The 57,261-nt window shown below is 52.1% G+C and carries 57 protein-coding genes and 1 pseudogene (2 of these 58 running past the window's edge); 31 read left to right on the forward strand and 27 right to left on the reverse strand.

The window, feature by feature from the left end:
• On the forward strand, nucleotides 1-727 hold the 3' portion of the coding sequence (gene cpxA / locus NNO08_RS08990; protein ID WP_137381451.1) for an envelope stress sensor histidine kinase CpxA. 647 nt of this gene lie to the left of the window's left edge; 727 of the gene's 1,374 nt are visible here — the last part of the coding sequence; its start codon lies off the left edge, out of view; the stop codon is at nucleotides 725-727.
• 51 nt (nucleotides 728-778) lie between these two features.
• Here the strand turns inward: cpxA and NNO08_RS08995 are convergent, their stop codons facing one another.
• Complete coding sequence (locus tag NNO08_RS08995; protein ID WP_271456584.1) at nucleotides 779-1,180, reverse strand: nuclear transport factor 2 family protein; 402 nt, start codon at nucleotides 1,178-1,180, stop codon at nucleotides 779-781.
• Entirely contained in the window at nucleotides 1,180-1,881 is a 702-nt protein-coding gene (gene yiiM, locus NNO08_RS09000; protein WP_271441478.1) for a 6-hydroxyaminopurine reductase, read from the reverse strand. The genes NNO08_RS08995 and yiiM overlap by 1 nt, the downstream gene beginning before the upstream one ends.
• Before the next feature lie 152 nt (nucleotides 1,882-2,033).
• Here yiiM and NNO08_RS09005 point away from each other — a divergent pair, with 152 nt between their 5' ends.
• The gene (locus NNO08_RS09005; protein WP_271456585.1) at nucleotides 2,034-2,930 is read left to right on the forward strand and encodes a dihydrodipicolinate synthase family protein; all 897 of its coding nucleotides are present in this window, start codon (nucleotides 2,034-2,036) and stop codon (nucleotides 2,928-2,930) included.
• 41 nt (nucleotides 2,931-2,971) lie between these two features.
• On the opposite strand, the gene kdgT is transcribed toward NNO08_RS09005, so the two are convergent.
• Both kdgT and sodA read right to left on the reverse strand, forming a co-directional pair.
• Nucleotides 2,972-3,955, reverse strand: coding sequence for a 2-keto-3-deoxygluconate transporter (gene kdgT, locus NNO08_RS09010; protein WP_003028743.1), 984 nt, complete (start codon nucleotides 3,953-3,955; stop codon nucleotides 2,972-2,974).
• A gap of 283 nt (nucleotides 3,956-4,238) precedes the next feature.
• On the reverse strand, nucleotides 4,239-4,859 hold the full coding sequence (gene sodA, locus NNO08_RS09015) for a superoxide dismutase [Mn] (RefSeq protein WP_003840480.1): 621 nt from the start codon (nucleotides 4,857-4,859) through the stop codon (nucleotides 4,239-4,241).
• 289 nt (nucleotides 4,860-5,148) lie between these two features.
• Here sodA and rhaT point away from each other — a divergent pair, with 289 nt between their 5' ends.
• A complete protein-coding gene (gene rhaT / locus NNO08_RS09020) occupies nucleotides 5,149-6,183 on the forward strand; it encodes an L-rhamnose/proton symporter RhaT (protein ID WP_271456586.1) in 1,035 nt (344 codons plus the stop codon).
• Here the strand turns inward: rhaT and rhaR are convergent.
• Entirely contained in the window at nucleotides 6,180-7,028 is an 849-nt protein-coding gene (rhaR, locus tag NNO08_RS09025; protein ID WP_271456587.1) for an HTH-type transcriptional activator RhaR, read from the reverse strand. The genes rhaT and rhaR overlap by 4 nt on opposite strands.
• A gap of 152 nt (nucleotides 7,029-7,180) precedes the next feature.
• On the reverse strand, nucleotides 7,181-8,029 hold the full coding sequence (gene rhaS, locus NNO08_RS09030) for an HTH-type transcriptional activator RhaS (protein ID WP_048214016.1): 849 nt from the start codon (nucleotides 8,027-8,029) through the stop codon (nucleotides 7,181-7,183).
• A 303-nt stretch (nucleotides 8,030-8,332) separates the two neighbouring features.
• On the opposite strand from rhaS, the gene rhaB reads away from it, so the two are divergent.
• From rhaB to rhaM, 5 genes are all read left to right on the forward strand, one after another.
• On the forward strand, nucleotides 8,333-9,802 hold the full coding sequence (gene rhaB, locus NNO08_RS09035; RefSeq protein WP_271456588.1) for a rhamnulokinase: 1,470 nt from the start codon (nucleotides 8,333-8,335) through the stop codon (nucleotides 9,800-9,802).
• Complete coding sequence (gene rhaA / locus NNO08_RS09040) at nucleotides 9,799-11,058, forward strand: L-rhamnose isomerase (protein ID WP_271449564.1); 1,260 nt, start codon at nucleotides 9,799-9,801, stop codon at nucleotides 11,056-11,058. The genes rhaB and rhaA overlap by 4 nt, the downstream gene beginning before the upstream one ends.
• Nucleotides 11,059-11,199: 141 nt before the next feature.
• Nucleotides 11,200-12,027 carry a rhamnulose-1-phosphate aldolase gene (rhaD, locus tag NNO08_RS09045; protein WP_271454382.1) on the forward strand — a complete coding sequence of 276 codons (828 nt, stop codon included), beginning with the start codon at nucleotides 11,200-11,202 and terminating at the stop codon, nucleotides 12,025-12,027.
• A gap of 74 nt (nucleotides 12,028-12,101) precedes the next feature.
• Nucleotides 12,102-13,250 (forward strand): lactaldehyde reductase, encoded by a 1,149-nt coding sequence (gene fucO / locus NNO08_RS09050; RefSeq protein WP_271456589.1) that lies wholly within the window; start codon nucleotides 12,102-12,104, stop codon nucleotides 13,248-13,250.
• Nucleotides 13,247-13,561, forward strand: coding sequence for an L-rhamnose mutarotase (rhaM, locus tag NNO08_RS09055; RefSeq protein WP_271456590.1), 315 nt, complete (start codon nucleotides 13,247-13,249; stop codon nucleotides 13,559-13,561). The genes fucO and rhaM overlap by 4 nt, the downstream gene beginning before the upstream one ends.
• 154 nt (nucleotides 13,562-13,715) lie before the next feature.
• Here the strand turns inward: rhaM and NNO08_RS09060 are convergent, their stop codons facing one another.
• Entirely contained in the window at nucleotides 13,716-14,264 is a 549-nt protein-coding gene (locus NNO08_RS09060) for a helix-turn-helix domain-containing protein (RefSeq protein WP_271456591.1), read from the reverse strand.
• A gap of 101 nt (nucleotides 14,265-14,365) precedes the next feature.
• On the opposite strand from NNO08_RS09060, the gene NNO08_RS09065 reads away from it, so the two are divergent.
• The gene (locus NNO08_RS09065) at nucleotides 14,366-15,025 is read left to right on the forward strand and encodes an AzlC family ABC transporter permease (protein ID WP_271441470.1); all 660 of its coding nucleotides are present in this window, start codon (nucleotides 14,366-14,368) and stop codon (nucleotides 15,023-15,025) included.
• Nucleotides 15,025-15,348 carry an AzlD domain-containing protein gene (locus tag NNO08_RS09070; protein WP_137381438.1) on the forward strand — a complete coding sequence of 108 codons (324 nt, stop codon included), beginning with the start codon at nucleotides 15,025-15,027 and terminating at the stop codon, nucleotides 15,346-15,348. The genes NNO08_RS09065 and NNO08_RS09070 overlap by 1 nt, the downstream gene beginning before the upstream one ends.
• Before the next feature lie 42 nt (nucleotides 15,349-15,390).
• On the opposite strand, the gene NNO08_RS09075 is transcribed toward NNO08_RS09070, so the two are convergent.
• Nucleotides 15,391-15,603: a DUF1471 domain-containing protein gene (locus NNO08_RS09075; RefSeq protein WP_003825262.1), complete on the reverse strand. Its 213-nt coding sequence runs from the start codon at nucleotides 15,601-15,603 to the stop codon at nucleotides 15,391-15,393.
• Between the two features lie 129 nt (nucleotides 15,604-15,732).
• Between NNO08_RS09075 and NNO08_RS09080 the strand changes: the two genes are divergently transcribed.
• Nucleotides 15,733-16,254, forward strand: a complete 522-nt coding sequence (locus NNO08_RS09080) for a Crp/Fnr family transcriptional regulator (protein WP_271441469.1) — start codon at nucleotides 15,733-15,735, stop codon at nucleotides 16,252-16,254.
• A 58-nt stretch (nucleotides 16,255-16,312) separates the two neighbouring features.
• Entirely contained in the window at nucleotides 16,313-16,819 is a 507-nt protein-coding gene (locus tag NNO08_RS09085; protein WP_271441468.1) for a YgjV family protein, read from the forward strand.
• Here the strand turns inward: NNO08_RS09085 and fdhD are convergent.
• Nucleotides 16,786-17,586: a formate dehydrogenase accessory sulfurtransferase FdhD gene (gene fdhD / locus NNO08_RS09090; protein WP_442870778.1), complete on the reverse strand. Its 801-nt coding sequence runs from the start codon at nucleotides 17,584-17,586 to the stop codon at nucleotides 16,786-16,788. The two genes, NNO08_RS09085 and fdhD, sit on opposite strands and share 34 nt — an antisense overlap.
• Before the next feature lie 230 nt (nucleotides 17,587-17,816).
• Here fdhD and fdnG point away from each other — a divergent pair, with 230 nt between their 5' ends.
• Genes fdnG through fdhE form a run of 4 tightly spaced genes read left to right on the forward strand, consistent with a single transcriptional unit; the run spans nucleotide 17,817 to nucleotide 23,340 of the window.
• On the forward strand, nucleotides 17,817-20,867 hold the full coding sequence (gene fdnG, locus NNO08_RS09095; protein ID WP_158654566.1) for a formate dehydrogenase-N subunit alpha: 3,051 nt from the start codon (nucleotides 17,817-17,819) through the stop codon (nucleotides 20,865-20,867).
• Nucleotides 20,868-20,879: 12 nt separating this feature from the next.
• Nucleotides 20,880-21,782, forward strand: coding sequence for a formate dehydrogenase O subunit beta (gene fdoH / locus NNO08_RS09100; RefSeq protein ID WP_202037268.1), 903 nt, complete (start codon nucleotides 20,880-20,882; stop codon nucleotides 21,780-21,782).
• Entirely contained in the window at nucleotides 21,779-22,414 is a 636-nt protein-coding gene (fdoI, locus tag NNO08_RS09105; RefSeq protein WP_137381433.1) for a formate dehydrogenase cytochrome b556 subunit, read from the forward strand. Before fdoH ends, fdoI begins: the two co-directional genes overlap by 4 nt.
• Nucleotides 22,411-23,340, forward strand: coding sequence for a formate dehydrogenase accessory protein FdhE (gene fdhE, locus NNO08_RS09110; protein WP_271441465.1), 930 nt, complete (start codon nucleotides 22,411-22,413; stop codon nucleotides 23,338-23,340). The genes fdoI and fdhE overlap by 4 nt, the downstream gene beginning before the upstream one ends.
• A gap of 36 nt (nucleotides 23,341-23,376) precedes the next feature.
• Here the strand turns inward: fdhE and NNO08_RS09115 are convergent, their stop codons facing one another.
• Both NNO08_RS09115 and NNO08_RS09120 read right to left on the reverse strand, forming a co-directional pair.
• Nucleotides 23,377-23,751 carry a type II toxin-antitoxin system VapC family toxin gene (locus NNO08_RS09115; protein WP_271456593.1) on the reverse strand — a complete coding sequence of 125 codons (375 nt, stop codon included), beginning with the start codon at nucleotides 23,749-23,751 and terminating at the stop codon, nucleotides 23,377-23,379.
• Nucleotides 23,751-23,993 (reverse strand): CopG family transcriptional regulator, encoded by a 243-nt coding sequence (locus NNO08_RS09120; RefSeq protein WP_003825279.1) that lies wholly within the window; start codon nucleotides 23,991-23,993, stop codon nucleotides 23,751-23,753. The genes NNO08_RS09115 and NNO08_RS09120 overlap by 1 nt, the downstream gene beginning before the upstream one ends.
• A 205-nt stretch (nucleotides 23,994-24,198) precedes the next feature.
• Here NNO08_RS09120 and NNO08_RS09125 point away from each other — a divergent pair, with 205 nt between their 5' ends.
• Nucleotides 24,199-25,113 carry an alpha/beta hydrolase gene (locus tag NNO08_RS09125; RefSeq protein ID WP_271456594.1) on the forward strand — a complete coding sequence of 305 codons (915 nt, stop codon included), beginning with the start codon at nucleotides 24,199-24,201 and terminating at the stop codon, nucleotides 25,111-25,113.
• Nucleotides 25,114-25,151: 38 nt separating this feature from the next.
• Here NNO08_RS09125 and fabY read toward each other — a convergent pair whose 3' ends face one another.
• The 6 genes from fabY to NNO08_RS09155 form a co-directional block, all read right to left on the reverse strand.
• On the reverse strand, nucleotides 25,152-26,093 hold the full coding sequence (gene fabY / locus NNO08_RS09130) for a fatty acid biosynthesis protein FabY (RefSeq protein WP_170974333.1): 942 nt from the start codon (nucleotides 26,091-26,093) through the stop codon (nucleotides 25,152-25,154).
• Nucleotides 26,094-26,137: 44 nt separating this feature from the next.
• Nucleotides 26,138-26,575, reverse strand: coding sequence for a D-aminoacyl-tRNA deacylase (gene dtd / locus NNO08_RS09135; RefSeq protein WP_137381428.1), 438 nt, complete (start codon nucleotides 26,573-26,575; stop codon nucleotides 26,138-26,140).
• Nucleotides 26,572-27,444, reverse strand: coding sequence for a virulence factor BrkB family protein (locus NNO08_RS09140; protein ID WP_137381427.1), 873 nt, complete (start codon nucleotides 27,442-27,444; stop codon nucleotides 26,572-26,574). Before NNO08_RS09140 ends, dtd begins: the two co-directional genes overlap by 4 nt.
• Nucleotides 27,438-28,037, reverse strand: coding sequence for a glucose-1-phosphatase (gene yihX / locus NNO08_RS09145; protein ID WP_271456595.1), 600 nt, complete (start codon nucleotides 28,035-28,037; stop codon nucleotides 27,438-27,440). The genes NNO08_RS09140 and yihX overlap by 7 nt, the downstream gene beginning before the upstream one ends.
• Nucleotides 28,038-28,142: 105 nt before the next feature.
• Nucleotides 28,143-28,946: a DeoR/GlpR family DNA-binding transcription regulator gene (locus NNO08_RS09150; protein WP_202037272.1), complete on the reverse strand. Its 804-nt coding sequence runs from the start codon at nucleotides 28,944-28,946 to the stop codon at nucleotides 28,143-28,145.
• A 33-nt stretch (nucleotides 28,947-28,979) separates the two neighbouring features.
• Nucleotides 28,980-29,876: a sugar kinase gene (locus tag NNO08_RS09155; RefSeq protein WP_271456596.1), complete on the reverse strand. Its 897-nt coding sequence runs from the start codon at nucleotides 29,874-29,876 to the stop codon at nucleotides 28,980-28,982.
• 166 nt (nucleotides 29,877-30,042) lie between these two features.
• On the opposite strand from NNO08_RS09155, the gene yihU reads away from it, so the two are divergent.
• The 8 genes from yihU (at nucleotide 30,043) to ompL (ending at nucleotide 39,675) form a co-directional block, all read left to right on the forward strand.
• Nucleotides 30,043-30,939, forward strand: coding sequence for a sulfolactaldehyde 3-reductase (gene yihU, locus NNO08_RS09160; protein WP_271456597.1), 897 nt, complete (start codon nucleotides 30,043-30,045; stop codon nucleotides 30,937-30,939).
• A 10-nt stretch (nucleotides 30,940-30,949) separates the two neighbouring features.
• Nucleotides 30,950-31,825 (forward strand): sulfofructosephosphate aldolase, encoded by an 876-nt coding sequence (yihT, locus tag NNO08_RS09165; protein WP_271456598.1) that lies wholly within the window; start codon nucleotides 30,950-30,952, stop codon nucleotides 31,823-31,825.
• Nucleotides 31,826-31,840: 15 nt separating this feature from the next.
• The gene (gene yihS, locus NNO08_RS09170) at nucleotides 31,841-33,082 is read left to right on the forward strand and encodes a sulfoquinovose isomerase (RefSeq protein ID WP_271456599.1); all 1,242 of its coding nucleotides are present in this window, start codon (nucleotides 31,841-31,843) and stop codon (nucleotides 33,080-33,082) included.
• 18 nt (nucleotides 33,083-33,100) lie between these two features.
• Entirely contained in the window at nucleotides 33,101-33,943 is an 843-nt protein-coding gene (locus NNO08_RS09175; RefSeq protein ID WP_271456600.1) for an aldose-1-epimerase, read from the forward strand.
• A 37-nt stretch (nucleotides 33,944-33,980) separates the two neighbouring features.
• Nucleotides 33,981-36,017: an alpha-glucosidase gene (locus NNO08_RS09180; RefSeq protein ID WP_271449551.1), complete on the forward strand. Its 2,037-nt coding sequence runs from the start codon at nucleotides 33,981-33,983 to the stop codon at nucleotides 36,015-36,017.
• A 45-nt stretch (nucleotides 36,018-36,062) separates the two neighbouring features.
• A complete protein-coding gene (locus tag NNO08_RS09185) occupies nucleotides 36,063-37,448 on the forward strand; it encodes an MFS transporter (protein ID WP_271456601.1) in 1,386 nt (461 codons plus the stop codon).
• Nucleotides 37,449-37,494: 46 nt separating this feature from the next.
• The gene (locus tag NNO08_RS09190; protein ID WP_271456602.1) at nucleotides 37,495-38,916 is read left to right on the forward strand and encodes an MFS transporter; all 1,422 of its coding nucleotides are present in this window, start codon (nucleotides 37,495-37,497) and stop codon (nucleotides 38,914-38,916) included.
• 66 nt (nucleotides 38,917-38,982) lie between these two features.
• A complete protein-coding gene (gene ompL, locus NNO08_RS09195) occupies nucleotides 38,983-39,675 on the forward strand; it encodes a porin OmpL (RefSeq protein WP_271456603.1) in 693 nt (230 codons plus the stop codon).
• A 70-nt stretch (nucleotides 39,676-39,745) separates the two neighbouring features.
• Here the strand turns inward: ompL and NNO08_RS09200 are convergent, their stop codons facing one another.
• The 4 genes from NNO08_RS09200 to typA form a co-directional block, all read right to left on the reverse strand.
• A complete protein-coding gene (locus NNO08_RS09200) occupies nucleotides 39,746-41,011 on the reverse strand; it encodes an MFS transporter (protein WP_271449548.1) in 1,266 nt (421 codons plus the stop codon).
• 101 nt (nucleotides 41,012-41,112) lie between these two features.
• Nucleotides 41,113-42,093, reverse strand: a complete 981-nt coding sequence (locus NNO08_RS09205; protein WP_271449547.1) for a sugar phosphate isomerase/epimerase family protein — start codon at nucleotides 42,091-42,093, stop codon at nucleotides 41,113-41,115.
• Nucleotides 42,094-42,101: 8 nt separating this feature from the next.
• Complete coding sequence (locus NNO08_RS09210) at nucleotides 42,102-42,812, reverse strand: GntR family transcriptional regulator (RefSeq protein ID WP_271449546.1); 711 nt, start codon at nucleotides 42,810-42,812, stop codon at nucleotides 42,102-42,104.
• A 227-nt stretch (nucleotides 42,813-43,039) separates the two neighbouring features.
• Nucleotides 43,040-44,863: a ribosome-dependent GTPase TypA gene (gene typA / locus NNO08_RS09215; protein ID WP_003028641.1), complete on the reverse strand. Its 1,824-nt coding sequence runs from the start codon at nucleotides 44,861-44,863 to the stop codon at nucleotides 43,040-43,042.
• A 379-nt stretch (nucleotides 44,864-45,242) separates the two neighbouring features.
• Here typA and glnA point away from each other — a divergent pair, with 379 nt between their 5' ends.
• From glnA to NNO08_RS09235, 4 genes are all read left to right on the forward strand, one after another.
• Entirely contained in the window at nucleotides 45,243-46,652 is a 1,410-nt protein-coding gene (glnA, locus tag NNO08_RS09220) for a glutamate--ammonia ligase (protein WP_137381412.1), read from the forward strand.
• 283 nt (nucleotides 46,653-46,935) lie between these two features.
• Nucleotides 46,936-47,985 carry a nitrogen regulation protein NR(II) gene (glnL, locus tag NNO08_RS09225; protein WP_271441454.1) on the forward strand — a complete coding sequence of 350 codons (1,050 nt, stop codon included), beginning with the start codon at nucleotides 46,936-46,938 and terminating at the stop codon, nucleotides 47,983-47,985.
• Nucleotides 47,986-47,996: 11 nt separating this feature from the next.
• The gene (gene glnG, locus NNO08_RS09230; protein WP_271449545.1) at nucleotides 47,997-49,406 is read left to right on the forward strand and encodes a nitrogen regulation protein NR(I); all 1,410 of its coding nucleotides are present in this window, start codon (nucleotides 47,997-47,999) and stop codon (nucleotides 49,404-49,406) included.
• A 112-nt stretch (nucleotides 49,407-49,518) separates the two neighbouring features.
• Complete coding sequence (locus NNO08_RS09235; RefSeq protein WP_086523820.1) at nucleotides 49,519-49,629, forward strand: YshB family small membrane protein; 111 nt, start codon at nucleotides 49,519-49,521, stop codon at nucleotides 49,627-49,629.
• Between the two features lie 89 nt (nucleotides 49,630-49,718).
• Here the strand turns inward: NNO08_RS09235 and hemN are convergent, their stop codons facing one another.
• From hemN to NNO08_RS09250, 3 genes and pseudogenes are all read right to left on the reverse strand, one after another.
• Nucleotides 49,719-51,092, reverse strand: coding sequence for an oxygen-independent coproporphyrinogen III oxidase (gene hemN / locus NNO08_RS09240; protein ID WP_271441452.1), 1,374 nt, complete (start codon nucleotides 51,090-51,092; stop codon nucleotides 49,719-49,721).
• 188 nt (nucleotides 51,093-51,280) lie between these two features.
• Nucleotides 51,281-51,790, reverse strand: coding sequence for a Der GTPase-activating protein YihI (yihI, locus tag NNO08_RS09245; RefSeq protein WP_271441489.1), 510 nt, complete (start codon nucleotides 51,788-51,790; stop codon nucleotides 51,281-51,283).
• Nucleotides 51,791-51,903: 113 nt separating this feature from the next.
• Nucleotides 51,904-52,101 (reverse strand): annotated as a pseudogene (locus tag NNO08_RS09250) (hypothetical protein).
• A gap of 254 nt (nucleotides 52,102-52,355) precedes the next feature.
• Here NNO08_RS09250 and yihA point away from each other — a divergent pair.
• Complete coding sequence (gene yihA, locus NNO08_RS09255) at nucleotides 52,356-52,988, forward strand: ribosome biogenesis GTP-binding protein YihA/YsxC (RefSeq protein ID WP_271456604.1); 633 nt, start codon at nucleotides 52,356-52,358, stop codon at nucleotides 52,986-52,988.
• Between the two features lie 120 nt (nucleotides 52,989-53,108).
• Here the strand turns inward: yihA and NNO08_RS23185 are convergent, their stop codons facing one another.
• From NNO08_RS23185 to NNO08_RS09265, 3 genes are all read right to left on the reverse strand, one after another.
• A complete protein-coding gene (locus tag NNO08_RS23185) occupies nucleotides 53,109-53,156 on the reverse strand; it encodes a spot 42 RNA, inhibition of DNA synthesis (RefSeq protein WP_071892919.1) in 48 nt (15 codons plus the stop codon).
• A gap of 166 nt (nucleotides 53,157-53,322) precedes the next feature.
• The gene (gene polA, locus NNO08_RS09260) at nucleotides 53,323-56,109 is read right to left on the reverse strand and encodes a DNA polymerase I (protein WP_271456605.1); all 2,787 of its coding nucleotides are present in this window, start codon (nucleotides 56,107-56,109) and stop codon (nucleotides 53,323-53,325) included.
• Nucleotides 56,110-56,415: 306 nt separating this feature from the next.
• Complete coding sequence (locus tag NNO08_RS09265; protein ID WP_271456607.1) at nucleotides 56,416-56,661, reverse strand: hypothetical protein; 246 nt, start codon at nucleotides 56,659-56,661, stop codon at nucleotides 56,416-56,418.
• On the opposite strand from NNO08_RS09265, the gene NNO08_RS09270 reads away from it, so the two are divergent.
• Nucleotides 56,555-57,261, forward strand: the 5' portion of a protein-coding gene (locus NNO08_RS09270) for an acyltransferase (RefSeq protein ID WP_271456606.1). Its footprint extends 148 nt past the window's final position; the window shows 707 of its 855 coding nt (coding positions 1-707); it begins with the start codon at nucleotides 56,555-56,557; its stop codon lies off the right edge, out of view. The two genes, NNO08_RS09265 and NNO08_RS09270, sit on opposite strands and share 107 nt — an antisense overlap.

Genomic DNA, 57,261 nt, shown 5'->3' on the forward strand with positions numbered 1-57,261 from the left:
GGAATTTCTGGCGGCAGGTGCCAGTTTTAACCAGATGGTGACCGCGCTGGAACGCATGATGACCACACAGCAACGCCTGCTGTCGGACATCTCTCACGAGTTGAGAACGCCACTAACACGTTTGCAACTGGGGACTGCGCTGCTGCGCCGTCGTAGCGGTGAGAGCAAAGAGCTGGAGCGCATTGAAACAGAAGCGCATCGGCTGGACAGCATGATCAACGACCTGCTGGTGATGTCGCGTAATCAGCAGAAGAACGCGCTGGTCAGTGAAACCGTGAAGGCTAATCAGCTATGGGGCGACGTGTTGGATAACGCCGCCTTTGAAGCCGAGCAGATGGGCAAATCGCTTACCGTGAATTTCCCGCCGGGACCGTGGCCGCTGTATGGCAACCCGAACGCACTGGAAAGCGCATTGGAAAACATTGTGCGTAATGCCCTGCGCTATTCACATACGAAGATTGAAGTTGGCTTCGCGGTGGATATTGACGGGATTACCATCACCGTAGACGACGATGGTCCAGGCGTGAGTCCTGAAGACAGAGAGCAGATTTTCCGTCCATTCTATCGCACCGATGAAGCGCGCGATCGTGAGTCCGGTGGGACAGGTCTGGGTCTGGCGATTGTTGAAACCGCTATTCAGCAGCATCGAGGCTGGGTGAAGGCAGAGGACAGTCCGCTGGGAGGTCTACGTCTGGTGCTTTGGCTACCGCTGTACAAACGTACCTAATCAATTTCGGCCTACATCGTGTAGGCCGATTTTTTATACACCATCACAGGTTTACGCCAGGCGGGAAATTTCTGGCGCGAGGATCCACTCTGCGCTGTCATTCCACACATCCATATGGGTAATTTTTCCTTCACGGACTTCGAAGCGATCGATATAACGGTTGCCCGCAAACGCACGACCATCAGGCCATTCGCCATACAGCGTACCGTTCGAATAAACCACTACGCAGTCTTCGTGCGCTACCGCATCAAACTCACCCAGCGCTTTTTTTACCCACTTATAGCGTTCGCCATTAAAGCGGGCAATATCCGCTGCACCGGCCATTTCTCGCCGTCCGGTAAAGGTAATCTTCACCTCAGGATGCGTAAACGTCGCTGCACGCTCAGCATCGGGGATCATCGAGGCAATCAGAAACGCTTTAACAATTGCCACCGCATTTTCAGATTCAGTCATTACACTTCCGTCCTTTCCTGAGGGGGATGACTGCCCCATAACCGTCGGGCATTGTCTTCAATTTTGCCACTCAGGCGACGTTTCTGCATTGTCCTGGTCCAGCTTTTCGATAATCCTGCCGCTGACAGCAGGCGGTGATACTGGTCATCGTCAAACGGCATATGCCACGCAATGGCAATGGCCTCCCGCAGACTGACATCGCTCACACGCGACACCAGTTCCAGCGGCGCATCCGCGGACACTTGCCCCGGCGCGATAACACTGTACAACCAGCCTATCTTCCCCGAAGCCTGCATCTGACTGGCCATATCGCTAATGCCAAAATGGAAATTCAGCTTAAAACACGGTGAACGCGGCTGTGTGACCTGAATCAGCGCCTCGCCCCACTGGAAAATATCGCCGATATAGACATTCTCTTCTGTCAGCCCAAGCGTCGAGAGATTCTCCCCAAAGGCGGGGGCGACAAATAACTCCGCCTGTTCGGGGAATTCTTGTATCCAGTGCTGATAGTGTTCACGCGGATAGTGGCACAGCGCGCGATCCGGCCCGCCATGAATTTTAGTCTCCGCCTGTTCATCGCCCGTGAGCCCCAGATCGGTCAGCATCAACTCGCCATCAACCTGAACTTTAGCAATCGCGCTGGGACGGCTTCCCGTGTAGTCCCGAATCTTGCCTGTAAAAACATCGACCGGATATCGCATCTGTTCCCTCTCCCGATAAATTTCTTCCATTACACCATATTTATTTTACCCCAGTCGCTCAAAATGAGAGCACGGTTCACATGAAAATTAGGGACACATGCTATCAATGTAATCTTGTTTTGAAACATCATTTCAATTAAGGAGTCGACAACGTGACTGGTCAATCGCAATTTGCTGGCGTCTGGTGTCCTTCCATTACGCCAATGGACAATGATGGCAAGATCGATCTCAATGGTCTGAGCCAGCATCTCAAACGCCTTACTGAGGCAAAAATCGACGTTATTTTGTTGATGGGCAGCATTGGGGAATTTGCTTCCTTTACGCTCGAAGAAAGGCTGTTGCTGATCCGTGAAGCCCGTACGATGAGCTCGCTGAAGATGGTCGCGAACGTCTCATCCACCTGCCAGAATGATGTTTTGTTGATGGCCCAGGAGGCGCATCGCGCCGGTTACGATGCCGTCATGATCCTGCCGCCCTACTACTACGGACAAACGGCGAAACAGCTGCTGAGCTACTTCCGTCAGTTGGGGCAGAAACTCAGCGGTAAATGGTTTGCTTATAACTTCCCGGCACGCACCGGCTGCGATTTAACCCCCGAATTGGTAGCCACCCTCGCCGCTGAGTTCCCGAATTTTGCTGGCATTAAAGACACCGTCGACTGTCAGTCCCATACCCGCAGCATGATTCAGACCACCCGAGCCGTGCGGGAGGATTTTGCCGTGCTGTCCGGCTATGACGAATACTACATTCCCAACCTGTTGGCAGGTGGCGCGGGGATCATCTCGGGCCTCAACAACGTTATGCCTGAGCTATTTGTCAGCGCACGCGAGGCGTTTAAGCAGGGCGATCTGGCGGTGCTGCGTGAGATTCAGGATAAGATTGGCACCTACATGTCCATCTACGCCATCGGCGAGGATTTTGTCACTACCATCAAGACCGTTGTGTCACGGAAGTTTGGCTATTGCACCGGAGTATCACGAAACGCGGGTGGAGAGTTGAACGAGAGTGAGTGTCGGACTATTGATGAGGTGTTCGTCGTCAAAGGTTAACGCATTAAGCCGGATGGTGCAGACCATCCGGCAAAAGAGGCTTACTTCACGGTACCGCGAAGATCAATTTCCGCCGCTCTGGCTTTGGCTCTTTTCGACCAGATGGATGTGATAATCGGTACGAGGATCGAGGTTACAATCACTGAGGTCGCCACCAGGGAGGTGGCCGCTGGTGCCATCGGTTTGAACGCCGGAACCATTTCAGCAATCAGCACCGGTGTGGCAACGGCCGCACCAGCAGAACTGGACGCCGCAATCCCCGCAGTACCATCCCCACCACCAATCAGTTTATCGGCAATAATCAACGGAATGCCGGTAATGATAATGACCGCTACGCCCAACAGAATACCCAGAACGCCAGTCTGCGCAATGACGCTCAAATCAATAGTGTTACCCAATGCGAAGGCAAAGAAAGGGATCAGCGTCTGCACGGCTTTACTGAAGAATTCCCGCAGCTCAGGATCCAGATTACCCAGCGCAAAACCAATCAGGAACGGCAATACCGCCCCCACAAATACATGCGGTTCAAACGACGCAATCCCGGCGGTTCCCAGAATGACCATGGTCATCAACGGACCTGACTCCAGCGACATCAGGACAAACGCCCCAGCCTCTTCTTTGGTGCCGTATTGCTGCATGATCGAGGCATACAGCCCGCCGTTAGTCATATCCATTGCAGCCACCAGCGCCAGCGTGGACAACCCGGCGAAGAACCCCACTTCCACGCCATGTTCAGGAAGAATGCGCGATGCAATTGCCGCTACCACCCATGCGACCAGGATCTTGGTTATCACTAACGTGCCGGATTTACGCAGTACGGTTCCGGTAGCGCTCAGCTTAATCGACGCCCCCATGCAAAAGAACCAGACGGCCAGAATCGGCACCGTACCGGTGATCATACCGTTGGTAAATGAGCCGAAGTATTTCCCGGCACCGGGTGAAAAGGTGTGACATAACGCGCCCAGAAAAAGTGGTACTAACATCATACCGCCTGGGATTTTCTCTATCGTACGTTTGATCTGCATTTCCATCACCTGTAGACATAAAAATGGGGCAATTTTTATGGGCGACTGCATCTTGCTTTTGAGATGCGCCCGTCTTGATGAAAAGAAGATAGACATTCAGAGAAACTATAAAAGTGATCCCACTCGCATAATAAAACCTTGTTTCAATTTAAATGGATCAATGTTCCTATGTTGATTTTGATCACAAAAAAGCCCCCACAGGCATCGCTTGCAGGGGCTGTATCACGTCATCAGATCCCGACCTGATCAGCATAACGTTCTCAGGTTTCAGGCATCATTAAACTTATTTTTTTGCGGCAAAACGCGCTGCGGCTTCGTCCCAGTTCACTACGTTCCAGAACTCTTTGATGTAGTCCGGGCGACGGTTCTGGAATTTCAGGTAGTAAGCGTGTTCCCAGACGTCCAGGCCCACAATTGGGAAGCCGGAAGCACCAGAGATAGCTTCACCCATCAGCGGGGAATCCTGGTTAGCGGTGGAAACAACAGCCAGTTTGTCACCTTTCAGAACCAGCCACGCCCAGCCGGAACCGAAACGAGTGGCTGCTGCTTTTTCAAATTCAGCTTTGAAGTTGTCAACGGAACCGAAGTCACGTTCGATAGCCGCTTTCAGGTCGCCCTGCAGCGTGGTACCGGTTTTCAGGCCTTTCCAGAACAGGCTGTGGTTAGCGTGACCGCCAGCGTTGTTACGCAGAACGGTTTTCTTATCCGCAGGCAGCTGATCCAGTTTGGTAATCAGCTCTTCAGCAGACAGGCTCGCGAATTCAGGCAGGCTTTCCAGCGCAGCATTAGCGTTGTTTACGTAAGCCTGGTGGTGTTTGGTATGGTGGATTTCCATCGTCTGCTTATCGAAGTGCGGTTCAAGGGCATCATAAGCGTACGGCAGGGATGGCAGTGTATAACTCATAATCATCTCCAGTATTGTCGGGCGGCCAGTGTTAACGCCGCGTAAGCAGTTGGGTCATTATAGTTAATTAAATGATATTGAAAATGATTATCAATGCCGTACTTTTTACAGGGTCTTAATTATTCATCACCATTACTGAAGATGTGAGCCAAATCACCCAGTTAACGTGATGATTGCCAACAAGAGGACAAAGGCGGCAATCGTCAAAAGGTTAATCATCTGCGTAATTTTTAAACTCGTTGTGTCGGAGGGGTTATGACCGACGATAAAAAATAACGAGGATTCAGTCATGAGTAACGCGATTACGATGGGTATTTTTTGGCATTTGATAGGTGCAGCCAGCGCAGCCTGTTTCTATGCCCCGTTCAAACAAGTTAAACATTGGTCATGGGAAACAATGTGGTCGGTTGGCGGGATCGTCTCCTGGCTTATCCTGCCATGGACCATCAGCGCCATGTTGCTTCCCAATTTCTGGGCCTACTTCAGCTCTTTTAGCCTCTCCACGCTGGCACCGGTATTCCTGTTTGGCGCGATGTGGGGGATCGGTAATATCAACTATGGCCTGACCATGCGCTATCTCGGCATGTCGATGGGGATTGGTATTGCGATTGGTATTACCCTGATTGTCGGCACGCTGATGACCCCTATCATCAACGGTAACTTTGATGTGCTGATCAACACCAATGGCGGACGCATGACGCTACTGGGCGTATTGGTCGCGCTGATCGGCGTGGGCATTGTGACCCGCGCAGGGCAGTTGAAAGAACGTAAAATGGGCATCAAAGCAGAAGAGTTCAACCTGAAGAAGGGGCTGGTACTGGCGGTAATGTGCGGCATTTTCTCTGCCGGGATGTCCTTTGCGATGAACGCGGCGAAACCCATGCACGATGCTGCTGCCGCGCTGGGCGTCGATCCGCTGTACGTCGCGCTGCCAAGCTATGTCGTCATCATGGGCGGCGGTGCTTTAGTCAACCTGGGCTTCTGTTTTATTCGTCTGGCAAAAGTGAAAGATCTTTCGATAAAAGCCGACTTCTCGTTAGCCAAACCGCTGATCATCACCAACGTGCTGCTGTCCGCGCTCGGTGGTCTGATGTGGTATCTACAATTCTTCTTCTACGCCTGGGGCCACGCTCGCATTCCGGCGCAGTATGATTATGTCAGCTGGATGCTGCACATGAGCTTCTATGTCCTGTGCGGTGGTATTGTTGGTCTGGTGCTGAAAGAGTGGAAAAACGCGGGCCGCCGTCCGGTCAGCGTACTGAGCCTCGGCTGCGTGGTCATTATTCTCGCGGCAAATATTGTCGGTCTGGGAATGGCCAGTTAATCATTCGGGCTGCTGAGATGACGCCACTGGCTCGGCGTCATCCCGGTTTCTCGCGTGAATACCACCGAAAAGTAATTACTGTCTTCAAAGCCGCAGCGCATAGAAATTTCACCGATCATCAGTCTGCTGTGCTTGAGCAGATACTGAGCATGGCAAACCCGCACCTGGCGGAGATACTGGTTGATGGTCATTCCGGTCTGGCTGCGAAACTGCTGACGCAAAACTCGCTCACTGCACTGTTCCTGCTCGCAGAATTTATCCAGCGCAAAGGCATGTTCATGACTCCCGGCCAACGCGGTAATCAACTTATCCAACAACGTTTCACTTGATGTCGCTGGCAGCGTATCCGTGGCATAGCGATGCCGTTTGAAATGAGTCACCAGTTGCCCAAACAGCAATTCAGCCATTTCAAAAGCCAGCGGGTCACGCTGATTACTCTCGTGTTCAAGCTGACTAATTATCTGCCGGGCCTGGGACATACCAGCGCTGCCAAGCCGCCAGTGGGGCTGTCGCGGCGAGCCGTTAAATCCTGGGATCGCGCTTTCCCAGCCGACATTCAGCGTCAGCCGTTCCGGGCAGTAAATGATATTTTGCAGGACGAGATCGTTAACTGAGGTGTAGGAGTGTTTGTCTTCGGCACGGATATAAAACAGATCGCCACGGGTTATCCGGTACGGGCGATCGTTGAGAACATGCAGGCCATTGCCGCGCCACACCATCACCAGCTCGCAAAACTCATGAGTATGTTCGGCAAACACATCCTGCGGGTAACGATCGGCCACCGCGACGGCCTGTTGGTCATTCGCAAAAAAGTCTGATTTCAGAAGGACCAGATGATTCATCATCACATCACCTCAACCTGAACGCTTGCCAGGTGCGCTACGCTTATCCGGTCTACAAGGCATCCACGTAGGCCGGATAAGGCACAGCCGCCATCCGGCATAAAAGGGTATGATTATCAGCAAACGGACGGAAAAAAACGTTGATAGCTTTCGCGTTACTGGAGGCTGCTTCCAGTAATGACATCGCGTCCCTGTCGGATATCGCGCGGCGACCAGTTAAACTCCCGGCGAAACAGCGTCGAAAAATGGTTACTGTCACCAAACCCGCAGCGATAAGCGATGTCCGTCACGCTGTCATCACTGTGACGTAGCAAATGGCGGGCTTTGATAAGCCGTAGGCGGTTGAGATAGCGCTGTGGCGTCAGCCCGGTCTGTTGTTTAAGCTGACGGTGCAAAGTACGTAAAGAGAGCGAAAACTGCTCGGCTACGGCTTCCCAGCACACTTCGTCGGCAAAATTATCCTCCAGCCATGCCAGTAGTTGGTTCAGTCGCGCATCATTATCTGTTGCCGCTTCCATCAGGCTACTTTTACGCAACAGTACCAACAACTGCATGAACAAGATCTCACGATTTGCCGCCGTTGGGGTATCCATTGCCTCACCAAGATTTTCCATTTGTCCCACCAGATGCCGAACCTGCTGCAGCACGCTCTGATTCACCCGCCAGTGCGATGGATATTGCCCATTCAGCTCCTGGGGTAACAACTGATTCAGCCCGGCCAAAAACTGAAACGCATCCGGGGAACGATACAGAATATTGGTCAGACACAGGTTGTCAGTATGTTCATATAAGTGTCTGTCATGATCGCGGACAAAACACACCGTTCCCCCGCTAATGGTATAAGGCTGTCCATTGAATACATGAATTCCCGTACCATGCTCAACCACTACAATTTCATGAAAATCATGATGATGCTCTGGAAAAGCAGGCTGAGGAAGCCGGGGTTCAATCGCCACGGGCGCTTTACCTGTCGGAAAAAAATCCACGCAATGCAATACGGTCATGATGACATCCACCCCGATCAAATGAACATGGCTGAATAGTAATTAAGGGTTATCACCCTCACCTTAAATTTTTGACGCCAAAGTGCGTAAACACGGTCAATTCTTCAAGAAATAGCGGGAAAGATCGGGAATTGCGAAAGGGCTCACATCAGAAGAAACCATCCCTATTAGTAGAAACTGTGAACGCTATCACGTTCACCTTTGCCATGCTGCCAGCCGCCTATTGTCGTTGTCATTAACAAGAAGGTACGCCATTTCACGGGTTCTTAGACTGAGTGCAATGAAACTCAGAAGGACCTCGCTATGACTCTTCGCCATTGTGTCGCTGTTGATCTCGGTGCATCCAGTGGACGCGTAATGTTGGCGCGTTACGACAGTGAACACCGTACCCTGACACTGCGTGAAATCCACCGCTTTGTTAACTGCCTGCAAAAAACAGACGGTTTTGACACCTGGGACATCGACAGCCTGGAAAACGACATTCGCCTCGGTCTGCAGAAAGTCTGCGATCAAGGCATTCGGATCGACAGCATCGGCATTGATACCTGGGGCGTGGATTATGTCCTGATCGATAAAAACGGTCAGCGTGTCGGATTGCCAGTCTCTTATCGCGATAGCCGCACCAACGGCATTATGTCGCGGGCCATGACGCAGCCAGGTCAAAGTGACATTTATCGCCGTAGCGGCATTCAGTTTCTGCCCTTTAATACCCTGTATCAGTTCCGCGCGCTGGTCGAACAGCAACCAAAACTGATCCCCCAGGTGGCGCATGCCCTGCTGATCCCCGATTACTTCAGCTATCGCCTGACCGGAGAAATGAACTGGGAATATACCAACGCCACCACCACCCAGTTGGTCAATATCAACACCGACGACTGGGACGAAACCCTGCTTGCCTGGAGTGGTGCCGACAAAGCGTGGTTTGGCCGCCCCACGCATCCGGGGAACGTAATTGGTCACTGGATTTGCCCGCAGAAAAATCAAATCCCGGTGGTTGCCGTCGCCAGCCATGACACCGCCAGTGCGGTGATCGCTTCACCGCTGGCCGATAAACACAGCGCATACCTCTCTTCAGGCACCTGGTCACTGATGGGTTTTGAAAGCCGAACCCCATATGCCAACGATGCGGCACTGGCGGCGAATATCACCAACGAAGGCGGCGCGGAAGGACGCTACCGCGTGCTGAAAAACATCATGGGGCTGTGGCTACTCCAGCGCGTGTTAAAAGAGCGGCAGATAACCGACCTGCCTGCGCTTATCGCCCAAACCCAGGCGCTGCCGGCCTGCCAGTTTCTGATTAACCCCAACGACGAGCGCTTTATCAATCCTGACGACATGAGCGCGGAAATTCAGGCAGCCTGCCGCGAATCTGGCCTGCCAGTGCCGATGCAGGATGCCGAACTGGCGCGCTGCATTTTCGACAGTCTGGCGTTGCTGTACGCCGATATCCTGCAGGAACTGGCTGAGCTTCGCGGCGAAGCATTTCACCAACTGCACATCGTCGGTGGTGGATGCCAGAACGCATTACTCAACCAACTTTGCGCGGATGCCTGCGGTATTCGCGTCATATCCGGGCCTATTGAGGCCTCCACGCTCGGCAATATTGGCGTCCAGTTGATGACGCTGGATGAGCTAAACAACGTCGATGATTTCCGCCAGGTGGTACGCGCTAACTACGACCTGACAACCTTCATCCCCAATCCTGAAAGTGAAATTGCCCGCCACAAAGCGCAGTTTCAACCATTACGACAGACAAAGGAGCTTTGCGCATGACCACTCAACTTGAACAAGCCTGGGAACTGGCAAAACTGCGTTTCGCAGCGGTAGGTATTGATGTCGAGGAAGCATTACGCCAGCTCGATCGTCTGCCGGTCTCCATGCACTGCTGGCAGGGCGACGACGTAGCCGGATTCGAAAACCCGGAAGGTTCGCTCACAGGTGGAATTCAGGCAACCGGTAACTATCCGGGCAAAGCGCGTAACGCCAGCGAACTGCGTGCCGATCTGGAGCAGGCACTCAGTCTGATCCCTGGCCCTAAACGTCTGAATCTGCATGCCATTTATCTGGAATCAGAGACGCCGGTTGCCCGCGACCAAATCAAACCCGAACACTTCAAAAACTGGGTGGAATGGGCAAAAGTGAACCGCTTAGGGCTGGATTTCAACCCATCTTGCTTCTCACACCCGCTGAGTGCCGACGGTTTCACGCTGGCGCACGCCGACGACCATATCCGCCAGTTCTGGATTGACCACTGTAAAGCCAGCCGCCGCGTTTCTGCGTATTTCGGCGAGCAACTGGGTACGCCGTCGGTGATGAACATCTGGATCCCCGATGGCATGAAAGACATCACTGTTGACCGTTTAGCGCCGCGCCAGCGTCTGCTGGAAGCGCTGGATGACGTGATCAGCGAGAAGTTCGACCCGGCGCACCATATCGATGCCGTTGAGAGCAAGCTATTTGGTATCGGCGCTGAAAGCTACACCGTCGGCTCTAACGAGTTCTATATGGGTTATGCCACCAGCCGCCAGACAGCATTGTGCCTGGATGCAGGTCACTTCCATCCGACTGAAGTCATTTCCGACAAGATCTCCGCCGCCATGCTGTACGTGCCGCGCCTGCTGCTGCATGTCAGCCGTCCAGTTCGTTGGGATAGCGACCACGTGGTGCTGCTGGACGATGAAACTCAGGCGATTGCCAGTGAGATCGTGCGCCACAACCTGTTCGACCGCGTACACATTGGCCTCGACTTCTTCGACGCCTCAATCAATCGCATTGCCGCATGGGTTATCGGTACCCGCAACATGAAAAAAGCCCTGTTACGTGCACTGTTAGAGCCAACCGAACAGTTACGTCAGCTCGAAGCCAGCGGCGACTACACCGCCCGTCTGGCCCTGCTGGAAGAACAAAAATCGCTGCCGTGGCAGGCCGTCTGGGAGATGTACTGCCAGCGTCACGACACCCCAGCCGGTAGCCAGTGGCTGGAAAGTGTGCGCGCTTATGAAAAAGAGATTCTGAGCCAACGTAGCTAAGCGTGACGCCAGGCTGTAGGCCGGATAAGACGCCCTGCGTCGCCATCCGGCAGTGAATGAAACACGATTGCCGGATGGCGCTGCGCTTATCCGGCCAGCGTAAGACCCGATAACGTTCGGGCAATAAACAGGAACACCGACATGCATAACATTACCACGTCCTGGTTCGTCCAGGGGATGATCAAAGCGACTTCTGATGCCTGGCTGAAAGGCTGGGATGAGCGCAACGGCGGTAACCTGACGTTACGTCTTGATGAAGCAGATATTGCGCCATTTAGCGCCGATTTCCACGAAAAACCGCGCTATATTGCGCTGAGTCAGCCTATGCCGATGCTGGCGAACACATCATTTATCGTCACAGGTTCCGGCAAGTTCTTCCGTAATGTTCAGCTCGACCCGGCCGCCAATTTAGGCGTGGTGAAAATTGACAGCGACGGCGCGGGTTATCACATCCTGTGGGGTCTGACCCATGAAGCCGTGCCGACTTCAGAACTGCCGGCCCACTTCCTCTCTCACTGTGAACGCATTAAAGCCACCAACGGCAAAGACCGCGTAATCATGCACTGCCACGCCACCAATCTGATCGCACTGACCTACGTACTGGAAAACAACACGGCACTGATTACCCGTAAGCTGTGGGAAGGCAGCACTGAATGTCTGGTCGTGTTCCCGGATGGCGTCGGCATTCTACCGTGGATGGTACCGGGTACCGATGAGATCGGTCAGGCTACCGCGCAGGAAATGCAGCAACACTCACTGGTACTATGGCCGTTCCACGGCGTATTCGGCAGTGGGCCAACGCTTGACGAAGCGTTCGGCTTGATCGACACCGCAGAAAAATCCGCTGAGGTGTTAGTCAAAATTTATTCGATGGGCGGTATGAAGCAAACCATCACACGTGAAGAGCTGATCGCACTCGGCAAACGTTTTGGCGTGACCCCGCTGACCAGTGCCATAGAGCTGTACTGATACCTCCCCACTCAACGCCGGATGCGGCTTTGCCTTATCCGGCCTACAGGATTTTATTGTTAAGGAGAATAGTGATGAGCTTTATGTTGGCATTACCAAAAATCAGTCTGCATGGCGCAGGGGCAATCCGCGATATGGTGAGCCTTGTGGCGAACAAACAATGGGGCAAAGCGCTGATCGTCACCGATGGCCAACTGGTGAAGCTGGGTTTGCTGGATAGCCTGTTTGCCGCGCTGGATGAACATCAGATGTCTTACCACCTGTTCGACGACGTTTTCCCGAACCCAACCGAAGAGCTGGTACAAAAAGGCTATGCCGCCTATCAGGACGCAGAGTGCGACTACATTATTGCTTTCGGCGGCGGTAGCCCAATCGATACCGCTAAGGCAGTGAAGATCCTGACCGCTAACCCGGGTCCCTCCACGGCGTACTCCGGGGTGGGAAAAGTGAAAAATGCGGGCGTACCGCTGGTTGCCATTAACACCACCGCAGGTACGGCGGCGGAAATGACCAGCAATGCAGTCATTATTGACTCCGCGCGTAAGGTCAAAGAGGTCATTATCGACCCGAACATCATTCCGGATATCGCCGTGGATGATGCCAGCGTGATGCTGGAGATACCGGCGTCCGTGACTGCCGCGACCGGTATGGATGCCCTGACCCACGCCATTGAAGCCTATGTCTCCGTCGGCGCACATCCATTGACCGATGCCAACGCGTTAGAAGCGATTCGCCTGATTAATCTGTGGTTGCCAAAAGCTGTCGACGATGGGCATAACCTTGATGCCCGTGAGCAGATGGCGTTTGGCCAGTATCTCGCGGGCATGGCGTTCAACAGTGCCGGTCTTGGCCTGGTGCATGCGCTGGCGCACCAGCCGGGCGCGACACACAACCTGCCGCACGGCGTTTGCAATGCCATCCTGCTGCCAATAATCGAGAATTTTAATCGCCCCAACGCCGTGGCACGCTTTGCCCGCGTGGCGCAGGCAATGGGTGTCGATACCCGCGACATGACCGATGAGGCAGCAAGTATGGAAGCCATCAACGCGATCCGCACACTGAGCAAACGCGTAGGTATTCCTGTCGGCTTTAGTTCGCTTGGGGTAACCAAAGAAGATATCGAAGGTTGGCTGGACAAAGCGTTGGCCGATCCGTGTGCGCCTTGTAACCCACGCACAGCCAGCCGCGATGAAATCCGCGAGCTGTATCTGGAGGCGTTATGATCCGCAAAGCCTTTGTGATGCAGGTGAATGCCGATGCACACATTGAGTATCAACGTCGTCATAACCCCATCTGGCCCGAGCTGGAAGCAGTGCTGAAAGCCCACGGCGCACATCACTACGCGATTTATCTCGATGAGACGCGCAACCTGCTGTTTGCCACAGTCGAGATCGAGTCCGAAGCGCGCTGGAATGCCGTCGCCGAGACTGAGGTTTGCCAGCGCTGGTGGAAGTATATGCGTGACGTAATGCCCACCAATGCAGACAACAGCCCGGTCAGCTCAGCGCTAAAAGACGTATTTTATCTGCTGTAAGTTATATGCCCGGTGGCGCAAGCTTACCGGGCCTACGGTTTTATTTTTTGTAGGTCGGATAAGCGATAGCGCCATCCGACAATTCAATTTTGCTCAGTCTTGTAGGCCGGATAAGGCACTAACGCGCCGCATCCGGCACAACGCAACATAACAGTTAGTTCTGCTCAGAAACCAGAATCGCCTGGGTATCCGGCTCCAGTGCTTTAAAGATATGGGCTTGATCGGCGGGATAACAGATATAGTCTCCCTCACCCAACGCTTCCGGTGCCTCAGTCAACCCGACCAGCGCCTTCCCCTGCGTCACAATAATATGCTCCACCGATCCCGGTGAATGTGGCTGTGAAATGCGGTCTGCACCGGGTTGCGTCAGCAGCAGGTAGATATCCCGTCGGGCGCCTGGAGGGCAAGCTGCCAATAAAATCGCCTGATAATGGGCCTGTTCCGCCACCACTTTTGTCCCCTCACCGCGGCGAATCACCTGCGTTTTTTGCTCCTGCGGTTCCAGTAATCGGGCAAAGGGGATATCCAGCGCCACACACAGTGACCACAGCGTTTCCAGGCTAGGATTTCCATTACCGGCTTCCAACTGGGAAAGCGTAGATTTTGCAATCCCCGCACGACGTGCAATCTCTGCCAACGACAAACCGGTACGCTGACGTTCGCGCACCAGACTTTTGGCAATCATACTGATGGGTTGGGTCATATTCGACTCTGCGTTTTTTATATCGAACGAATCGTTCGACTTGTAAAGCAATTCTGTTCCGTTCATTATAATGGAAATTCGTTCGATATGGCTAAAACAGTATGAAACATTATTTCTCCAGCCTCAAAGGCGACACGATAAAAGCAATTTTTTTAGTGTGCCTGGCCGTCGGTGTGGTGGGCATGTCCTACGGCTCGCTGGCAATGGCTTACGGCTTCCCAATTTGGGTGCCCTTTGTACTCTCGATTACCGTGCTGGCCGGGGCTTCTGAATTTATGTTCATCGGTATTATCGCCAGCGGCGGAAATCCGTTGGCGGCAGCGGCGGCCGGGTTACTGGTGAATGCCCGACATGTGCCGTTTGGCGTTACGGTACGCGATCTGGTCGGTACTCGCGCCGCCAGCTTTCTCGGCTGCCATATCATGAACGATGAAAGCGTGGTGTTCGGCCTGTCGCAGAAAACACCGGAACAACGTAAAGCTGCCTACTGGTTATGCGGTCTGGGCGTCGCCATTTTCTGGCCAATTGGCACACTGATCGGTGCCGGTGTCGGTAAGCTGCTCCCGGCACCTGAAACCATTGGGTTGGATGCCGTTTTCCCTGCCATTCTGTTGGCCTTAGTGGTTCCGGCCTTTAAAAACCGCACCACGCTCATCCGTGCCTGTAGCGGGGCCGCATTGTCACTCGCATCCGTACCTTTCGCACCGGTAGGCTTGCCGGTACTGCTCTCACTGTTTGGCTTACTGGCGAGGAAAAAATAATGGGTAATATGACGCTGTTTATCGTCGGGATTGCCGTGCTGTCTTTGGGCACATATTTAATGCGCTTAGGGGGAGCAAAACTGGGAGGGCGTTTAGCCTTTTCTGAACGTTCACAGGCGTTGCTTTCTGATGCTGCAACGGTATTACTGTTCTCCGTCGCGCTGGCAACCACCTTTTATGAAGGCGAACACTTTGCCGGCATGGCGCGCGTACTCGGTGTGGGTTTTGCGGTCTTTCTCGCCTGGCGCAAGACGCCATTGATTGTGGTGATTATCGCTGCAGCAGTGGTAACCGCACTGCTGAGAATGGCGGGTATAAACTAAAAAAGCGCCCCTGGGGCGCTCTTTCTACCGTACTGAGATAACTTATTTCAGCAGTTCAGCGGTCATATGCACACGGTTACCGGTGTAAGCCTGAGTGATTTTATAATCGCTGGCACCCGCACGTTCAGCCTGAGCGGCAATTTTAGCTTCAGCGCTTTCCAGTGTGGAGCCGGTCGCTGTAACAGTCTGGGCAGCGAAAGAACCGAAAGAAGTAGCGAGAGCGATAACTGCGACAAAAGTTTTGATGCTTTTCATGATATAAACCCTTTCACTTAGTTGTTTGAGTAAGGCACTGTGCCTTGATGTGATAAATAGTAGCCTTCATATCACACAACTAAAAGCGGAAGGATTTGCCAGTCTTATTCAAATTATTTGAGAGATAAGATGTCACATAATCGGGAATCACAGTGGCTTGCAGGCAGCCGAAGAAAAACGCAACCGGCGGGAAGTTGGTTACTGCGTCAGGGTGAACCGCAAAGTAAAATTCATCTTTTACATCATGGCGTTGCACGTGCGGTGTATCACGCAGACAGCGGCGTTGAAAGGGTTAAAGAGTTCTACTTTGCCGGGGAGTACTGCTTTCTGTACCTGAACTGGCTAACCAACACGCCTGCTGATTACAGTCTGCAAATGATCGCCGCTGGTGAAACCACTGAAATCCCCTTGGCGTTGCTGGATGCGCCGGAAAATCAGGATATTAAGACCCAGCTACTGGTCCAGCAGTTGATCTACAAAGAGAAAAAAGAACAAATGCTGCTGCTCAATACCCCAGAACAGCGCTACCAGTATGTACAAACACACTTCCCGGACTGGGAGTCGCAACTCACTCAGCGCGATCTCGCCAACTATATCGGCATTACCCCCGTTAGCCTGTCTCGTATTCGCCAGCGTCTTAACAAAGGTTAACGCCTTACGCTGATGCGTCGATTATTGTCCCGTCACTCTTTCATAGATGGCGACCACAATGAACGCATTTCTTCTCTCTCAGATGCTGGCTGGCATCAGCTTCTTACTGGATATTTCCGCTTTTCATTTTCAGCGCCGGGCTATCACTTTATCTCTGCTCACCAGCTCCACTTCCCTGTTGGCTATCCATTTCTATCTTTTGGATCAACACGCTGCGGCTGGGTTAATGATCATTGCCGCATGCCGCTACGCGACGGCCATCGTCACGTTTCACCGCTGGGCGATGTGGGGATTTATGCTGGGATCGCTGCTGTGTAGCGTTTATCTTTGGCAAAATCTGTCGAGTATTTTGCCGCTGATGGGAAGCCTGCTGATGACCTTTGCGTCGTTTCAAAAACACAGCGGAAAACTACGGAGTTACACATTGTGCGGTAGCCTGTGTTGGCTACTGAACAATGTGATTGTCGGCTCGCCAGTTGCCGTAATCATGGAGCTGGCATTTTCAGGCAGCATTCTGGCCGCCTGGTGGCGTCACAGCGCGATCAGACGTTGCGGATGCGTGTAGACCGTCGCCCTGCCCGGTTTGCAAAAACCCACCAACGTCAGGTTACAGCGTTCGGCAACTTCCACGGCAAGCGTGGTCGCCGCAGAGACGGCAAACAGAATTTCCACGCCGCACATTGCCGACTTCTGCACCATCTCGTAGCTGGCGCGGCTGGAAACTAGCACCGCGCCCTGTTGCCAGCTTTCCCCTTCCACTGCGCGTCGTCCCAGCAGTTTATCCAGCGCAACGTGGCGACCCACGTCTTCATGGCCCCCCGCCAAATGGCCTGATGGCTGTACCCAGGCCGCAGCGTGCGTACAGCCTGTGAGCTGTCCCACGGGCTGATAATCGTGCAAATGCCGTAATGCGGTATCGAGGTTCGCCAGGTTAAATGTCTGGGTAAACGGCAGAGGCTGGACCGGTTTGCCAATGTCATTGAGCTGCTCCACGCCACAAACGCCGCAACCGGTACGTCCGGCCAGCGCGCGACGACGCTCCTTCAGCCCCATAAAACGACGGCTGGACAGTTCAACCTGGACTTCCAATCCATTGCAGGAAGGCACCACATCCATGCCAAAAATATCCTGCGGGGATTCAATAATGCCTTCAGACAGCGAAAAACCCATCGCAAAGTGCTCAAGATCTTTCGGTGATGCCATCATCACCACGTGCGAAATTCCGTTGTAAACCAACGCAACGGGCACTTCTTCAGCGACTTCATCTGGCTGAGGATGTTGCAAATCCTCACGCTTCCAGAGGGTCAACTGACGCGATCCTGCACAATTCATCACATTTTTGACTTCTTCTTGATGGATTTTATTCACTTTCTTTTAACCATATTGGAACACACATACCAACATTGTGGTATTCTTTACAAACCCCTCCTGGACGGAGGGAAATTCACCCAATTCTGGACCTTTGCGGTCCCGTCCGCAAAGAAAAATAACAACCACTTCCCTCGCGTTCGCGTTAAAGAAAAGCGAAGGGAATGTGACAATGTCGAAACAAGGAGCGAACCATGCAGGTCAGCAGAAGGCAGTTCTTTAAGATCTGCGCTGGCGGTATGGCAGGCACCACGGCAGCGGCACTGGGCTTTGCGCCCGGCGTAGCGCTCGCGGAAACACGGCAATATAAATTGCTGCGCACCCGCGAAACCCGTAACACCTGCACTTACTGTTCCGTTGGCTGTGGACTGTTGATGTACAGCCTCGGTGACGGCGCAAAAAATGCCAAAGCATCCATCTTCCATATCGAAGGGGACCCGGATCACCCGGTCAACCGTGGCGCGCTCTGCCCTAAAGGGGCCGGTCTGGTGGATTTCATCCACTCCGAAAGCCGCCTGAAATTCCCGGAATACCGCGCACCAGGCTCTGATAAGTGGCAACAAATTAGCTGGGATGAGGCATTTGACCGCATCGCGAAGCTAATGAAAGAAGACCGCGACGCTAACTACGTTGCGCAGAACGCTGAAGGCGTGACCGTTAACCGCTGGCTTTCCACCGGGATGTTGTGTGCTTCCGCGTCCAGTAACGAAACCGGCTATTTAACACAAAAATTCTCCCGCGCGCTGGGTATGCTCGCGGTCGACAACCAGGCACGCGTCTGACACGGACCAACGGTAGCAAGTCTTGCTCCAACATTTGGTCGCGGTGCGATGACCAACCACTGGGTCGACATTAAAAACGCCAACCTCGTTGTGGTGATGGGCGGTAACGCCGCTGAAGCTCACCCGGTCGGGTTCCGCTGGGCGATGGAGGCCAAAATTCACAACGGCGCGAAGCTGATTGTGATAGATCCTCGCTTTACGCGAACCGCAGCGGTGGCTGATTTCTATGCTCCTATTCGCTCTGGCACTGACATTGCCTTCCTGTCAGGCGTCTTGCTGTACCTGCTAAATAACGAAAAATTCAACCGCGAATACACCGAAGCCTACACCAACGCCAGTCTGATCGTGCGTGAGGATTATGGCTTCGAAGATGGCCTGTTCACGGGCTACGATGCGGATAAACGCAAGTATGACAAAACCAGTTGGAACTACGAGCTGGATGAAAAAGGCTTCGCCAAACGCGATGTTACGCTGCAACACCCGCGCTGCGTGTGGAATCTGCTGAAACAGCACGTTTCCCGCTACACGCCGGACGTGGTGGAAAACATCTGCGGTACACCGAAGGCTGATTTCCTGAAAGTCTGTGAGTACATCGCAGAAACCAGCGTAAAAGATAAAACCGCGTCGTTCCTGTACGCATTGGGCTGGACGCAGCACTCCGTTGGTGCGCAGAACATCCGCACCATGGCGATGATCCAGTTACTGCTTGGCAATATGGGGATGGCTGGCGGCGGTGTTAACGCCCTGCGCGGTCACTCGAATATCCAGGGTCTGACTGACTTAGGCCTGCTGTCACAAAGCCTGCCAGGCTACATGACGCTGCCAAGCGAGAAACAAACCGACCTGCAAACCTACCTTGCCGCCAACACGCCAAAACCGTTGCTGGAAGGCCAGGTGAACTACTGGGGCAACTACCCGAAATTCTTCGTTTCGATGATGAAAGCCTTCTTTGGCGATAAGGCGACAGCGGAAAACAGCTGGGGCTTTGACTGGCTGCCGAAGTGGGATAAAGGGTACGACGTGCTGCAGTACTTCGAGATGATGAACCAGGGCAAAGTAAATGGTTATATCTGCCAGGGCTTTAACCCGGTCGCGTCATTCCCGAACAAAAACAAGGTTGTGGCTTCACTGTCTAAACTGAAGTTCCTGGTGACCATCGATCCGCTCAATACCGAGACGTCCACCTTCTGGCAGAACCACGGTGAGTCGAACGATGTTGATCCGTCGAAAATCCAGACTGAAGTATTCCGCCTGCCATCCACCTGCTTTGCCGAAGAGAACGGTTCTATCGTGAACTCCGGTCGCTGGTTGCAGTGGCACTGGAAAGGCGCGGATGCCCCAGGGATTGCCGTTACCGATGGTGAAATCCTCGCCGGTATCTTCCTGCGTCTGCGTAAGATGTACGCCGAACAAGGTGGTGCGAACCCGGAACAGGTGCTGAGCATGACCTGGAACTACTCCACCCCGCACGAACCGGCTTCAGAAGAAGTGGCAATGGAGAGCAACGGTAAGGCGCTGGCCGATATTACCGATCCGGCAACTGGCGCGGTTATCGTGAAGAAAGGCCAACAGCTGAGCTCGTTCGCCCAACTGCGTGACGATGGTACCACCTCCAGCGGTTGCTGGATTTTCGCCGGCAGTTGGACGCCGGAAGGCAACCAGATGGCCCGTCGCGATAACGCCGACCCGTCAGGTCTTGGCAATACGCTGGGCTGGGCATGGGCATGGCCGCTCAACCGACGCATTCTGTATAACCGCGCCTCCGCTGACCCACAGGGGAATCCGTGGGATCCAAAACGTCAGATCCTGAAATGGGACGGGGCGAAATGGAGCGGAATGGATATTCCGGACTACAGCGCCGCCGCGCCGGGCAGCAACGTTGGGCCATTCATCATGCAACCTGAAGGGATGGGACGTCTGTTTGCTATCGATAAGATGGCGGAAGGTCCGTTCCCGGAACACTACGAGCCGTTTGAAACGCCGCTGGGAACTAACCCGCTGCACCCGAACGTTATCTCTAACCCTGCCGCCCGTATCTTTAAAGGCGACGAAGAAGCACTGGGTAAAGCAGATAAGTTCCCGTACGTCGGAACAACCTATCGTCTGACCGAACACTTTCACTACTGGACCAAACATGCGTTGCTTAACGCCATCGCACAGCCGGAACAGTTTGTGGAAATTGGCGAGAAACTGGCAAATAAGCTGGGCATCTCCCACGGCGATACCGTCAAAGTCTCCTCTAACCGCGGCTACATTAAAGCCAAAGCAGTGGTGACCAAACGTATTCGCACGTTGAAGGCAAACGGTAAGGATATCGACACTATCGGTATTCCTATTCACTGGGGCTACGAAGGCGTAGCTAAAAAAGGCTTTATCGCCAACACGTTAACGCCATTCGTCGGTGATGCGAACACGCAAACACCGGAATTTAAGTCCTTCCTCGTGAACGTGGAAAAGGTGTAACGGAGACGACCTATGGCTTATCAATCGCAAGACATCATTCGTCGTTCCGCCACTAACGGTTTCACTCCCGCGCCTCAGGCGCGGGACCATCAGGAAGAGGTGGCGAAGCTTATCGACGTCACCACCTGTATCGGCTGTAAAGCGTGTCAGGTGGCGTGTTCGGAGTGGAACGACATCCGTGATGAGGTGGGTAACAACGTTGGGGTGTACGACAACCCGGCTGATTTGACCGCCAAATCCTGGACGGTGATGCGCTTCTCGGAAGTGGAACAAGACGACAAACTCGAATGGCTTATCCGTAAGGATGGCTGTATGCACTGTGCCGATCCGGGCTGTCTGAAAGCATGCCCGGCTGAAGGGGCAATCATTCAGTATGCCAACGGTATCGTCGACTTCCAGTCCGAGCAGTGTATCGGCTGCGGCTATTGTATTGCAGGCTGCCCGTTCGACGTACCGCGCCTCAACCCGGAAGACAACCGCGTCTATAAATGTACGCTGTGTGTTGACCGCGTGGTGGTGGGCCAGGAACCGGCCTGTGTAAAAACTTGCCCAACCGGTGCCATTCATTTCGGCACCAAAGAGTCGATGAAAACGCTGGCGGGCGAGCGTGTCGCGGAGCTGAAAACACGTGGTTACGAAAATGCGGGTCTGTACGATCCGGCAGGCGTTGGCGGTACGCACGTGATGTATGTGCTGCACCATGCTGACAAGCCGAACCTGTATCACGGCTTGCCAGAGAACCCGGAAATCAGCGCCACCGTCAAATTCTGGAAAGGCATCTGGAAACCCCTCGCAGCGGTCGGCTTTGCAGCGACATTTGCGGCCAGTATCTTCCACTACGTCGGTGTAGGCCCAAACCGTGCGGAAGAGGAAGAAGACAATCTGCATGAAAAAGACGACGAGGTGCGCAAATGAAACGACGTGACACCATCGTGCGCTACACGGCGCCGGAACGCATCAACCACTGGGTAACCGCCTTCTGCTTCATTCTGGCGGCGGTGAGCGGGATGGGCTTTCTCTTCCCGTCGTTTAACTGGCTGATGCACATCATGGGCACTCCGCAGCTGGCGCGAATTGTGCACCCGTTTGTCGGCGTGATTATGTTTGCCTCGTTTATCATCATGTTTTTCCGATACTGGCACCACAATCTAATCAATCGGGATGATATCTTTTGGGCGAAGAATATTCGTAAGATTGTCGTCAACGAGGAAGTAGGTGACACGGGACGTTATAACTTCGGCCAGAAATGCGTATTCTGGGCGGCGATTATCTTCCTGGTCCTGTTGCTGGTTAGCGGAGTGGTCATCTGGCGTCCGTATTTTGCGCCTGCTTTCTCAATCCCGGTGATCCGATTCGCGTTAATGCTGCATTCATTTGCCGCAGTAGCGTTAATTGTGGTTATCATGGTGCACATTTACGCCGCCCTTTGGGTGAAAGGCACCATTACCGCGATGGTGGAAGGATGGGTTACCAGTTCATGGGCGAAGAAACATCACCCACGCTGGTACCGTGAAGTCCGAAAGACAACGGAAAAGAAAACTGAATGAGTATTCGCATAATCCCGCAAGATGAGCTGGGTTCGAGCGAGAAACGCACGGCGGATATGATTCCGCCGTTGTTATTCCCCAGACTCAAAAATTTGTATAACCGCCGCGCCGAACGTCTGCGCGAGCTGGCCGAGAACAACCCGCTGGGTGATTATCTGCGCTTTGCCGCGCTGATCGCCCACGCGCAGGAAGTGGTGCTGTATGACCATCCGCTGCAGATAGATCTGACCGCTCGCATCAAAGAAGCGAACGATCAGGGTAAACCACCGCTGGATATCCACGTCCTGCCGCGCGATAAACACTGGCAAAAACTGCTGCAGTCGTTAATTGCAGAGCTGAAGCCAGAAATGAGCGGCCCTGCACTGGCGGTGATCGAAAATCTGGAAAAAGCCTCAGAGCAGGAACTTGAGCTGATGGCCAGCGCGCTGTTTGCCTCTGATTTTGCCTCTGTCAGCAGCGACAAAGCACCGTTCATCTGGGCGGCCTTGTCGCTCTACTGGGCGCAGATGGCAAGTCTGATCCCTGGCAAAGCACGTGCGGAGTACGGTGAACAACGCCAGTACTGCCCGGTATGTGGTTCAATGCCTGTTTCCAGCATGGTGCAAATTGGCACTACTCAGGGGCTGCGCTATCTGCACTGCAACCTGTGTGAAACCGAGTGGCACGTCGTGCGCGTGAAATGCAGCAACTGCGAACAGAGCCGTGATTTGAACTACTGGTCACTGGATAACGAGCAAGCGGCAATTAAAGCAGAAAGCTGCGGCGACTGTGGTACTTACCTGAAGATTCTCTATCAGGAAAAAGACCCGAAAGTAGAAGCTGTTGCTGACGATCTCGCTTCACTGATGCTGGACGCACATATGGAGCAAGAGGGTTTTGCTCGTAGCTCCATCAACCCGTTCCTGTTCCCGGGTGAAGGGGAGTAGGTACTCCGCACCACCGGGCGGCGTAAGTCGCCCGGGTTAGAACGTATATGGCGTGACCACGCCTGATATGCCTGCAAAATCCTTGGTATTACGCGTAACCAGTGTAAGACGATGAATCTGCGCAGTGGCCAAAATAATGGCATCCGGCAATTTCATCCCATGCTCCTGCCTGATACTCACGCTTCGTTCAGCAATATCCTGTGAAACGCCGATCACGTTAAAAGCGCCTAGCGCAACGCGAGTACGGGCTTCCTGATGGTATTTTTTTGCGCCCACCATCACCTCCATCCATGTAATGAGGCTGATTGCGTTCTGTGGCGACCATGTTTCTATCGCTAGTTTTGCTTCATTTCTCCCGCTAAACAGGTCGATGAGGATGTTGGTATCAAAAAGCGCTAATCCTTTGACCATTACCATTCCTCACGAAGTTTACGCTGGTATTCAACACCATCTTCCTCACAGCCTTGCCACAGCCCAAGAGCACGTGAAATAGCTGTTTCAGCCTGATCCTGCCTTTCAAGATATTGTTCAACGGCCTCCCGCAAAAGCTCTGCTCGCGGCAGGTTGCGCTGCACTTTGAGGTCATCAAGGCGTTTAATCACTTCGTCTGATAAATCGAGTAAAATTCTGCCCATATCCATCCCAGCCATCATACTCACATATACCTCCAGTATATCATTGACGATTAATTTCCACACAACATACACGTGAGAAAAGCGGGAAAATAGCCTTCACACTAACGATTTTTACTTTTGCGAGCCACTTTCCAGAATCATACATCCCCCTACTTTTCCGATTTTCATCCGTGGTAATCCAGGTTATAAAGCTGTATATCCATACAGATAAGAGAAATAATAAATGGCACTGGAAAGCGGGATTGCACAGCTGGTTGAGGCGTTTATTGCGGCGGGGCGTCCTTCTGCACGCGAGCAGAATATTGATGACCGGAGGGCTGGCTACATCGCCAGTACGGTACTGGCCGGAGAAACAGAATCCCGCGTGCAAGTTGAAGATATTGAACTCGAAACCATGACGTTTCGCGTTGTTTCGCCACGGGGCGCCATGGGAAACCTACCCTGCGTGATTTATTATCACGGCGGCTGCTTTGTCAGCGGTGGATTCGCTACACATGATAACCAGCTAAGGCAACTCGCCTGGTACAGCGGCTGTCGGGTCATTGCGGTACAATATCGCCTCGCACCAGAGCATACTTTCCCAGCAGCACACGACGATGCCGAAAAAGGCGCTAGCATCATTTGGAAGTATGCAGAGAAACTGGGTGTCGATCGCACGCGCATCACGCTCGCTGGCGACAGTGCTGGCGGACATCTGGCGTTCGTTTGCGCCTTGCGCCTGAAAGCCGCACAGCAATGGCAACCTGCACAACTCGTGCTGATTTATCCCATGCTCGACGCAACCGCCGGATTTGAGAGCTACACCCGCAATGGGCGGGATTACATCATTACACGTGACACACTGCTGTCCGGTTACGAGATGTATATGCCACAGACTGACCCATACCATCCGGAAGTCAGCCCGCTGTGGCGCGACGATTTCAACGGGTTACCACCGACCCACATCATTACCGCTGAATTTGACCCACTGTGCGATGAAGGAGAAGCCCTGTATCACAAGCTTCAGAAGCAAGCCGTGGACTGCACCTGCCAGCGCTATCTCGGCGTCATCCACGGATTTTTTCAGTTAGGAGGCGTAAGCCAGACGGCACGAAACGCAATGTGCGACGTGGCCTGGCGAGTTGCAACACACGAGTAAAACGCGAATCGGGTAGCGTGAAGAGTAGGGATTTCCTCCTACTCTTCTTCATTCCCACCTTCGACGTAAGGACCAAACGGCTTCGCAGGCAATACGATATACGTGCCTTCAAACACCACGCCCGCCGTATCGTCACCAAAAAGCTCCACCTGCATCTGCACACGTGCCTTGCGGCCTCTTGCCAAACGGTCAAGATCGCCACTCAATGAGCCCAGATCGGCGATAGCAGTAGGCTTCCCGGTGATCGGCTTGCTGTAGCGGATATGTGCATCGGCGAGGATAATCGTTCCTCCCAGATGACGCTCACGCAACATCAGCCAGATAAGCCCCCAACCGGTAAGCGTTGCCAGCGAGAACAGGCTTCCGGCAAACAGGGTGTGGTGCGGATTCTGGTTCCCTGTCTCGGGCATCGTGGTAATAAATTTCTGCCCGGTATATTGCTGAATACGCACGCCCATTTTCTCGCTTAACGGAATATGTTCGTACCAGGCCTGCTGTAGTTGCCCACACCAGTCACCACGATGAAGAATATCGTCCAGCGTCGCAATGGGCTTAATCATCAGGAAGTGGCGGACCGGTGTGGTTTGCGGCGTGGTGATTTCCCCCTGGCTTACAAACCCCAGCTTGGCGAAAAATTCCACCGCATCCTCACGAGCGCTACAGGTGACGCGCTTCACCCCTTCCTGGCGTGCCACGGATTCAAGGGTCATCGCCATCAGTGTTCCGAGCCCCTTTTCTTGCACCGAGGGGTCAACAGCCATAAAGCGTATGGAGGCTTCGTTATCCGCATTGATATACAGACGCCCTACCGCGACCAAATTACCTTCTTCGTCCACCACCATCTGATGGTGTGCCATTGCGTCCCAGGCATCCCGTTCGGAGCCTTTTGGCTGGTGCAGGGGTTTACGCAGCATTTCCCAGCGAAACTGGTAGTAACGCTCTAATTCTTCTTCTGTTTGCGGTACTCGAAGGTGATACATAGTTGTATTCTCTCTTGTTACCCGCGACCACGCCGGAAGCTGGTTCATACTTGTAACCAGAACGTCACGGGGCCATCATTAACCAGCGAAACCTGCATATCAGCAGCGAACCGCCCGGTTTGCGTGTTCATCTCCTGTTGGCGGCAGCGCTCTACAAAATATGTGTAAAGCGCCTCTGCCCGATCGGGTGCTGCGCCTTTTGAAAAACCGGGGCGCATGCCGCGTTCGGTATCGGCCGCCAATGTAAACTGTGAAACCACCAGCACGCTGCCACCTGACTGCTGCACATTCAGGTTCATTTTGCCTTCGGCATCGCTAAAGATTCGATAGCCGAGTACGCGTTCGCACAGGCGGTTCGCTTTCTGTTCGTCATCATCCCTTTCGACACCTAACAGGACCAAAAGTCCTGGGCCAATTTCACCCGTCACCTCACCCTCCACGGTGACGCTGGCACGGGTTACGCGCTGAATTAATGCAATCATGGTTGCTCTGCTTCTTCTTGTTCTGCGGCTTGTTTAAGTTTGCGGTATTCCCCGAGAGTGACAGTTATTTCCGCGCCTAGCAAGACGATACACCACGTCCAGTAAACCCAGACGAATAAAATAGGGATCACCGCCAGGACACCGTAAATGAGCTGATAAGACGGGAACATCGTGATATAGAGCGCAAATCCTTTCTTTCCGGCTTCGAACAGCACAGCAGCAACAAAGGCACCGATTACCGCATCGCGATTGGGGACTCGCGTGGTGGGTACAATGCTGTAAAGCAGCCAGAACGACAGCCAGGAAAGTACCAACGGGAAAATACGCAATACGTTATCAATCACCGTGTTGAGATCGCTGGCCCAGCGCAACGACAGCAAATAAGAACTGATTGCCAGGCTGGCTCCCGCCAGCAGCGGTCCCAGCGTTAATATCATCCAGTAAACGGCAAAAGAGTACACTTTGGGCCGCGTGCGCTTACTGCGCCAGATGGTATTCAACGCGCTATCGATGGCATACATCAGCAATAAGGCGGTTACAATCAGCCCGCATGCCCCAACAGCAGTCATTTTGTTCGAGTTTGCGACAAACTGTTCGATATACCGCTGGATGACATCGCCAGTCGCCGGAATAAAGTTAGCGAAAATGAAATGACGGAGTTGAATGCTAACATCGGAAAACATCGGAAATGCAGCGAAAAGAGCAAAAACAACGGCGATAAGCGGCACTAATGAGAGCAATGAAACGTAGGCAAGATTTCCTGCCAGCGTTGTCATATGGTCCTCATCAATGCGCTGCCATAGTAGCTTCAGCCAGGCCCATACAGGACGCGTATGGTGCCTGGCTTTTTGATGCAAAAATTTTAGCATAACAACTTCGCGAAATAGTCAGGGATGGTCGTTTTATCGACGACCTGGATACTGGTGATCCCTAACTGGTTAGCCCCTTCAATATTATCGGCGTTGTCATCAAAAAAGACCGCATCGTGCGCAGAAAAACCTTCTGACTGCAGAACGTGCTGGTAAATCCGTGCTTCCGGCTTACGCATGCCCAGTTCCTGAGAAAGATAAATGTGATCGGCTGCCTGGCGGATTTCGGGATACTCATCCGGCCAAAACGTTGTGTGCAGGCGGTTAGTATTCGATAACACAACGACACGATGCCCTTGCTCGCGTAGCTTATGCATGATGTCGATAACTTCGGGGCGTAATGCGACAAAAACGGCCTGCCAACCGTGGGAGAATTGCTCATAACTCAAAGGCAACGCCATGTCATGACACAGCGCCTCGGCGAAGGCCTCATCAGTTATTTCGCCTCGCTCATGCTGGCGAAAAGCTTCCCCCATCGTGATACTTTGCTTTAGTGAAGCCAACGGTACACGGCTCAAATCGCTCCATGTGCCTAACACGCGATTGAAGTCGATATCGACAATCACATTACCCAAATCAAAGATATAGAGCATGTCCTTCTCCTTTCTCGCCGTGGATGAATAACTGTAGCGGGAAAGGAGAAGTTTGACTATGCGTGCGTGATGACTTCGAACGAATCAGAGCATCAAAGAGCGAGATCACATGGCCAGCGCGTCATCCTGAGAAGGACTCACTTGCACAATTTCAACCTGCTGTGACTGCAGGAGATTGTGCAACGCTGGGCCAGGATACTCATCGGTGAACAGCGCAGTTACCTGCGACACATTACCAATCTCTACCGCTGCAGAGGCCGTGTATTTCGTATGATCCGCTGCCAGCAAAATGTGCCGGGAATGGGACATCATCGTTTTTACTACACTGGCTTCGTTAACATCAAATTCCAGCAGCGCGCCATCGCTTTCAATCGCACCCACACTGGTCACCAGATAATCGGCGCGAAAGTCAGCGACAAACGCTGTAGCAGAAGGACCGATAATACCGCTGTTATGCGGGCGCAGCGTCCCTCCGGGAACCATTACTTCAAAACGCGGGTTGTTATACAGAATATGCGCCACGCGCAGGCTGTTGGTGATGATGCGCAAATGGTTATGGTTTAACAGCGCCCGCGCAACCTGCTCAACGGTAGTACCAATGGTAATGAACACCGTTGAGCCGTCGGGAATGTAATCCGCTACCGCTTCCGCGATGGCTTTTTTCTCTTCCGTCCAGGAGACTTCACGCTGTTCGAACGCCGTATTGACCACGCTGGAGGCTCTGCCTGCTCCGCCGTGATGACGCGTAATTAATCCCTGTTCGCTTAACTTACGAATATCACGACGCACGGTCTGGGTGGAAACATCCAGCAGACTGGCAAGTTCGTCAATATTCATATAACCGCGCTCGCTAATCAGCATCAGCAGTTGATCGTGTCGCGGGTTACCGGTCAGTTCGGTAAGACTCATGAAATTTCCTCGAAAAACCATTGCCCTGGCATTTTATACAAAAAGTGACAGAAAAGATCGGGTTTGATCACAGTCAGGGATCCCCGCACGCCCGCCCGGACGCGTACACTTCAGTGCCGCGACGCCACTGGCAAACCTGACGGCGTCTTCCTGCGCGGACCCACAGGCCAGACTAAATGCCAGCGCACCGTGAAAAACATCACCGGCACCGGTGGTATCGACCACATCGACTAAAAATCCTGGCTGATGCTGCACTGCATTATCTTTTATCCAGTCACACCCCTCACTGCCACGCGTCACATAAACATGACCATTTGTGAGCATTTGTGCTTTTTTCAGTCCAGAATCAGGCTCCGTTGTCCCTGTCAGTCGCGCCAGCCCCGGTTCAGAGAACGCAGCATGATCGCTCAATGCCACCAGTTCACTGATGTCCTGCGGCGTAACGTCGCCATCCAGCACGGTCATCACCCCTGACTGACGCGCCAGCGTGAAGGCCTGTTTTGCCCCTTCGTGCCAGCGCACGTCTGCCAACACCACATCCCACTGAGAAAAATCGATCTCCTTCAGCCAATCAGCATCCGGCAGTAAGTCCGGGCTGGGATAGTTAACAATAATTCGCTCTCCCTTCGCGTCGACCATAATCGCCGACTGTGAAGAGTTCGCCCCTGCATAGCGCCGGGTGTAACGCGTATTTACCCCCAGGGATTCCAGCTCTGCCAGCAGGCTGTTTCCGGTGTCGTCATCGCCCACACGGCCAATAAAGTCCACCTGTGCGCCCAGCTTCGCCGCAGCCACAGCCGCAGTCGCAGCAGGCCCACCGCCCACTTCGGTATACCGCTTCGCCACATATTTACCTCCTTCAGTCGGTAAACCTTCTACGTAATAGATGCGATCCATCACGGTAATACCCACACAAGCAATACGAATCATGGTCATTCCTTAGGCGTTTCAAGATGGGATCATTTTAATTTCACAAAATGTTTAAAAAGTGACGGCTGTCAATTTTTTGACCATAAATTACAAATACGATCAAAAACAGACAGAAAAAGACGACTTTAAATGACAGAAAATGACATCCACGTCTCAGGAGAACGTTATGGCAGTTATAGCATTTATCGGATTAGGTCAGATGGGTTCCCCCATGGCGAGCAACTTGCTAAAGCAGGGTCATCAACTCAGCGTCTTTGACGTTAACCCGGATGCCGTTCAGTGCCTGGTGGAAAAAGGGGCGCAGTCTGCCAGCAGCCCGGCTCAGGCAGCAAACGGCGCGGAGTTTGTCATCACCATGTTACCCAACGGCGATCTGGTGCGCAGCGTCTTGTTCGCTGAGCAAGGGGTTTGCGAGAGCCTGTCGCCAAAAGCGCTGGTCATTGATATGTCCACTATCCATCCGCTGCAGACCGACAAACTGATTAGCGACATGGAGGCCAGAGGTTTCGGCATGATGGATTGCCCTGTCGGGCGCACCTCCGATCATGCGATCGCAGGCACGCTACTGCTGCTGGCTGGCGGAACGGCTGAGCAGGTAGAACGCGCCACACCGGTTCTGATGGCGATGGGTAATGAATTGATCAATGCCGGCGGTCCCGGCATGGGGATCCGCGTCAAACTCATCAACAACTACATGAGCATTGCGCTAAATACGCTCTCCGCCGAAGCCGCCGTGTTGTGCGAAGCACTCGGTCTCTCCTTCGATGTGGCCCTGAAAGTGATGAGCGGGACGCCTGCCGGAAAAGGCCACTTCACCACCTCCTGGCCGAACAAAGTGCTGAAAGGCGATCTTTCCCCGGCCTTCATGATCGACTTAGCCCACAAGGATCTTGGCATCGCCCTGGATGTGGCGAATCAACTGCACGTGCCGATGCCGCTTGGTGCGGCATCCCGCGAAGTCTATAACCAGGCACGCGCCGCTGGCCGTGGCCGGGAAGACTGGACGGCCATTCTTGAACAGGTTCGCGCATCCGCCGGGCTAAATAAACACACAGATAAGTAAGGACAGAGCAATGACGAAGTACACCCTGAAAGACATCACCCGAGCTTCCGGCGGTTTTGCCATGCTGGCAGTCGATCAGCGCGAAGCCATGCGCTTAATGTTTGCCGCTGCGGGTGCGAAATCCCCGGTGAGCGACAGCGTGCTGACTGATTTCAAAGTAAATGCAGCGAAGATCCTTTCTCCCTATGCCTCTGCGATCCTGGTCGATCAGCAGTTCTGCTACCGCCAGGTGGTGGAACAAAATGCCATCGCGAAAAGCTGCGGCATGATTGTTGCCGCCGACGAATTCATTCCGGGCAACGGTATTCCGGTCGATAGCGTGGTGATTGATAAAAAAATCAACCCACAGGCCGTGAAACAAGATGGTGCTAAGGCTCTCAAACTTCTGGTGCTGTGGCGCAGCGATGAAGATGCCCAACAGCGTCTTGATATGGTGAAAGAATTCAATGAGCTATGCCATTCCAATGGCCTGCTGAGCATTATCGAACCGGTTGTTCGCCCACCACGCCGTGGCGATAAGTTCGATCGTGAACAAGCCATTATCGATGCCGCAAAAGAGCTGGGTGACAGCGGCGCCGATCTCTACAAGGTCGAAATGCCGCTGTACGGCAAAGGTACCCAACAAGAACTGCTTAGCGCCTCCCAGCGCCTGAATGAAAACATCAACATGCCGTGGGTCATTCTCTCCTCTGGTGTGGATGAAAAACTGTTCCCGCGCGCGGTCAGCGTGGCCATGACGGCAGGTGCATCCGGCTTTCTCGCCGGACGTGCGGTCTGGTCATCCGTGGTTGGCCTGCCGGATACCGAACTGATGCTGCGTGATGTCTCTGCACCGAAGCTGCAACGTCTTGGCGATATCGTCGATGAAATGATGGCCCGCCGCTAATTCGAGGATGAATAAATGAAATGGTTTAACACCCTGAGCCACAACCGCTGGCTGGAACAGGAAACCGACCGCATCTTTAACTTTGGTAAAAACGCGGCGGTACCCACCGGGTTTGGCTGGCTGGGCAATAATGGTCAGGTCAGAGCGGAGATGGGGACGCATTTATGGATCACCGCTCGTATGCTGCACGTTTATTCCGTGGCCGCATCAATGGGCCGCCCCGGCGCATATCAGCTCGTCGATCACGGAATTAAGGCGCTGAATGGCGCATTGCGTGACACGCGCTACGGCGGTTGGTACGCCTGCGTGAATGATGAAGGGGTCATGGATGCCTCCAAGCAGGGATATCAGCATTTCTTCGTGTTGCTCGGTGCGGCAAGCGCTGTAACAACCGGTCATCCGCAGGCGCGAGTGTTGCTTGATGATGCCATCGAAGTCATTGAGAAGTACTTCTGGAGTGAAGAGGAGCAGATGTGCCTGGAATCCTGGGACGAAGCTTTTAGCCAGACGGAAGATTATCGTGGCGGCAATGCCAACATGCACGCAGTCGAGGCTTTCCTGATTGTCTATGACGTTACCCACGACCGTAAGTGGCTCGATCGCGCACTGCGTATCGCTTCAGTGATTATTCACGATGTTGCCCGCAGCGGTGAGTATCGCGTCAACGAGCACTTCGATTCGCAGTGGAACCCAATCCGCGATTACAACAAGGATAACCCAGCTCACCGTTTCCGCGCTTACGGCGGTACCCCGGGCCACTGGATCGAATGGGGTCGCCTGATGCTGCATCTGCATGCCGCACTGGAAGCGCGCTTCGAAACGCCTCCCGCCTGGCTGCTGGAAGATGCCAAAGGCTTGTTCCACGCCACCATCCGTGATGCCTGGGCACCGGACGGCGCGGATGGTTTTGTCTACTCGGTGGACTGGGACGGTAAACCCATCGTTCGCGAAAGAGTGCGCTGGCCGATAGTCGAAGCGATGGGTACCGCCTATGCCTTGTATACCCTCACCGGCGAGAGCCAGTACGAAGCCTGGTACCAGAAGTGGTGGGATTACTGCATCACTTATCTGATGGACTACGAGACGGGTTCATGGTGGCAGGAGCTGGACACCGACAACAAGGTGACCACCAAAGTCTGGGACGGCAAGCAGGATATTTACCACCTGTTGCACTGCCTGGTGATCCCACGTCTACCGCTGGCACCGGGGTTGGCTCCTGCCGTTGCCGCCGGCCTGCTGGATATCAACGCTAAATAAGCCAGGAGATAAGCAGCCATGCATAGCGGTGGAAAAACCCTTCATCTTCAGGCCGGGCACTACCAGGCAAAAATTGTCACGGTTGGCGCGGGGCTGGCGGAACTGACGCATCGTGGGCGTCACGTCGTTATTCCGCACAAACCTGAAGAGATGCCGTTGGCACATCTGGGGAAAGTACTCATTCCCTGGCCAAATCGCGTGGCAGACGGCTGCTATCAGCATAACGGCAAAGCCTTCCAGCTTGCCGTTAACGACCCCGTTTCACATACCGCCATTCATGGATTGCTGGCCTGGCGAGACTGGCAGATTGACCAACAGTCGGCATCGGAAGTGGTGCTGACTATTTTTCTGCCGCCCTCGTATGGCTATCCCTTTGCGCTGATTTCAGAGGTGATTTACCGGCTGGACGCCACCAGCGGGCTGCATGTCTTTATTCATACACAAAATGTGGGTGACGAAACGGCACCGTATGGCGCGGGCGCACACCCCTATTTGACCTGCAACCTGCACAGTATTGATGACTGTGAATTAGTACTGCCGTCGTGCGAAGCCACACAGGGAGAGTGGGATTTCACAACACCGCAGGTCATCGCGAAAACCTCGCTTGATCATACGTTCAAGGTCTTACCGTCCGGGAATGAGTGGGAAGTCAGAATGACCAACCCGGCACAAAACATGTCCACATACCTGCGTAGCCACCAGCCCTGGCTGCAGGTTTATACCGGTGAAAAATTAGCCCGCCGTGGCCTGGCAGTTGAGCCGATGACCTGCCCGCCCGACGCCTTTAATTCCGGGGTTAGCCTGATTCATCTCGCGCCCGGAGAAGCACACCGAATGCATTTTTTAATCGGCTGTGAATAACAGATTACCGAATTACCCTACATTTACGGAGACTATAATGAATTCGTTACTACAGCGGCCAGCCGCCTTAGAACTCAAAGCATTACAGGACGGATTTACCTTAACGTATCAACAGCGTCTGATTTTACGCCATAGTGCCGAAAACCCCTGCCTGTGGATCGGCACAGGGGTTGCCGATATTGATATGTTCCGCGGTAACTTCAGTATTAAAGACAAGCTCAATGAGAAAATTGCCCTAACCGACGCCACGGTCAGCGAATCCCCGAACGGTTGGCGGGTAGATTTCAGCCGCGGTAATACCATCACTGCCACACTACACATTTCCACCGATGAACAGGGTCGCCTGAAGCTGGATCTGCATAACGACGATCTCAGCCATAACCGCATTTGGTTGCGTCTGGCCGCCAGGGCGGACGACCACATCTACGGCTGCGGTGAACAGTTCTCTTACTTCGACTTACGCGGTAAACCGTTCCCGCTGTGGACCAGCGAACAGGGCGTGGGCCGTAACAAAAACAGCTATGTCACCTGGCAGGCGGATTGCAAAGAGAACGCCGGCGGCGACTACTACTGGACCTTCTTCCCGCAACCGACCTTTGTCAGCACGCAGAAGTACTACTGCCACGTTGATAACAGCTGCTACATGAATTTCGACTTCAGCGCGCCGGAGTATCACGAGCTGGCGCTGTGGGAAGACAAAACCACCCTGCGCGTTGAGTGCGCCGAGACTTACATTTCGCTGCTGGAGAAACTAACCGCATTGTTAGGTCGCCAGCCAGAACTGCCGGACTGGATTTACGATGGTGTGACACTCGGTATCCAGGGCGGTACTGAGGTTTGCCAGAACAAACTGGACACCATGCGTAATGCGGGCGTGAAGGTAAACGGCATCTGGGCGCAGGACTGGTCCGGGATCCGCATGACTTCCTTTGGCAAGCGCGTGATGTGGAACTGGAAGTGGAACAGCGACAACTATCCGCAACTGGATAGCCGTATTAAGCAGTGGAAAGAAGAAGGCGTGCAGTTCCTCTCTTATATCAACCCCTATGTTGCCAGCGATAAAGACCTGTGCGCGGAAGCCGCAGCACGTGGGTATCTGGCGAAAGATGCCTCCGGCGATGACTATCTGGTTGAGTTCGGCGAGTTTTATGGCGGCGTGGTCGACCTGACCAACCCCGAAGCCTACGACTGGTTCAAAGAGGTCATCAAAAAGAACATGATCGCGCTGGGCTGCGGCGGCTGGATGGCGGACTTCGGTGAATATCTGCCGACCGACACGTACCTGCATAACGGTGTCAGCGCCGAGATCATGCACAACGCCTGGCCCGCGCTGTGGGCGAAATGTAACTACGACGCACTGCAGGAAACCGGCAAACTTGGTGAAATCCTGTTCTTTATGCGCGCGGGTTACACCGGTAGTCAGAAGTATTCCACCATGATGTGGGCTGGCGATCAGAACGTTGACTGGAGCCTCGACGATGGTCTCGCCTCAGTTGTTCCTGCTGCATTGTCGCTGGCCATGACCGGCCACGGCCTGCACCACAGCGATATTGGCGGTTACACCACGCTGTTTGACATGAAACGCAGCAAAGAGCTGTTGCTGCGCTGGTGTGATTTTAGCGCCTTCACGCCGATGATGCGCACCCACGAAGGTAACCGCCCCGGCGATAACTGGCAGTTTGATGGTGATGCTGAAACCATTGCCCACTTTGCCCGTATGACCACCGTGTTCACCACCCTGAAACCGTACCTCAAACAGGCCGTCGCACAAAACAGCGCCACCGGGCTACCGGTTATGCGCCCATTGTTCCTGCACTACGAAAACGATACGCAAACCTACACCCTGAAATATCAGTACCTGCTGGGACAGGATCTGCTGGTCGCACCGGTTCATGAGCAAGGTAAGCACGACTGGACGCTGTATCTACCAGAGGATAACTGGGTCAACGTCTGGACAGGGGAAACTTATCAGGGCGGTGACATCACCGTGGAAGCGCCAATTGGCAAGCCTCCGGTGTTTTATCGCGCGAAGAGTGAGTGGGCGTCACTGTTTGCCACGTTACGCAACATCTAATACGGCTCGCCCGTGGGGAAACTCACGGGCAAATGGAGAATAACAATGAGTCAAAATACAGCCAATCCGGCAACTCTACGCTTGCCGTTTAAAGAAAAACTTGCCTATGGGATGGGTGATTTGGGCTCCAATATCCTGCTGGACATTGGTACGCTCTATTTACTCAAGTTTTATACTGATGTCCTTGGCTTGCCGGGGACTTACGGCGGTATCATTTTCCTTATCGCCAAGTTTTTTACCGCGTTTACCGATATGGGCACCGGGATTATGCTCGATTCGCGACGCAAAATTGGTCCGAAGGGTAAATTCCGCCCATTCGTGCTCTACGCTGCCTTCCCCGTCACCTTGCTGGCGATTGCTAACTTTGTCGGCACACCGTTTGAAATAACCGGCAAAACGGTGATGGCAACGGCGCTGTTTATGCTGTACGGACTGTTCTTCAGCATGATGAACTGCTCTTACGGCGCGATGGTTCCTGCCATTACTAAAAACCCGGATGAGCGCGCTTCGCTGGCCGCCTGGCGGCAAGGTGGCGCAACCCTGGGTTTGTTACTGTGTACCGTCGGCTTTGTTCCAGTGATGAATCTGATCGAAGGTAACTCGCAGTTGGGTTATATCTTCGCCGCCACATTATTTTCCCTGTTCGGCCTGCTGTTTATGTGGCTGTGCTATGCCGGTGTGAAAGAACGCTATGTAGAAGTGAAATCCGTGGATGCGGCAGCGCAAAAACCGGGATTACTGCAATCCTTCCGCGCTATCGCTGGTAACCGACCGCTGTTTATTCTGTGCGTTGCCAACCTTTGTACACTTGGTGCTTTCAACGTCAAGCTGGCAATTCAGGTGTATTACACCCAATACGTACTGAACGACCCAATCCTGCTTTCCTGGATGGGCTTTTTCAGCATGGGCTGCATCTTCATCGGCGTCTTTTTAATGCCGGGAATGGTCAGACGCTTTGGTAAGAAGAAGGTCTATATCGGCGGCCTGCTGATTTGGGTAGCGGGCGATCTGCTTAATTACTTCTTTGGCGGCGGTTCCGTCAGTTTTGTTGCCTTCTCCTGCCTGGCATTCTTCGGCTCAGCATTCGTTAACAGCCTGAATTGGGCGCTTGTTTCCGACACAGTGGAATATGGCGAATGGCGTACCGGCGTACGTTCAGAAGGGACGGTGTACACCGGATTTACCTTCTTCCGTAAAGTGTCGCAGGCGCTGGCGGGATTCTTTCCTGGTTGGATGCTGACGCAAATTGGTTACGTCCCAAACGTGGTGCAATCGGCAAATACAGTCGAAGGCTTGCGTCAGCTGATCTTTATTTATCCCTGCGCATTAGCAGTGATCACCATTGTGGCCATGGGCTGTTTCTACAACCTTAACGAGAAGATGTATGTCCGTATCGTTGAAGAGATAGAAGCGCGTAAACAACCTGTTTGATAATAATAATGAATAGCGCCTTACGGGGCGCTATTAAGGAGCGATTATGTCTGACCATGATCCGCTAACGCTAAAACTGAGCCTGCGTGAAAAATTCGCCTACGGAGTGGGTGACTTCGGCTCAAATTTGATGCTGTGTATCGGCACGCTGTATCTGCTTAAATTTTATACCGATGAACTAGGGATGCCGGCCTGGTACGGCGGAATAATCTTTCTGGTGGCGAAATTCTTCACTGCCTTCACCGATATGCTGACCGGTGTATTGTTGGACTCACGACGCAATATTGGCGCCAAGGGGAAATTCAGACCCTTTATTTTGTATGCGTCGTTTCCCGTCGCATTGGTTGCCAGCGCGCAGTTTTTAGCCACAGACTTTACCTTGACGGTGAAAACAGGTCTGGCGACGGTGTTGTTTATGCTGTTCGGTTTGTTCTATAGCCTGATGAACTGCTCCTACGGCGCAATGGTTCCTGCGATCACCAAGAATCCGCATGAGCGCGCTCAGCTCGCGGCCTGGCGCCAGGGCGGCGCAACTGTTGGGCTATTACTGTGTACCGTTGGCTTTATGCCCATTCAGGCGTTTTTTATCCATTCGCCTTCGCTTGGCTACCTGATTGCCGCGCTGCTCTTCTCTGTGTGTGGGCTGTTCAGCATGTGGTGGTGCTTTAGCGGTGTGAAGGAGCGCTATATCGAAATCGTTCCGGATCACCATAAACCCAGCATGCTCAAATCGTTCTGTGCAATTTTCCGTAACCCCCCCCTGTTGGTGCTATGCCTTGCCAACCTGTGTACGTTGGCAGCATTCAATATCAAGCTGGCGATTCAGGTTTATTACACCCAGTACGTGCTCAATGATATCCACCTGCTCTCCTGGATGGGGTTTTTCAGCATGGGGTGCATTCTGGTTGGCGTACTGCTGGTGCCCGCAGCCGTGAAACGTTTCGGTAAAAAGCAGGTTTATCTTGGTGGCCTGGCGCTATGGGCTCTCGGTGACATCCTGAATTTTCTCTGGGGCAGTACATCACTTCTCTTTGTCACTTTCTCGTGCATGGCCTTCTTTGGGACGGCATTCGTAAACAGCCTGAACTGGGCGCTGGTCCCGGATACGGTGGATTATGGAGAGTGGAAAACGGGGATACGTGCTGAAGGTTCCGTCTATACGGGTTATACCTTTTCACGCAAAATTTCTGCGGCGCTGGCCGGTTTCCTGCCAGGTATTATGCTGACGCAAATCGGTTATATCCCCAATATCGTCCAGAGTGATGCAACCTTGCTTGGTTTGCGCCAGCTTATTTTTCTCTGGCCCTGTGGGCTGGCAATTATTGCGGCCATCACGATGGGATTCTTTTATAAACTCAGCGAAGCCCGTTTTGCTTTTATCATTGAGGAAATCAGTCAACGGAAGAAAAATAATATTCAACCAGAACGCATTAGCCATAAAAAGAAAACCTCTGCTGTAAACATATAAAAATAATTGCCGCTTATTCCATCTTAATGGATGGCGGCCTCCCTACGCTTAAAAAATGGATTTATTATGAAAAAATTAAATACAATAATTCTCTTATCCTCTGTGGCATCCACCTCTGTTTTCGCCGGCGCTTATGTAGAGAACCGTGAAGCTTACAATCTGGCCTCCGATCAGATGGAGGTCATGCTGCGCGTCGGCTATAACTCCGATATGGGTGCGGGTATCATGCTCACCAACACCTACACCATGCAACGCAAAGATGAGCTAAAACATGGTTATAACGAAATTGAAGGCTGGTATCCGTTATTTAAACCGACAGATAAATTAACTATCCAGCCCGGCGGACTGATAAACGATAAGAGTATTGGTTCGGGTGGTGCCGTTTACCTGGATGTTAACTATAAATTCTCCCCGTGGTTTAATCTGACAGTACGTAACCGATATAATCATAATAACTACAGTTCCACTGATTTAAACGGAGATCAGGATAACAATGACACCTATGAGATTGGTAACTACTGGAACTTCACTATTACCGATAAATTTTCCTACACTTTTGAGCCGCACTATTTTATTCGAGTAAATGACTTCAATAGTAGTAACGGTAAAGATCATCACTGGGAAATTACCAATACGTTTAAATACCGCATCAACGAGCGCTGGTTGCCCTATTTTGAGTTACGCTGGTTAGATCGCAATGTCGAGCCGTATCACCGCGAACAAAACCAGATTCGTATTGGTGTGAAGTATTTCTTCTAACCTCCCTGTCAGTACAAAAAAGCCGCTGATAGTCAGCGGCTTTTTCATGCTTTCCACACACTCCACCGCATTAGGCCTCTGCGGCTTCCAGCATTTTCTTGCGCTGGCTAATCCGCTTAACCAGCATCACGGAGACAATCGCGCCGCAGAAGGCGAAACACGCCATAATGCCAAACACGATTTTATAGCCGATAAGACCCGGGTTTAAATCCAGAATATATCCGTACAGGCTGAAACAGAACATCGCGGGGGCGTATCCGATAAAGCTGCCCAAAGCCATTGCAGCACCCGTTTGGTTCTCAGCAATTTTAGCTTCACCAATCGGGGCAAAGAAAACGGCACGCTGTGTAAATACGATGGCCCCAAAGCCCAGCGTACACATCATACCTAAATAAACCGGCATGCTTTCATGTGGCAGAACCATCAGCAGAACCAGAGCCACCGTACTGATCATGAACGTATAGCATAAGTATTTACTGGGGGACTTCAGGATTTTATCCGAGATCATCCCACCAATCGGGCCACCAACCATTTTCAGGCAATACTGGTTAATGATCCCGTAAGCACCCACCAGCGCGACCGGCAGCATGTAGATGTTTTTCAGGAACGGAATGAAGAACGTTAATCCGCAATACACGGCATAGACAAAGAAGACGTTGAAGGCGATTAACCAAATAGTCTTATCCTTCAATACCGATGTCATGCTGGGATTTTTCGGCGCCTCTTCGGCAGTCTGCACTTTTGCCGCAGGCGCTTCTTCTTTATCGTTCAACACAAAGAAGATGATGACCCCCACCATAATCACGATGGCAGAGTAGAACCAGATACCCGCTTTGAATCCCAGTAGCCCACTACCAAACCAGGTGAAGACAGCCAGCGCGGAAAACGCAACAACCGTATCAACAATACCGCGTCCCGTCTCAAAGAAACCAAACAACCGCCCTTGCTGTTCGCTATTGCCCAGCCGGCTGACTGATTTTAGTAGCACGGGCCAGTTCATCATGTCACAGGTCACGCCAAACAGTGCCCAGACGAAGAGGATCCCCCAATAGCCAGGCATCGTGGTCAGATAGACCCCCAACAACCCCGTCGCAATCAGAGATAACGACATCGTGTATTTACGTGGCAGTTTATCGGCAAAATAAATAGATAAGAAAAAACCCACGGTTGTCACAAATGAGTTCACGGACATCGCATTACCAATCTGCCCATTGGTCAAATGGAAATATTCCTGCATCGGAATATAGAACGCATCCTTCAGTGAAGGCAATTTATAAATTGTACCACCGCACAGCGTTAACAGACTAAAAAGCGCCCATTTCTTTTTTGTGAGCATAGCATCCCCTAAATGATTATATAAATCATTTGTTTTGAATAATAAAAAGCCGTCCATTCACCAGGAATGGATAAAGAATCCTAAAAGTAAATTACAACTTATTATTTGGTTAGAATAACATGTGCCTCATTTTTAATTTGCTGCAGAACACTGCGTACAAATTTTAATTGCTGAATAGCATCATGTTTTTCTTTAATCAGACGGTCTTCGAGAAGTTCAGGTTCCGGCAGCGGCGTTTCACTCATCTGACGCCACGGGATCCACGGATTATCCCCCTCATTCTCAAAACGAAATGCTGGCGCATAATAATCAACTTCTTCTTCCAGGCCATATGCCGTTACTTGCGGTTTATCATCACCCAGGCAGATCAGTTTTGTCAGCAGTTCCTTAAACGGCATATCCCCCTGGCCGGAGGTACAGGCTTTGTGGCCTAATCCTTCCTTCTCATTTACGATTAGTGCGTCTTTAATATGCACCTGAGTAATATGCGGCGACATTGTATCTAACGCCGTTAATGGCTGCTCGTTAGCGTTGATCATGTTAGCAAAATCAAAGAGTAGCGAGAGAGACGTCATGTCACTGTTCTGAACTAACGATACCAGTTCATGGCTCTTCAAATCTTCATGTTGTTCTAAGGTGAAAGTCAGACCGCTATCCTGATAGTGCTCACGTAGGTAGTGGATATCCTGCGTAATCATCGCGAGAACATCCTGGAGATTGCCTTCATAGCGCGGATAAAATCTTACTGACGAGGCCCCCGTTTTTAATGCAATAGATACAGCCTGGTCTATGGATTTCTTATCTGAAGCGCTGGTTTCGATATGTATATCCAGTTGCAGCTTACGCGCTTTATCGCCAAACGCGGACAGCTCATTGTTATTCATATTTTCAAGAGAATAACGTTCACCATCAAGAACATGGATTTTCACGCCATGTAGATTATTTTCATTCGCAATATCTAATAAATCACTCGGTAATATACGTTCAAGCCGCATATTCAAATGATAAGCGTAAGCGTGCAGATAAAGTGGGAGATTATCTACACGCGCCAGAATTTTATGTGCATTATCTTTAGTGACCATAAACATACCTACAAGTTAATGAAGAGATCAACTGCTTCAAAGCGCCAATACTCGATATCTATTTGCACGATGTTGCCATCGTTATCAGCCCGATGCTTTTCAATAAGAATGGCTGGCATTCCGGTAGAACCACCAATGAACTTACTGATATCACCCACCATTCTGACGGGACGGAAAGCCAGTTTTTTAATTACAGTTTCTTTTTTATATTCATTTTCCCACACTGAAGAAAACGACTGACTTTCAAGCTGCTCAATAAATCCTGGCGCAACTTTCGGGTTGATGTAGGTTTCGTGATAAAAAACCTTATGTCCCTCCAGTGCTCCCCAGCCGGTAATCCTATACAGCTCATCAGACGGCATAGCAGACACCAGGGGGGCAACAACTTCTGGGTATTGAGACACCCGACTTTTTTCGATAAACCCCCAGGACGGCTCTCTGCCCTGCTCAATTGCGGCACGCTGGAAGCTGGCTGAAAGTTCCGGGCTGTAGTTAAAGCGGGCCTGGGTGACGAACCATCCCTTGCGATCTTTACGAAAGATTCTGGATTCAGATTCCAGGTTTAATAACGCCTGACGTAAGGTCATCCGTTTGATGCCCAGCAGCTCTCCCAACTCTCTTTCTGAAGGCAATTTGCCACCAGGCGTAGTGAGCCCTTCTTTTAACCAACGGTCTAACTTCTCTTTCGCATTCTCAACGGTCGACTGATTATTCGTCATTGTTTAATCCATTTGGTTTAAACCAGATGGTTAATCATACGCTGACGTCGAAAACGAAAGCAAACCCCCTCCGCGAGCTTTAGAAATAATTGTGACAAAGCTCTCTTATGACGGGGGTCATACAGAAAATGAGAGCACATGCGTGGAGTTTGCCCAGAAATCAGGAATGACAAGCAAAAAAAAACCCCACCTCATAAGGCGGGGTCTTGTCACGAGAAGAGCGTTAATTACTCTTCTTTCGCGCCACGCATTGCACGGCGACGATCGTTTTCAGTCAGGTGACGTTTACGAATACGGATAGAAGTTGGTGTTACTTCTACCAGTTCGTCGTCATCGATGAATTCCAGAGCCTGCTCCAGAGTCATCTTAACCGGCGGAACCAGAACCGTTGCTTCGTCAGTACCGGACGCACGCATGTTGGTCAGTTTCTTACCGGTCAGGCAGTTTACAGTCAGGTCGTTAGAACGACTGTGAATACCGATGATCTGGCCTTCGTAAACTTCAGCACCGTGACCCAGGAACAGCTTACCGCGGTCCTGCAGGCTGAACAGTGCGAACGCAACTGCTTTACCCTGGCCGTTGGAAATCAGTACGCCGTTCTGACGCTGACCCACATCACCCGCACGAACGTCGTCGTAGTGGCTGAAAGTGGAGTACAGCAGACCGGTACCGGAAGTCATGGTCATGAATTCTGAACGGAAGCCGATCAGACCACGGCTTGGGATCACGTAGTCAAGACGTACGCGGCCTTTGCCATCTGGATTCATGTTTTTCAGGTCGCCTTTACGCTCACCCAGAGCCTGCATCACAGACCCCTGATGCTGTTCTTCGACGTCCAGCGTTACGTTCTCGAACGGCTCTTGTTTACGGCCATCGATTTCGCGGAAGATTACTTTCGGACGGGAAACCGCCATTTCGAAACCTTCACGACGCATGTTTTCGATCAGAACTGACAGGTGCAGCTCACCACGACCGGATACACGGAACGCATCCGCATCTTCGGTTTCTTCAACGCGCAGCGCAACGTTGTGCACCAGCTCTTTGTTCAGGCGGTCAAGGATCTGACGAGAGGTAACATATTTACCTTCTTTACCACAGAACGGAGAGGTGTTTACGCAGAAGAACATGGTTACGGTCGGTTCATCAACGGACAGAGCCGGCAGCGCTTCGACGTTCTGCGGGTCGCAGATGGTGTCGGAGATGTTCAGTTCGCCCAGACCAGTGATCGCGATGATATCGCCTGCTTCGGCAATATCACTCTCGATACGTTCCAGACCCAGGTGGGTCAGAACTTTACCGACTTTACCGTTGCGGGTTTTGCCTTCGCTATCAATGATAGTGATCTGCTGATTCGGTTTAACTTTACCGCGTTTGATGCGACCGATGCCGATTACGCCAACGTAGTTGTTGTAGTCCAGCTGAGAGATTTGCATCTGCAGCGGGCCATCAAGGTCTACGTTCGGAGCTGGTACGCGATCAACGATGGTCTGATACAGCGGAGTCATGTCTTCAGCCATGTCTTCGTGATCCAGACCAGCGATACCGTTCAGCGCGGAAGCGTAAACGATCGGGAAGTCCAGCTGCTCATCGGTAGCGTCGAGGTTAACGAACAGGTCAAATACCTGGTCAACAACCCAGTCAGGGCGCGCGCCAGGACGGTCAACTTTGTTGATAACAACAATTGGCTTCAGGCCATGGGCAAAGGCTTTTTTGGTCACGAAGCGCGTCTGCGGCATCGGACCATCCATTGCATCCACCACCAGCAGCACAGAGTCGACCATGGACATTACACGTTCAACTTCACCACCGAAGTCGGCGTGCCCCGGGGTATCAACGATGTTGATACGGTAGTCATTCCATTTGATAGCGGTGTTTTTAGCGAGGATGGTAATCCCACGCTCTTTCTCCAAATCGTTGGAGTCCATCACGCGCTCTTGGGTTTCAGCACGTGCATCGAACGTACCGGATTGTTGGAGCAGCTTGTCTACCAGGGTCGTTTTACCATGGTCTACGTGCGCGATGATGGCGATGTTACGCAAATTTTCGATCACAACTTTGCCTCAGGCATTTTAGAAATAGCGCGTTATTGTACACGGATTAATCGCAGTACAAAACAGGATCACAAACATCCTCCGCAAACAAGTATTGCAGAGTTTCTTTGTGATCACATTCACGGAGCGTTAAAAGGGGTAATCTGAGGTGCTTTGCACCAATATGGTGCTTAATGTTCACATTGAAGCACTATAATGGTGCAACACAACCTTCATGGTGCAGCCCCTTTGCACGATGGTGCGCATGATAACGCCTTTTAGGGGCAATTTAAAAGTTGGCACAGATTTCGCTTTATATTTTTTACGGCGACACGGCCAATTTTTGCAGAATTGAAGACTTCGTTACCACGACGACAATGACCAATCCGGGAGAGTAAGTATGTCCGCTGAACACGTTTTGACGATGCTGAACGAACACGAAGTGAAGTTTGTTGATTTGCGCTTCACAGATACTAAAGGTAAAGAACAGCACGTCACTATTCCTGCTCACCAGGTAAATGCCGAATTCTTTGAAGAAGGCAAAATGTTTGACGGCTCCTCAATCGGTGGCTGGAAAGGCATTAACGAATCAGACATGGTTCTGATGCCAGATGCTTCTACTGCACTCATCGACCCGTTCTTTGAAGAGTCTACCCTGATCATCCGTTGCGATATCCTGGAACCAGGTACGCTGCAGGGTTACGACCGCGACCCGCGCTCCATTGCGAAACGCGCTGAAGAATACCTGCGCGCTACCGGCATCGCAGACACCGTTCTGTTCGGGCCAGAGCCAGAGTTCTTCCTGTTTGACGACATCCGTTTCGGCGCGTCTATTTCCGGTTCCCACGTCGCTATCGATGATATCGAAGGCGCATGGAACTCCTCCACCAAATACGAAGGTGGCAACAAAGGTCACCGTCCTGGCGTCAAAGGCGGTTACTTCCCGGTTCCTCCGGTAGATTCTTCTCAGGACATCCGTTCTACCATGTGTCTGATCATGGAAGAGATGGGTCTGGTTGTTGAAGCGCACCACCACGAAGTCGCGACCGCTGGTCAGAACGAAATCGCAACCCGCTTTAACACCATGACTAAAAAAGCGGACGAAATTCAGATCTACAAATATGTCGTTCACAACGTTGCGCACCGTTTCGGTAAAACTGCGACCTTTATGCCAAAACCTATGTTTGGCGATAACGGTTCCGGCATGCACTGCCACATGTCCCTGTCCAAGAACGGCGTAAACCTGTTCTCTGGTGACAAATATGCAGGTCTGTCTGAGCAGGCGCTGTACTACATCGGCGGCGTTATCAAGCACGCTAAAGCGATCAACGCCCTGGCGAACCCGACCACCAACTCTTACAAGCGTCTGGTCCCGGGTTACGAAGCACCGGTCATGCTGGCTTACTCTGCCCGTAACCGTTCTGCATCCATTCGTATTCCGGTAGTTGCTTCTCCGAAAGCGCGTCGTATCGAAGTGCGCTTCCCGGACCCGGCAGCTAACCCGTACCTGTGCTTCGCTGCACTGCTGATGGCTGGCCTGGACGGTATTAAGAACAAGATCCACCCAGGCGAAGCCATGGACAAAAACCTGTACGACCTGCCGCCGGAAGAAGCGAAAGAGATCCCACAGGTTGCAGGCTCTCTGGAAGAAGCACTGAAAGAACTGGATCTGGACCGCGAGTTCCTGACCGCAGGCGGCGTGTTCACCAATGAAGCGATCGATGCGTACATTGCGCTGCGTCGCGAAGAAGATGACCGGGTGCGCATGACTCCGCACCCGGTAGAGTTTGAGCTGTACTATAGCGTTTAATCGTTTGAAGTTGCCGTGGAACTTTTAGCCTGCTCAGGCAGGCTTGAGATCGATGGCGAATGATAGGACGCCTGATGGCGCAAACTTATCAGGTCCGGAGGGTAGCATTACCTTGTAGGCCGGATAAGGCAAAGCCGCCATCCGGCATCTATGTTTGCCAGTCATCTGTAGCCCATCCCAGGATGGGCTTTTTTCTCCACTAACAACCTGCTTTTTCGCGCTTTTTTGATGTAAAAAGCTATAATGCACTAAATTGGTGCAACACTTTTCAGGAGACTGCTGAATGGCAACCGGCACGCTGCCCGATGCTGGGCAGATCCTCAATTCGTTAATCAACAGCATTTTACTCGTCGACGATGAGCTGGCGGTGCATTACGCCAACCCGGCGGCGCAACAGCTGCTCGCGCAAAGTTCCCGCAAACTGTTTGGCACACCGCTTCCCGATCTGTTGAGTTATTTCTCCTTAAACATCGGACTGATGCGAGAGAGCCTGCAAGCGGGTCAGGGCTTCACGGATAACGAAGTGACGCTGGTGATAGACAGCCACTCACATATCCTCTCTGTGACCGCGCAGAGGCTGCCTGATGGCCTTATCCTGCTGGAGATGGCGCCAATGGATAACCAGCGTCGTCTGAGCCAGGAACAACTCCAGCATGCCCAGCAAATCGCCGCGCGCGATCTGGTGCGTGGTCTGGCACACGAAATTAAAAATCCGTTGGGCGGCCTGCGCGGAGCGGCTCAGCTTCTTAGCAAGGCGCTTCCGGACCCAGCGCTGACGGAATATACCAAAGTCATTATTGAGCAGGCTGACCGCCTGCGTAATCTGGTTGATCGCCTGTTGGGGCCGCAACAGCCAGGTATGCATATCACGGAAAGCATTCATAAAGTGGCAGAGCGCGTGGTGGCGCTGGTGTCGATGGAGCTTCCCGAAAACGTCACGCTGATTCGTGATTACGACCCTAGCCTGCCAGAACTGCTGCACGATCCGGATCAGATAGAACAAGTTCTGCTGAATATCGTGCGTAATGCGCTACAGGCGCTGGGACCGGAAGGCGGAGAAATTATTCTGCGCACCCGCACCGCGTTTCAGCTCACGCTGCACGGTATGCGTTACCGTCTGGCGGCACGTATTGATGTTGAGGACAACGGTCCGGGCATTCCCTCGCATTTGCAGGATACGCTGTTCTACCCAATGGTCAGCGGCCGCGAAGGCGGTACCGGACTTGGATTATCCATCGCCCGTAATTTGATCGATCAACATTCCGGCAAAATTGAATTTACCAGTTGGCCGGGTCATACCGAATTCTCGGTTTACCTGCCTATCAGGAAATAAAGGTGACGTTTATGCAACGAGGAATAGTCTGGGTCGTTGATGACGATAGTTCCATCCGTTGGGTGCTTGAACGTGCGCTCGCAGGGGCAGGACTAAGCTGCACCACATTTGAAAGTGGTAAAGAGGTGCTGGATGCGCTGGCCAGCAAAACACCGGATGTGCTGTTGTCGGATATCCGCATGCCGGGTATGGACGGTCTGACGCTGTTAAAACAGATTAAGCAGCGTCACCCGATGCTTCCGGTCATCATAATGACTGCCCATTCCGATCTGGATGCCGCCGTCAGCGCTTACCAGCAAGGGGCGTTCGACTATCTGCCCAAACCTTTTGATATTGACGAAGCGGTAGCACTGGTCGAGCGCGCCATCAGCCATTATCAGGAACAGCAGCAGCCGCGTAATATTCAGATCAACGGCCCGACCACCGATATCATCGGCGAAGCGCCCGCGATGCAGGATGTATTCCGCATCATTGGCCGCCTCTCCCGCTCGTCAATCAGCGTGCTGATAAACGGAGAGTCCGGGACGGGTAAAGAGCTGGTCGCCCACGCCCTGCACCGCCACAGCCCGCGCGTCAAAGCACCGTTTATCGCGCTTAACATGGCAGCCATTCCGAAAGATTTGATTGAGTCTGAGCTATTTGGCCACGAAAAAGGGGCGTTTACCGGGGCGAATACCATTCGTCAGGGGCGTTTCGAACAGGCTGATGGCGGCACCCTCTTCCTTGATGAAATTGGCGATATGCCGCTGGACGTGCAGACACGCTTGTTGCGCGTATTAGCCGATGGACAGTTTTACCGCGTTGGCGGATACGCGCCCGTAAAGGTAGATGTTCGGATTATCGCGGCCACCCACCAGAACCTGGAACTGCGCGTGCAGGAAGGCAAATTCCGTGAGGATTTGTTCCACCGTCTGAACGTAATTCGCGTCCATTTGCCCCCGCTGCGTGAGCGTCGGGAAGATATCCCCCGTCTGGCACGTCATTTCCTGCAGGAAGCCGCCCGCGAGTTGGGTGTGGAAGCCAAGCAACTCCACCCTGAAACCGAAGCGGCACTTACACGTCTGGCCTGGCCAGGTAACGTTCGTCAGCTTGAAAACACCTGTCGCTGGCTGACCGTAATGGCTGCCGGGCAGGAAGTGCTGATTCAGGACTTACCGGCCGAACTGTTTGAAGCCAGCGTGCCCGATGCGCCTTCGCATATGCAGCCAGACAGCTGGGCAACCCTGTTGGCACAGTGGGCAGACCGGGCATTGCGTTCCGGTCATCAAAACTTGCTGTCAGAGGCTCAACCGGAGATGGAGCGGACGCTGTTGACCACTGCGCTGCGTCATACCCAGGGACACAAACAGGAAGCGGCACGTTTGCTCGGCTGGGGGCGTAATACCTTGACGCGCAAGTTAAAAGAACTCGGAATGGAGTGACGAAAAGTCACTGTGTAAAGATTGATAATTGAGCGCAAATTGCTGCTATTTTGCGCTTTACTGTTCCGATGAGTTAAGTATGATCGTGCCCGGCAAACGGGGGGAAGTCATCATGTTGGAATCAATCATTAATCTGCTATCGAGCGGCTCAGTCGACAGCCACACGCCACAAACCGCGGTTGCCGCAGTACTGTGCGCTGCGCTGGTTGGGCTGTTTAGCTGAAGGCGCGCCGGATGGCGCTAACGCTTATCCGGCCTACAGGTTATCGCAACGTGTAGGCCCGGTAAGCAAAGCGCCACCGGACAACGTCATTAAATCACCCGAGAGAACTGCTGCATCCGCGCTTTCTGGCGTAGATAAGCATCAAAGCACATGCAAATATTACGGATCAACAGGCGACCCTTCGGCGTAACCTGAATTCCCTTCTCATCCACATCCACCAGCCCATCTTTCGCCAGTGGTGCCAACAGCTTCAGATCTTCAGCAAAATAATCCGCAAAGTTCAAATCCCATTGCTGTTCCACAGCAGCATAGTCGAGGCGGAAGTTGCAGATCAGCAGCTTAATAACATCCCGACGAATGCAGTCATCGCGGGTCAGCGCAATACCGCGCCACAGTGCATTCCCTTGTTCATCAACCTGCTGATAATAGTGTTTCAGCTCTTTTTGGTTCTGTGCGTAGTTGTCGCCAATCATACTGATGGCGGATACGCCCATACCCAGCAAGTCGGTATCGCCCTGGGTGGTATAGCCCTGGAAATTCCGATGCAGAACACCTTCGCGCTGGGCAATGGCCAGTTCGTCGTCCGGGCGAGCGAAGTGATCCATTCCAATGAACTGATAGCCGGTTTCGGTTAGTGAAGAGATGGTTTCCTGCAGGATATCCAACTTTTGCTGTGCGCTGGGCAGGTCAGCATCTTTGATCTTGCGCTGGGCTGCGAAAAGCGTTGGCAGATGCGCATAGTTAAAGACGCTCAGACGATCTGGATTCAACTCCGCCACCCGCTTCAGGGTGAAAGCAAAGCTTTCCGGCGTCTGTTTTGGCAGGCCGTAAATAAGGTCGATATTCGTCGAGGTGAAACCGATCTCACGCGCATGGTTAAGTAGCGCAAAGATAAATTCCTCGTCCTGCTCACGGTTCACCAGGCGCTGAACTTCTTTGTTGAAGTCCTGCACCCCCATGCTCAGGCGATTAAACCCTTCAGCACGTAAATGATCGAGAACATCCAGCTCGATTTCACGCGGATCCACTTCGATCGAAATTTCGGCATCCGCGTTAAACTGAAAGTTAGCCCGCAGTAGCGTCATTAAGCGGCTGATTTGCGCTTTATTTAAGTAAGTTGGTGTACCGCCACCCCAGTGTAGCTGGCTGACATGCCGTCCAGAAAACAACGGTGCGCGGTGAATAATTTCTTGTTCCAGGGCATCGAGGTATTGATCGGCTTTATGCTGCTGACGGGTCACAATCTTATTGCAGCCACAGAAGTAACACAGTTTATGGCAGAACGGGATGTGAACGTATAACGAAAGTGGGCGCTCAGGGTAACGCGCCACGGCGTGCAAAAACGCTTCTGCACCGTAGTCTTCAGAGAACTCCAGCGCGGTCGGGTACGAGGTATATCGTGGCCCGGAATAGTTATATTTCTGGATCAGGGCCAGGTCCCAGTCTATTAGCTGTTCAGACATGCTCACTCCTTCCGATGGCGTCTCTGGCGGGTACGGCGTACCGGCTTAACCCCAGTGCGGGTGATAAGCCGGTTGCGCAGCCACTTCTGTCGCCGCGACAACCGCTGTAGTTTAACGAATAACCACACCAGATAACATATAACCGGAAGGGTTATAAGCAGGACGGGAAGACCCACGGTGTAAAACCGTTAGTTGCCGCCTTTCAGCAGGCGCATCATATCTTCCTGCTTTTCTTCCTCATCCTCTTCTTCGTCATCCTCGTAAGAGAGACCCAGCTTTTGCATCAGCTCGTCGATGCGATCCAGTTTGGCATCTACCCAGGCCTGATCTTCTGCGCTCAGGGTTTCTCCGGTTTCAAGACGTTCCAGCAGCGCATCCAGGCGCTCATCCGTTTCCAGTAAATCCAACTCAGCCTGTGGTGAAAGCATAGGTTTCTCACTTTTCGGTTTGTGCTGTTTGGTGACTTTTTCGGTCACACCCAATGGAATGGGGGTTTTACTGCCAATACGAGGATCTTTTTGTTTGTTTTGGTTTCCGCCACCTGATGCGCCATCACTACCGGACGCACGGCTACCCGCCGCATGACCACGGTGTTTTTTCTGGCGCTTACGGTCGCGAGCTTCCTGGTTAATTTCTTCGCGTGTTTTACGACGCGCTTTTGCAGGACCTTTACCGCGTGGTGTAGAAGTTGGTTTCATCATGATTCGTCTTTGGCTGTTTTTATTCAGTATATATTTGCGCCGGAATCTAGCAGAAATAAAGAAAAAAGGCGACAGAGTAATCTGTCGCCTTTTTTCCTGACTCTCAACCCTCAGCGGGCTCTACAATCCCTGTCGGCTATCAACACACCCTGTTTTTCCCTTAGCCTGCAACATTCCGTGTTGTTTCCATTTCCTTTTACTAACGTCTCCGGACGTTTGTCTTCCTGACAATCCTGTGTCTTCGCCTCCTGGCGCTCCTGACCCTCATCCTGAGTCGTTTATCCTGTCAGCTTCCTCGCTATGGACACTACTTTACCTTTTTAACGTAAACGCACAAGTAAGCCAGGTAACAGTTTCCATTAATCAGAATTCCAATAAGATATAATCATATGATTTATATATATTATATTGTTTCCCGCTCTGCCATCTCGCATAGATACTATCGGCAATGTCTCACAAAGCACGAGGTTTTTACTTACACTGACCACGCGTCGAAAAACCAGTCTTTTGCTGGTGTTCAGGTATAATCGCTGCAAAGCCTTGATTGATGGAGACGACCACGTTGACTAACTTGAATTATCAACAGACGCATTTTGTGATGAGTGCGCCTGATATTCGCCATTTACCTTCCGATACGGGAATCGAAGTGGCTTTTGCTGGCCGTTCCAACGCAGGCAAATCCAGTGCACTAAATACCCTGACCAATCAAAAGAGTCTGGCGCGTACCTCTAAAACACCAGGCCGTACTCAGCTCATCAACTTGTTTGAAGTTGTGGACGGTAAACGCCTGGTCGACCTGCCAGGTTATGGTTATGCCGAAGTCCCGGAAGAAATGAAGCGTAAATGGCAGCGCGCACTGGCTGAATACCTGGAAAAACGCCAGAGCCTGCAGGGTCTGGTGGTATTAATGGATATTCGCCACCCGCTAAAAGATCTCGACCAGCAGATGATCCTGTGGGCTGTTGAGAGCAACGTTCAGGTTCTGGTTCTACTGACTAAAGCAGATAAGCTGGCCAGTGGTGCCCGGAAAGCACAGCTGAACATGGTGCGTGAAGCGGTGCTGGCGTTTAATGGCGATGTACAGGTTGAAGCATTTTCATCACTGAAGAAGCTGGGCGTGGACAAACTGCGTCAGAAGTTGGATAGCTGGTTTAGTGAGCTGGCACCGGTTGAAGAGATGCAGGGCGGGGAATAATCCACGGATATGCCGGATGGCGCCGCTGCGCGTCTTATCCGGCCTACGAGCATGTGCAAAACTTTTCTTTCGCAAAATAAAAAACGCCCCAGTCATTACTGACTGGGGCGGCTAAAATATTCAGCCAAATCCGATTACGTGAAGTAAAAGGTCTGAAAGATAGAACATCTTACCTCTGTACCCTACGTGAATAACTTTACTCTTTTTTGAGCAGCTCAGAAAGCACTTTTTGTAATTTTTTTTCATTCCCGCCATAGGGATTTCTAATGGACATCACAAAAAGTTCTATCTTATGTTGCTTAGTTACGAAAAAAGCGCGTTATTCAGTAAACCCTTAGTGCGCCTGATCCCAGTTCTCACCACTACCGACTTCCACCAGCAAGGGCACATCAATTTGCGTCTCGTTTTCCATCAGCTGATGGATCTTTTTCGACACGTTTTCCAGATCATCTTTGTGCACTTCAAACACCAGTTCATCGTGTACCTGCATGATCATGCGCACGCGCGGCTGTTCTGTTTGCAGCCACCCATCCACGGCAATCATGGCCCGCTTAATAATATCTGCGGCAGTACCCTGCATCGGAGCGTTAATTGCAGCACGTTCCGCACCGGCACGGCGCGCGCCATTACTGGATTTAATATCCGGTAAATAGAGGCGGCGCCCTTCCAGCGTTTCAACGTAACCTTGCTCTTTTGCCTGTGCACGCGTCCGTTCCATATATTCCAGCACGCCAGGGTAGCGCTCGAAGTAGAGATCCATGTACTTCTGTGCTTCTTTACGCGGGATATTCAACTGACGAGCAAGACCGAAAGCACTCATGCCATAGATCAGACCAAAGTTAATGGCTTTTGCGCTACGACGCTGTTCGCTGGTCACTGAATCGAGCGGTAAACCAAAAACTTCTGCCGCCGTTGCACGGTGAATATCTTTTCCTTCGGCAAACGCAGTAAGCAGGCCTTTATCGCGCGAGAGATGCGCCATAATACGCAGCTCGATCTGCGAGTAGTCCGCAGAGACAATCACGTAGTCTTCTGGCGCGATAAATGCCTGACGAATACGACGACCTTCATCGTTACGTACCGGGATATTTTGCAGGTTAGGATCGGTTGAAGACAAACGTCCGGTCGCTGTAACAGCCTGGTGATATGAGGTATGCACACGTCCGGTTTTTGGGTTGATCATCAACGGAAGCTTATCCGTGTAGGTCGACTTCAGTTTTGCTAACCCACGATATTCCAGGATAACTTTTGGCAACGGATAATCCAGCGCTAACTCTTCCAGCACCTCTTCCGACGTTGACGGCGCACCACCCGGTGTTTTCTTCAGCGGCTTGATACCCTGCTTTTCAAACAGAATCGTTTGCAGTTGCTTGGTTGAAGAGAGGTTAAACGCTTCTCCAGCAATCTCGTGCGCTTTTTGCTCAAGCGCATTCAAACGCAACGTCAGCTCTTCTGAGTGTTTGTGCAATACAGCAGGATCGATTTTCACACCGTTGCGCTCAACGCGGGACAGAACCGGGACCAACGGCATATCGATATTTTCGAAGACGTTTAACGGCCCTTTGTGCTTCTGCAGTTCAGGCCACATCTTCAGGTGCAACTGAAGCGTAACATCGGCATCCTCTGCGGCATAACGCCCGGCTTCTTCCAGTGCTATCTGGTTAAAGGTCAGCTGGTTTTTACCTTTCCCGGCAATCTCTTCAAAGGTGATCGTTTTATGTTTCAGCCAGCGATCTGACAGGCTGTCCATATCGTGTCGGCCTGCGACGCTGTTAAGAATGTAGGATTCGAGCATGGTATCAAAGACGATGCCGCGCAGTTCAATCCCGTAATTTGCCAGGATACCGCGATCGAACTTCAGGTTTTGCCCAACTTTATGCGCCTTCTCATCTTCCAACAGTGGCTTCAGTAACGCCAGCGCACGGTCACGAGAAATCTGATCGGGCGCATCCAGGTAATCATGGGCGACAGGCACATACGCAGCCACACCTGGCTCAATGGCAAACGAGAGGCCAACCAGATTCGCGGTGATGTTATCCAGACTGTCAGTTTCTGTATCAAAGGCGAATACGGGAGCCTTCTTCAGCTTTGCAATCCACGCTTCCAGCGTTTCTTCATCCAGAATCGTCACATAGTTATCGTACGAGAGAACCGTGGCAGGTTCCTCAGGCGTTTCATCGACGACGATGGTTTCCTGCGGTTTAGCTGCCGGTTTTGTCCCTTTCGCCTGTAGCCATTTACCGGCTTCAACGTCAGTAACCCAACGCTTGAATTCATACTGTTTAAACAGGCCCAGCAGTTCTTCTGCTGCTGGTTGGCACACTTCCAGCTGCTCGCAGGTTAATTCCAGCTCAACATCCGTTTTGATGGTAGCCAGCTTATACGAGAGATACGCCACTTCTTTATTCTGCTCGAGTTTGCCTGCCATGGTTTTGGCACCACGGAAGGTTAGCCCTGCTATTTTGTCTGATTCCGCATAGAGGGTATCCAGCCCACCCAAGCCCTGAAGCAGCGCCTGAGCCGTTTTTTCACCCACGCCAGGTACGCCTGGAATGTTATCGGAGGAGTCACCCATCAGCGCCAGGAAATCAATGATCAGTTCAGGCGGAACACCGTACTTATTCACGACCTCATCCGGACCAAGGATCGTATTAGTCATAGTGTTGATGAGGGTGATGTTCGGCGTCACCAGTTGAGCCATATCTTTATCGCCGGTGCTAATCAGCACCGGACGCCCCACCTTCTCTGCCTCACGTGCCAGCGTACCGATGACATCGTCCGCTTCCACGCCTGAAACAGCCAACAATGGCAACCCCATCGCTTTTACCATCGCATGTAGAGGCTCAATCTGCGCACGTAAATCGTCCGGCATTGGCGGGCGATGCGACTTGTAGTGTTCGAATAATTCATCACGGAAGGTTTTACCCTTAGCGTCGAATACCACCGCAGCATGTGTAGGCTGATATTGCAGAATCAGGCTACGCAGCATGTTGAGAACACCGTACATCGCACCGGTAGGCTCTCCTGCGCTGTTAGTCAGCGGCGGAAACGCGTGGTATGCGCGATACAGGTAAGATGAACCGTCTACAAGGATAAGTGGGTTTTCTGGGATCTGAACCATAATGTCCGTGCCTGTTTATCAGATTATGGGTAAAGGATGCCACAGACGGGATGAAAACATGAGTTTTTCGCCGCATTTGTCGAAAAACTTTTGCAGATCTTCTGCGTTGCTCGCAAAGCGCGCTGTGGATAACTTTGTGAATAAATAATTTTCAGCCCTTTAACTCCAGCAATACAATTTATGAATCATAATAATTTATTATATTTTTCATTATCTTATGTTGATAAGTGGAACTTTATGCCATTTTTTCAGCTTATATCTGGATGTGGATAGATATTACCTTTTTTTCTATTCAGCGAAGATCCATCATTTGGCTCGTTTTCTGATAAAATCAGCCCCTTGCGCCTCATTTAGCGCACTATCTATGGCTAACCTTTTGAATAATTTAATTATGACGAGAATACTCGCTGCGATAACGCTGTTGCTGAGTATCGTATTGACCATATTGGTCACGATTTTTTGTTCTGTGCCAATCATCCTTGCAGGGGTTGTAAAGCTCCTTTTGCCCATTCCTGTCGTCTGGCGCAAGGTTTCTGTCTTCTGTAATTTCATGATGTATTGCTGGTGTGAAGGTCTGGCTCTACTGCTGCACCTTAATCCACGATTAAAGTGGGATATCGAAGGACTGGAAGGTCTTAGCAAGAAAAACTGGTACCTGCTCATTTGTAATCATTACAGTTGGGCCGACATCGTTGTACTTTGTGTTCTGTTCCGTAAACACATCCCGATGAATAAATACTTCCTCAAGCAGCAGTTGGCCTGGGTCCCTTTTATTGGTCTGGCATGTTGGGCTTTGGATATGCCGTTTATGAAACGCTATTCGCGTGGCTATCTGCTTCGTCATCCGGAACAACGCGGTAAAGATGTGGAAACAACGCGCCGTTCCTGTGAGAAATTTCGCGTACATCCGACAACAATTGTGAATTTTGTCGAAGGCTCACGTTTTACGGACGAGAAGCGTCAGCAAACCCGTTCCCCGTACAGCAATCTGCTCCCGCCCAAGGCGGCAGGCATTGCAATGGCGCTAAACGTTCTGGGATCACAGTTCGATAAATTGCTGAACGTTACGCTGTGCTATCCAGAAAATAGCCGTCATCCTTTCTACGATATGCTCAGCGGCAAGCTGACACGCATTGTCGTGCGAGTGAATCT

The organism is Citrobacter sp. Igbk 17, assembly GCF_028069775.1.
GTDB lineage: Bacteria > Pseudomonadota > Gammaproteobacteria > Enterobacterales > Enterobacteriaceae > Citrobacter.

Coding starts and splice junctions, on each gene's coding strand:
- fdhE (WP_271441465.1), top strand. CDS start 22,411: ATGAGTATTCGCATAATCCCGCAAGATGAGCTGGGTTCGAGCGAGAAA.
- rhaB (WP_271456588.1), top strand. CDS start 8,333: ATGACTCTTCGCCATTGTGTCGCTGTTGATCTCGGTGCATCCAGTGGA.
- NNO08_RS09210 (WP_271449546.1), bottom strand. CDS start 42,812: ATGACGAATAATCAGTCGACCGTTGAGAATGCGAAAGAGAAGTTAGAC.
- fdoH (WP_202037268.1), top strand. CDS start 20,880: ATGGCTTATCAATCGCAAGACATCATTCGTCGTTCCGCCACTAACGGT.
- yihU (WP_271456597.1), top strand. CDS start 30,043: ATGGCAGTTATAGCATTTATCGGATTAGGTCAGATGGGTTCCCCCATG.
- NNO08_RS09180 (WP_271449551.1), top strand. CDS start 33,981: ATGAATTCGTTACTACAGCGGCCAGCCGCCTTAGAACTCAAAGCATTA.
- NNO08_RS09120 (WP_003825279.1), bottom strand. CDS start 23,993: ATGATGGCTGGGATGGATATGGGCAGAATTTTACTCGATTTATCAGAC.
- fdhD (WP_442870778.1), bottom strand. CDS start 17,586: ATGAATTGTGCAGGATCGCGTCAGTTGACCCTCTGGAAGCGTGAGGAT.
- NNO08_RS09060 (WP_271456591.1), bottom strand. CDS start 14,264: ATGACCCAACCCATCAGTATGATTGCCAAAAGTCTGGTGCGCGAACGT.
- NNO08_RS09205 (WP_271449547.1), bottom strand. CDS start 42,093: ATGGTCACTAAAGATAATGCACATAAAATTCTGGCGCGTGTAGATAAT.
- NNO08_RS09125 (WP_271456594.1), top strand. CDS start 24,199: ATGGCACTGGAAAGCGGGATTGCACAGCTGGTTGAGGCGTTTATTGCG.
- NNO08_RS09085 (WP_271441468.1), top strand. CDS start 16,313: ATGAACGCATTTCTTCTCTCTCAGATGCTGGCTGGCATCAGCTTCTTA.
- glnL (WP_271441454.1), top strand. CDS start 46,936: ATGGCAACCGGCACGCTGCCCGATGCTGGGCAGATCCTCAATTCGTTA.
- yihI (WP_271441489.1), bottom strand. CDS start 51,790: ATGAAACCAACTTCTACACCACGCGGTAAAGGTCCTGCAAAAGCGCGT.
- rhaS (WP_048214016.1), bottom strand. CDS start 8,029: ATGACCGTATTGCATTGCGTGGATTTTTTTCCGACAGGTAAAGCGCCC.
- glnG (WP_271449545.1), top strand. CDS start 47,997: ATGCAACGAGGAATAGTCTGGGTCGTTGATGACGATAGTTCCATCCGT.
- ompL (WP_271456603.1), top strand. CDS start 38,983: ATGAAAAAATTAAATACAATAATTCTCTTATCCTCTGTGGCATCCACC.
- rhaT (WP_271456586.1), top strand. CDS start 5,149: ATGAGTAACGCGATTACGATGGGTATTTTTTGGCATTTGATAGGTGCA.
- NNO08_RS09140 (WP_137381427.1), bottom strand. CDS start 27,444: ATGCTAAAATTTTTGCATCAAAAAGCCAGGCACCATACGCGTCCTGTA.
- rhaA (WP_271449564.1), top strand. CDS start 9,799: ATGACCACTCAACTTGAACAAGCCTGGGAACTGGCAAAACTGCGTTTC.
- NNO08_RS09265 (WP_271456607.1), bottom strand. CDS start 56,661: ATGAAATTACAGAAGACAGAAACCTTGCGCCAGACGACAGGAATGGGC.
- NNO08_RS09115 (WP_271456593.1), bottom strand. CDS start 23,751: ATGGTCAAAGGATTAGCGCTTTTTGATACCAACATCCTCATCGACCTG.
- NNO08_RS09065 (WP_271441470.1), top strand. CDS start 14,366: ATGAAACATTATTTCTCCAGCCTCAAAGGCGACACGATAAAAGCAATT.
- glnA (WP_137381412.1), top strand. CDS start 45,243: ATGTCCGCTGAACACGTTTTGACGATGCTGAACGAACACGAAGTGAAG.
- rhaR (WP_271456587.1), bottom strand. CDS start 7,028: ATGATGAATCATCTGGTCCTTCTGAAATCAGACTTTTTTGCGAATGAC.
- polA (WP_271456605.1), bottom strand. CDS start 56,109: ATGGTTCAGATCCCAGAAAACCCACTTATCCTTGTAGACGGTTCATCT.
- yihT (WP_271456598.1), top strand. CDS start 30,950: ATGACGAAGTACACCCTGAAAGACATCACCCGAGCTTCCGGCGGTTTT.
- kdgT (WP_003028743.1), bottom strand. CDS start 3,955: ATGCAGATCAAACGTACGATAGAGAAAATCCCAGGCGGTATGATGTTA.
- fdoI (WP_137381433.1), top strand. CDS start 21,779: ATGAAACGACGTGACACCATCGTGCGCTACACGGCGCCGGAACGCATC.
- NNO08_RS09155 (WP_271456596.1), bottom strand. CDS start 29,876: ATGATTCGTATTGCTTGTGTGGGTATTACCGTGATGGATCGCATCTAT.
- dtd (WP_137381428.1), bottom strand. CDS start 26,575: ATGATTGCATTAATTCAGCGCGTAACCCGTGCCAGCGTCACCGTGGAG.
- yiiM (WP_271441478.1), bottom strand. CDS start 1,881: ATGCGATATCCGGTCGATGTTTTTACAGGCAAGATTCGGGACTACACG.
- NNO08_RS09235 (WP_086523820.1), top strand. CDS start 49,519: ATGTTGGAATCAATCATTAATCTGCTATCGAGCGGCTCAGTCGACAGC.
- NNO08_RS09190 (WP_271456602.1), top strand. CDS start 37,495: ATGTCTGACCATGATCCGCTAACGCTAAAACTGAGCCTGCGTGAAAAA.
- NNO08_RS08995 (WP_271456584.1), bottom strand. CDS start 1,180: ATGACTGAATCTGAAAATGCGGTGGCAATTGTTAAAGCGTTTCTGATT.
- NNO08_RS09150 (WP_202037272.1), bottom strand. CDS start 28,946: ATGAGTCTTACCGAACTGACCGGTAACCCGCGACACGATCAACTGCTG.
- hemN (WP_271441452.1), bottom strand. CDS start 51,092: ATGTCTGAACAGCTAATAGACTGGGACCTGGCCCTGATCCAGAAATAT.
- yihS (WP_271456599.1), top strand. CDS start 31,841: ATGAAATGGTTTAACACCCTGAGCCACAACCGCTGGCTGGAACAGGAA.
- NNO08_RS09175 (WP_271456600.1), top strand. CDS start 33,101: ATGCATAGCGGTGGAAAAACCCTTCATCTTCAGGCCGGGCACTACCAG.
- rhaM (WP_271456590.1), top strand. CDS start 13,247: ATGATCCGCAAAGCCTTTGTGATGCAGGTGAATGCCGATGCACACATT.
- NNO08_RS09075 (WP_003825262.1), bottom strand. CDS start 15,603: ATGAAAAGCATCAAAACTTTTGTCGCAGTTATCGCTCTCGCTACTTCT.
- sodA (WP_003840480.1), bottom strand. CDS start 4,859: ATGAGTTATACACTGCCATCCCTGCCGTACGCTTATGATGCCCTTGAA.
- yihX (WP_271456595.1), bottom strand. CDS start 28,037: ATGCTCTATATCTTTGATTTGGGTAATGTGATTGTCGATATCGACTTC.
- NNO08_RS09080 (WP_271441469.1), top strand. CDS start 15,733: ATGTCACATAATCGGGAATCACAGTGGCTTGCAGGCAGCCGAAGAAAA.
- NNO08_RS09200 (WP_271449548.1), bottom strand. CDS start 41,011: ATGCTCACAAAAAAGAAATGGGCGCTTTTTAGTCTGTTAACGCTGTGC.
- fabY (WP_170974333.1), bottom strand. CDS start 26,093: ATGTATCACCTTCGAGTACCGCAAACAGAAGAAGAATTAGAGCGTTAC.
- fucO (WP_271456589.1), top strand. CDS start 12,102: ATGAGCTTTATGTTGGCATTACCAAAAATCAGTCTGCATGGCGCAGGG.
- rhaD (WP_271454382.1), top strand. CDS start 11,200: ATGCATAACATTACCACGTCCTGGTTCGTCCAGGGGATGATCAAAGCG.
- NNO08_RS09185 (WP_271456601.1), top strand. CDS start 36,063: ATGAGTCAAAATACAGCCAATCCGGCAACTCTACGCTTGCCGTTTAAA.
- NNO08_RS09070 (WP_137381438.1), top strand. CDS start 15,025: ATGGGTAATATGACGCTGTTTATCGTCGGGATTGCCGTGCTGTCTTTG.